The sequence below is a fragment of the Desulfobacterales bacterium genome, from assembly GCA_029211065.1.
Lineage (GTDB): Bacteria > Desulfobacterota > Desulfobacteria > Desulfobacterales > JARGFK01 > JARGFK01.
In genome coordinates, this window is record JARGFK010000012.1 from 1 (window position 1) to 57,671 (window position 57,671).

Genomic DNA, 57,671 nt, shown 5'->3' on the forward strand with positions numbered 1-57,671 from the left:
TGTTGTAAGTTAATAAAATTACAGGCTTTTATTATTTTTGGTTTTCTGAAAATGGTCTCAATATTTATAAACATGTTTAGCACGAAAATCGGTGTTCAAGGATACGACGCCTGAATCTATTGCTGATTTAATCAAAGAGAAATATCATATCATCAAAAACAAACCCTATATTTGGAAAGAGATTTCAAAAAAGAGCCGATGTTTCGTTGCAGAAAATTACTCCTGGGACAAGCATGTTGAAGAATTGGAGAAACATATTTAACCTGAGTATCTCACAAAACATATTTTCCGACTGATTTATTGACAAACCGGCTTTAGATTGGTATGAATTATTTATTCCGAATTACGGAGGCATAAAATATGAAAATATCTGAACGAGGACAAATTACCATACCCAAGCCGCTTCGAAATCGGTTCGGGCTATATAAAAATGTTGAAATTGAAATGATTTCGACAAAAGGGGGCGTTTTAATAAAAAAACGCAGTCATGATAAACATCCTGTTGATTTGACATATGGAATTTTAAATAGGCCATCTGATACCGACACATATATCGAAGAGGTTCGGGGAAGGTGATTACCGCTGTTGATACCAATATTCTTTTAGATGTCTTTCTGCCCGATGAAAGATTCGCTTCCGATTCTTCAAAACTTTTAAAACTGGCATACGATGAAGGCGCTCTGGTTATCTGTGATATCGTATATGCTGAACTTGTGCCTCAGTTTAATGAAAGATCATTACTGGACAGCACCTTGAAAATTATAAATGTATCCTTATCGTCTCTGGATAGCGATGTTGCATTTCTCGCCGGCGAAAAATGGAAAATGTACAGACAGTCGGGTGGACAGAGAAATCGCATCATCACAGATTTTTTGATAGGTGCCCATGCCCAGCTTAAGACAGATCGTTTCCTTTCCCGCGACAGGGGTTTTTACAAATCCTACTTCCCGGATCTTAAACTATTTTCCCTGTAAGTAAATTTCCTTATAGTTGAGTTTTTTTAAGGTATCTCAGATTCTGTTCCGCAAAGTAGATTTTGTATATTCATACAAAAAACACTTGTGTATTTTGCACATTGGTATAAAATACTTTTATGGAACGAGTGCAATCGACATATTTATTTGACCCGGAAATAAACGCCGGGAAAATGATTTTTTTGTCCGGCCCACGCCAAATCGGTAAAACAACCTTTGTTTTAGAAAAGCTTAAGGCAACCGGACAGGGGCACATGTATTTCAATTGGGATGATCCCTACGTGCCCCGGGAATACAAACGCAACCCGCATTTTTTAAAAGCTAAAATTGCTGCTGAGAAAAAAAGACCGCTGATCGCTTTTGATGAAATCCATAAACATAAACAGTGGAAAAATATTTTAAAAGGTCTTTATGATCTGCATAAAGAAGAGGCGCGGTTCATTATAACGGGAAGCGCGAGGCTTGATTACTTCAGACAATCGGGTGATAGCCTCGTCGGGAGGTATTTTTCTTACCGTATGTTTCCTTTGGGTTTGTCTGAAGCAATGGGGAAAATGCAACGAATTTCTAATGATGGCGAATTGTTTTCCGACAAAAAGGCAAAGGAGTTGCTCGCATTATTGCATGATGTTCCGCTAAAGCAGGCGAAAGAAATTATGCAACAGATGATGCTTTTCGGTGGATTCCCCGAGCCGTTTTTAAAGGCAAACAAACGTTTTTCTGTAAAATGGCGGCGGGATTATCAGTCTTTATTGCTTTACGAGGATTTGCGCGACTTATCACGTATTCAGGATATCAAGGGCGTTGAGCAACTCCTCCTGATATTGCCGGACCGTGTGGCATCACCCTTGAGCATCAATGCATTGAGGGAAGACTTGCAGGTGAATCACCGCACGGTCAGCAACTGGATTGAGGCGCTTAAAAAGATATATTTGATATTTTCAATCCTGCCATGGAGTCGACATATTTCCAAAGCCATTAAAAAAGAACCCAAAATCTATTTTTACGATTGGACATTGGTTCCGAATAAGGGCGCATGTTTTGAAAATCTGGTTGCGGTTTCACTTTTACGGTTGGTTTGTCGGTGGAATGAACTGGGTTTGGGAAATTACGAACTTCGGTATGTACGAAACCATCAAGGGATGGAAGTTGATTTTTTAATTATTAAAGACAGACAACCGGTAGCGCTCTTTGAAGCTAAAGAGACGGAATTAGAGCATAGTCGGTCAGGGGCGCTCTTTAGCAGGCAACTACAGATACCGTATTTCCAGATTGTTGAACATTTTGATGGTGTCGAGGCCTGGCCGGATCAAAAATATACTGTGGCTGCATATAGGATGCTAAGTTTGCTGGGATAATGACATATCTAAAATAAACCCGTACCATTTGGAGATACTTAAAAATTTTAACGAGGCGCGGCACTATTAACCAAAAAAAGGAATCGAATTGCTGGCGGCTTTTTCCCCAAAAGAGCATGAAAAATTGGCGAAAATAGTTGGGAAACATATATGAGAGAAATACCTGTTATTCAGTATCAAAATGTCGGGGATTATCCGGAAAATATGATGGAAGACGGCATCTTGCCCAAAACGTTTGAGCGGCAAATGAAGTTCTTTTCGGATAACAACTTTGATATTGTGACGTTAGATAAGGCGCTGGATCATCTCAACAAAAAAATCAAATTAAATTCCAATGCCCTGGCGATTACGATTAACGGCGGATATCAGGACGCCTATGCCAATGCACTGCCTGTTTTAAAAAGGTGTAATCTAAAGGCCACTTTTTTCATCTCGCCCGAATTTATCGGGAATCAAAGGACAATTAACGGCGAACCGATTAAATGCCTTACATGGGAAGAAGTCAGAAAACTTATCGAAAACGGGATGGAAGTCGGTTTGCTGGCTTATCGGGGGACGAGCATCAAACAAAAGTATGATGAAGAGGTCGTAAAAGAAAGCATTATAAAAGAATTGCATATTTTTCATGATAAATTGGGAAATGAAATTAAGTTGCGTTATTGTGCTTTCAAAGAGGGGGTACCCTCCAAATCGTTATGGAAATTTATCCAGGGGCAGGGTTTTGAGGCGGTATTTTCCCAGTGCCCAACCAATCGCAGGGCTTCCAATCGAGCAATCGGCAGAATCCAGATCGACGATGACGATCATAATATTTTTCTGACAAAGATTTCAAAGACCTATCTTTTTTTTAAAGATAAATGGATCTGGAAGTATTTGCGTAAGTATAAAGCCGACCGGGTAGCGCATAGAATCTCTGACACCTGGAATTGGATTAAAGGGGACAAGAATTAGCTGATGAAAAGAACTAAAACAATTTGCTCTCACAGAGCGCTCAGAGGCACAGAGAATTTTTAAAGAATTTCTGAGGGAAAAATTCTTTAATATATCATCCTGTAAATACAATAATAGATATGGACATCGAGTTAAATGATGGAATTTTCAGATCCTTCCATATCAAAGGATCTGAAAAAACTCTGAGCCTCTGCGAACGCTGTGAGAGACCAAAATAATTATGTGCGGAATTTGCGGAAAAATAAGTTACGGTCATGAGCCCATCGACCGCTCTTTGATCGAGAAGATGTGCCGATCATTCGCCTGTCGCGGGCCGGACGATGAAGGCATCTACATCAGCAGTCAAGATAACGGCGGTTCCGGCCGGGTGCAGGTTGCCTTGGGGCACAGGCGGCTATCCATTATTGATTTGTCAGCCGCCGGTCATCAGCCCATGTCAAATGAAACGGATACGCTCTGGGTTACCTATAACGGCGAGATATATAATTTCAGAGAACTGAAAAACCGGCTCAGCAAAAATGGCCACCGATTCAAAAGCGATACCGACACCGAGGTCATCCTGCATCTTTATGAAGAAGCGGGTACCGGGGCCGTTCAGAAATTCAACGGCATGTTTGCCTTTGCACTTTGGGACAGTCAAAAGGAGCAGCTCTGGGTCTGTCGCGACCGTTTGGGAATCAAACCGCTGGTATATTACTGGGACGGAAAGCACTTTGCTTTCGCTTCGGAAATCAAGGCGCTCTTATGTGATCCGCTGATCCCAAGGGAATTGGATTTTAAGGCGCTTGAGCTTTACCTGGCTTTCAGTTATATCCCCGCGCCCTATACGATCTTTAAGGGAATCAAAAAACTGGATCCCGGTCATTTTCTGGTGCTGAAAGATCAAGAACTGACGATTGAAAAATACTGGGATATTCCCCCGGGGAACAGCCTGGCGGAAGCGGGAAAATCTTTTAACGATCAGCGGCGCATCTTTAAGGACCTTCTTTACCGAACGCTGAGCCAGGCAGTTGAAAAACGCCTGATTGCCGATGTGCCCCTGGGCGCATTCTTAAGCGGCGGGATTGACTCCAGTGTCATTGTGGCTTTGATGTCCCAGCATTCCAGCAAACCGGTTCAAACCTTTTCCATCGGCTTTAAGGAAGCCAGCCTTTATGACGAAACCCATTACGCCCGGGAAGTGGCCGAACTTTATAATACCGATCACCACGAATTTAAGTTGACCCATCGGGACATGCTCGATGTTTTTCCGGAAGTTCTTTCCACCTTTGACGAACCGTTTGCAGATTCATCCGCGATTCCCACCTATATTGTTTCCCGGGAGACCCGCCGACATGTTACCGTGGCCCTTTCAGGAGACGGCGGCGACGAGCTTTTTGCCGGGTATCGATCCTATCTGGGGGAGTACTGGCGCCGGCGTTATCGAACGGTTCCCGCCTTTATCCGAACAGGGCTGATTGAAACACTTATACGGATGGTTCCGGATTCCAGGGATGTGCGCGTGCTCGAATATGTCCGGCGGCTTAAAAAATTTATCAAAAGCACCAAAGGTTCTTACCCCGAGCGCATGCTTGCGCTAAAAGAAATATTTTCGCGTGATATGCGGCAAAAAATATTGTCTCGCAGCGATCCCGCTGATGAAGACCTGCCGTTGCAACACTTGCAAGGGCTGCTGGGGCGGTTTGGGTCGGAGGAACTGAACAGCATCCTGTATGCCGATACCAAGGATTCATTGCCGGGGGATATGCTAACAAAAGTGGACTGGATGAGCATGAAAAATTCCCTTGAGGTTCGGGTTCCCTTTTTGGACTATGAGGTGGTGGAACTTGCTTTTCAAATGCCGGGTGCTTTAAAGCTTCATAGAGGTGAAACCAAGTATATTCTCAAGGAAACGTTTAAGGACCTTCTGCCCAAAACCCTGCATCACCGTCCTAAGGCCGGCTTTGAAATACCCATCAGCAGGTGGCTGAAAACGGATTTGAAATTCCTTCTGGATCAGTATCTGGATGCGGGCAGGATAAAAAAACAGGGCATTTTTGATTACGGTGTTATAGAAGGACTGATCCGCAAGCATGAAACCAACCGCACGGATACTTCCTGGATGCTCTGGAATCTGATTGTGTTTCAATACTGGCATGAATCATATTTTAAGTGAAACAGGATATCTGCGAGAAGTTAGAGAACAGGGCCTTCAATTATTTGATGCTCTTGAAAGGATTCAGGGGTTCAAGGGGTCAAGGATTCAAGTGAAATACTGAAAAATGAAAACCAAGCCCAAAGTGGTGCATATTATCACCCGCCTGGATATGGGCGGTTCGGCCCAGAACACCCTGCTGAACTGCAAGGAACTGGCAGAGAAATATCGCATGGTTTTAGTCCATGGGCTTTCGCTTGAATCCGGGATAACTGACCGGGAAAAACAGACCCTATCAGGCCAGAAATCAGAAGCGCTGGCAAAGGGCGTCCGGTTTGTTCCGGTTTCAACATTGGTTCGGCGGATCGATCCTTTTAAGGATTTACACGCCTTGATTTTTTTGATGAAGCTGATCCGCAAGGAAAGGCCTGTGCTTGTGCATACCCATTCCTCCAAGGCCGGCATTTTGGGCCGCTTGGCCGCTTGGCTGGCCGGGGTCCCCAACATTGTGCATACCCCCCACGGTCATGTTTTCTATGGACATTTCGGGCCGGTGGCGTCCAGGTTTTTTCTGTTGATGGAGAGGGTATTTGATTTCATTACGGACCGTGTTATTGCCCTTACAGAAGGAGAGAAGAAAGATTACATTGCTCTTTCGGTTTCTCACCCTCAAAAATTACATACCATTCACAGCGGTGTTGATGTCGATCGATTTAAACCCGGCCGTACGGACGTCACTGCTTTAACAAAACAGCTGGGCTGGAGCGACAAAAGCCTTGTGGTTGGAACCATCGGGTGGCTGCTGCCCATCAAGGGACCAGACGTTCTGTTCGAAGCCATGATGCACATATGGGAGAAAAAAATTAATGCCCTTCTCGTCTATGTGGGTAAGGGTGAATTGGAGCCTAAGTTAAAAGCGGAAGCTTTCAGCCGGGGGGTTGAAGATCGGGTGGTTTTTTTAGGATGGCGCAGCGATGTTGATGATATTGTTCAGCTGTTCGATGTTTTTGTTTTACCCTCCTTAAATGAGGGTATGGGGAGGGTTTTGGTGGAAGCTATGGCTGCCGCTAAACCGGTTGTGGCCAGTGACGTGGGGGGGATCCCCGATCTGGTGCGGCACAAGCAGAACGGTTTTCTGGTAAATCCAGGGGACAGTAAGGGCCTGGCCTATTACATCGAAAAGCTGCTGGCGGACCGGCAACTCAGGATCCAGATGGGAGGGCGGGGCCAGGAACTGTCCCAACATTACAGCGTCCGGAATATGGTCGCAAAAATCGATGCACTATACTTTTCCCTTTTGCAAGACTATCGGACATGATAGCATATAAGGTCGGTAATCATACCAACCATGAAAAGGAGAGCATAAAATGAAAGAAAACGGATTAGGCGTTTTGTTTGTCAGGCATTTGGTGATGGCGATACCTTGGGGCGTCATTTTTCTTGTCGTTATGCTCATCACATCTATCGGTATAAAGCAGCAAATTAAAGAGGGGGTCCAATATGCAATCCGGACCGGCATCCAGGAGTCAGCAAGTTTTGCCTATAATTACCAAATGGTTGTCCCCGTCAAAAAGAATATTAAAGAAGGAATTGAATTTGTTGCAAAAACCGCCGGACACGAAATAAGAGCCTTTTTACAGGATCCCCAAGTCAAACAGGATATAAAAGAAGCGATGGAATACGGCGGTAAAAAAATGCGGTAAACGATGTCCATCGACCTTGAAGTTCGATTATTAACTTAAAAATTCAGGGCTTGGTGCCGCGGGAGCAATCGTAAATGTTTTATTCGTACAAATACGTGATCGTATTTGTGGATCAAGGTGTAAAGGTACAGAAATAAGAATTTTTTGATGAAATTCAAATCCATCGTCACGTCTTTTTTTATTCTGTTGGCCTGTTCAGGCCAACTTGCCGCAGCTGAATATGTCCAACTTCCGGGGGTTGTGCATGTCCATTCGACGGTAAGTTCCGGCCTTTATTCATTAGAAGAACTGGTATTGCTGTCAAAAGAACTGGGTTTGGAAGTTCTGGTCATGACCGACCAGGATCTCGTGAAGTTGGAATATGGGATATTTCCCTTTCGGAACCTGATAAAAAAAAAGGTGGAAAGAAATTCCGTCACCAAACTTGGGCCGGAAAAGTATCTGTCGATGATTTCTCAAGTGAATCAGCGCCAGAAAGATGTTGTCGTGGTTCCGGGTGTGCAGTCTTCTCCTTTTTATTACTGGACCGGCAGCATTTTGGGTGAAAACCTTACGGCCCATAATTACCACAAAGAGCTGCTGCTGATCGGGATGCTGTCCGCCGAGGACTATCGCGATTTGCCGCTGCAAAACCGCGGATTTTCAACCCGGTACATCAAAACGCTCCTTCTCCAAAGCATTTTTTTGCTGTTGTCTTTTTTTCTGGGGATTTATCTTGTTTTTCAACGGGGCTACCTGAAAGTGGCCGGCATTATCATCAGTCTGTTCAGCATGGTTTTGTTGATAAATCATCATCCCTTTCAGAGCTCTCGGTTTGACGCCTACCACGGGGACCAGGGAATCGCCCCTTACCAGGACCTGATTGATTATGTAAACGAGCGCGGCGGCCTCACCTTCTGGGCGCACCCTGAATCCAACTACTCTAAAAGCGGAGCGAAGCTGGGGCCGATAAAACTGATGACAATGCCCTATGTCGACAGCCTGCTTGAGGCAAGGGATTACACCGGATTTTCGGCGATTTATGACGACACCAGCATTGCTGCGGATCCGGGGAAGAAATGGGATCTTCTGTTAAATGAGTATTGTTCCGGCAGGCGATCCCACCCTGTGTGGGGGATTGCTGGAGCCAATTTTCAGGGCGAGGCGGATGGGGTCAAGCTGGATACGTTTCAAACAATTTTTATTACCAAAAGTAAATCCGTCCTTCATATTATTGACGCCCTGGCAAAAGGGCGGGTTTATACCAAGCTGAAAGAAAAGGGCAGGGGCCTGACACTGGGTAAATTTTCGGTTGAAGATGCCGGCACAGGGGCGACGGTGATGATGGGGGCGGAACTCAATATCACGTCCTATCCCGTGATAAGCGCTAAGATAATTTCAGATGATCATGTTCCCCAGGACGTCAAGGTGTTGCTGGTAAAAGGTGGCGCCGTTCTGCATCAGTTTGAGGGTAAGACGCCCCTTGCGTTTGTTTTCGATGACAGGACGCCGTGGGTCAGCAAGAGCTACTACCGGCTGGAAGTACAGGGCGGTTCAGCCGGCAGATTGCTGTCAAATCCGATTTTTGTGGATCGAAAAATTCCATTGAGCGTCATGACGGAACACACGCGAATACTGAAAGAAAGCGAGATGGATAAGGCGGCAGCAATGGAGACAACGGCGGTTGCACCGATGGGTTCCGTTCGGAAACAGGAACGATATCCCATCAACCAAGCTGTTAACATTCAGAAGCCGCCCCCTGTATCGCCTCCGGTTGAGAAAACAATTTCAGGTGAAAAAGCTGAAATTGATTCCGACAAAGGGCATTCGGCGCTGCCATCTGATGCCGAATCTCAAAAACAGGTGACGGCGGCTTTGTCCGAAAAGCAAGGACAGATCTTTAATTTGCCGGACAGTGAGCTGATGATAACAGTCAAACCCGTCCCCTACTCAGTACAGGTTGCCAGCCTGCCGTCTTTTGAGCTTGCCCAAAAGACATTAGAGAGCTTTAAACAAAATAATTTGCCCGTTTATCTCGTTAAGGTCAACCTGGGGGATAAAGGGACCTGGTGGCGTATGTATGTCGGGTATTTCGCGTCCCAGAAGGCGGCGATGGCGGCTCGCGAGATCCATAATCTGCCGGAATCAATCGTTCAAAAAACACCTTATGCCAATCTAATCGGCGTTTATGCGTCCTTGAAAGAAATTTCAGCGATTCGGCAGCGGCTGGAAGCCATGGATTATTCAACCTATGTCATCAAAAAAACAGCCCACAGCTACCATCTCTATGTGGGTGCTTTTATCACCTTAAAAGGCGCAAAAGAGCTGCAGCGTGAACTGGAAATAAGTGGTATTGCCACTGAGGTGGTAAGGCGTTAATATGTTGATATGCTTGAGTGAAAAAAATCCCCCTGTCCCCCTTTAATATAGGGGGAATCCTTCTCCTCCCTTTCTAAAGGGAGGCCGGGAGGGATTTAAAAATCTATCGTATATATGAATTTATATGCTTAGGAAATAAACAGGCATGATCGTCGCGATTCATCAGCCGCAATACCTTCCCTGGCTCGGTTATTTTGACAAGGTGCTCAAAACGGACACCTTCTGTTATCTGGACAATGTTCAGTTTAAAAAAAATGAGTGGCAGAATCGAAACCGGATAAAAACGTCCCAGGGATGGCAATGGCTCACAGTTCCGGTGGAATACCGCTTCCCGCAAAAGATCAATGAAGTCACGGTCAATAATACGGCCGATTGGGGCAAGAAACATCTGCAGGCCATGATATCCAATTACGGCAAGGCCCCTTTTTTTGAAGAAAATATTGATTTTTTCAGGGATGCCTATGGTAAGACATGGACCTCTCTATCGGATCTGAACATTCACATGACTGAATATATCCGCAAAAAACTGGGCATGGGAGATAAACCGACCGTCCTGGCATCCCAACTCAAGCTCAGCGATGATCCCACCGGCCGTTTAATCGATATTTGCGTGACCCTGGGCGCCGACACCTATCTGGCCGGGAGAGATGGCGCCAAGTACATGGATTTGGAACAGTTTAAGGTCAAAGGCCTAAAGGTGATCACCCAGGACTTTCAACACCCGCGTTACCCGCAAAGGTTCGGCGCCTTTGAGTCCAATCTGTCCGTGGTGGATCTGCTGTTCAATTGCGGTCCCCAGAGCAGCGAAAAGATCCTTGGACGCAACATCTTGGAAACCAATCAAACATAGAGGTTTTGACATGCGAAAGATGAACATCCTGGCAATCGGAGCCCATCCGGATGACATTGAATTCGGCTGCGGGGGCGCGTTAACCAAATTTGCGGCAAAGGGCCATGCAGTATTTCTGCTGGTGATGACCCAGGGGGGAATGGGCGCACCGCCGGATGTCAGGGCCAAAGAGCAGTCGGATGCCAAGTCTCTTTTAGGGGCCCAGCAGCTTTTTTGGGGGGGCTACGAGGATACTTACCTGGTCTCGGACAAGGATATGATCTGCAAAATCGAAGCGGTTATCAAGGAAGTCGAACCGGCGTTTATTTTCTGCCATTATCCCGATGACACCCACCAGGACCACCGCCACCTTTCCCAGACAACCGTATCCGCAACCCGTTATGTTAAAAATGTATTGTTCTATGAAGGGCCCACCACCCAAAATTTCTCCCCCCACGTGTTTATCGATATCAGCGATACCCTTGAACAAAAGGTGGCGGCCCTGAAAGCGCACCGCTCCCAGATTAAAAAAACCAATATCGAAGATCTTTCCATTGCCGAGCTGGCATATTCAAGCGCCAATTTTCGCGGTATCCAGGGGCGGGTGAGGTATGCCGAGGCATTTCACTCACTGAGGCTTTTTATCAATATATGACGGCAATCAAGACTGGACAATTACGCCCGAATATCCCCCATTCCCGACCAACCCTCGGGCCTGAGGAGGCCCGCAGGGTTGCGGAAGTGATTCGATCCGGGCACCTGGCCCCGGGGGATCAGTTGCAATCGTTTGAGCAAACATTTGCTGAAAACGTGGGAAAGGGGTCTGCCGCCGGCGTCAGCTCCGGCACGGCAGCCCTGCACCTGGTCCTGATCGCCATGGGGGTTGGTCCGGCGGATGAGGTCATCATTCCCAGCTACGTGTGCACGGCGCTTCTGAATGCCGTTCGGTATGTCGGCGCCAGGCCGGTTCTATCGGACATCGACCCGGAGACCCACAACATGGATCCCGACGATGCTAAAAAACGCATAACTCGGCACACCAGGGCCATGATCGTTCCCCACATGTTCGGGCTTCCGGCTGACATGGAAAGACTGAAAGGATTGAATGTGCCGATCATCGAAGACTGCGCCCAGGCTGTCGGCAGCAGCTACGCCGGGAAATCCGTCGGAACATTCGGCCAGGCGGCAATCTTTTCGTTTTATGCTACCAAGGTGATCACAACCGGCGAGGGCGGCATGGTTGTTTCAGGTTCCAAAAAAATCATCGAGCGAATAAAGGATTTAAGGGACTATGACGAAAAACGTGACTATAAAATCCGCTATAACTACAAGATGACGGATATAGCGGCTGCCTTGGGTTCCGTCCAGCTGAAGAAGCTGGAAACCTTTATTCGAAACAGGCGGCGTATTGCCCGGCATTATGACGATTTTCTTAAGGATCTGAACTTGAAACTGCCCCCGGCCGATCCCGGGCGTATTTATTTTAGATATGTGGTTGGGTTAGACGCTGATTCCACCACGCTTATTCAACAGCTTCAGAAAAAGGGAATCATGTGTGCCAAGCCGGTCAATAAACCGCTGCACCAATATCTGAAGCAAAAAGGGTTTACAAAAACCGATACGGTCTGGCGAAATTCAGTATCCCTCCCCATTTATCCCGGTCTTACCCGCGGTGATGCGGATCGCGTCCTAACTGCTTTTACGAAATGTTTACGAGGAGCCGGCAGGTGAGAAACACTTTCAGAATCAAGATAGCCCCGGCCACATTATATATTCTCATTCTTTTTTTAAATGTCACATTATTGCTGCCTCCGGTCAGAAAAACCTTCCTGAATAGCGGTCCTCGTTGGGTATACGTGCTGCTGTTATCCTTTGGAATCTCTTTTTTTCTGACGCCGGTATGCGGATGGGTCGCGCGACAAAGGGGTATCCTGGACAATCCGAACGCACGCAAGGTTCACCTCGCATCAACACCGCTTTTGGGGGGCGCGGCCGTTTTCTTCGGGTTTTTGGGTGCTATTGTCGCCAACGGGTTGTTTGCACCCAGATTGACGGCAATGCTGGTGGCCGCCGCAGTTTTGTTTGCCGTGGGACTGCTGGATGACATCCGAGAGATTCCCGCCTGGGTTAAGCTCTTTACGCAAATTTTATGCGCCGTTTTGGTGATGAGCTTTGGGATCATTCTTGACGTGATTCCGTTGCGTTTCGGAATCCTGGCGCTCGGCGGCAATATTCTGCTGACGATATTCTGGCTGATCGGCATCACCAACGCCATGAATTTCTTCGACGGCATGGACGGACTGGCCGCCGGCTTAAGCGGCGCCATCGCCTTTTTTCTGGGGGTTGTCGCGTTCCAGACGAACCAGCCGTTTCTGGGCTGGGTAGCCGGCGCCGTCATGGGCGCCTGTATGGGGTTTCTGCCGTATAACTTCAGGTTAAAAACCAACGCTTCGATTTTCCTGGGAGATGCCGGCAGCACGGTTTTGGGTTTTTTGCTGGCATGTGTGGCGGTCTACGGTAAATGGTCCGAAACAGCCCCGATGGTGGCCCTGGCTTCACCCCTGCTGATTTTCTGGGTATTGATCTTCGATATGGTCCACATTACAGTCGACCGGATCATCACCGGCAAAGTGGGTAGCTTTCGCGAATGGATCGATTATGTCGGAAAGGATCATTTGCATCATCGACTGGCGAAAGTGCTCGGCGGCCGGAAAAGAAGCGTGCTTTTTATTTACCTCTTGACGTTCTGTCTCGGAACCAGTGCAGTTGTATTGCGATATGCCAGGCCGACGGATGCCGTTTTGTTGATCGTTCAGGCAACGGTTTTTGTCGGTTTGATAACCATTCTGGAACGGCGCGGAAGCACACTGTCAGATGACCGTAAAGACGATGACCGGTCGCGCAGCTGAGCGATTCGCAAATGAACGCATGCGATTCGTGAAATATCCGGGCTAAAACGCAATATGTTGGGGTTATTTTTTCTTGACATACAACATTTTTTGTTGTTAGCATAAGGCGTTAAGTTATAGAATCCCCTGGAAGATTTTGCTGCTTTTCTAAAATGCCATTAGGAAGTTTACATGGTAAAGTTTAGCGACCTTGAAAAAGGAGATTTAAATCCAAAAAAATCCCAAGAAAAAGACAGCGGGGAATTGAGCCGTCCCTCCGGTCTGAGTTTTCGCGATCTTGAAAAGGAGACCCGCCGGGTTACCTCCCGCGAAGGCGCTTTGCCGAAGGAAGTCAGCGAAGAAGAAAGAAAGGCTATTTACGATACGGCAACGGATTATGTGACAGGGGTTCTGGATGCCGTCCGAAAACGACATCGGTTTACGCTGGAATCCGGAGAGGAAATAGTCCGCCGCATCATCGAGTCCCGGTCAGCGGTTGATCCCCTGTTGATTCGCGCCATCTATCAGGATAACCCCCACGGATATTTAATCAACCACTGTGTCAATGTGGCTGTTTTTGGCATTAAAATAGCGGCGGCGTTAGGTCTCAGCAGGGTCGAACAGGAACAGATCGGGCTGGCCGCCCTGCTCCACGAAGTCGGGATGGGGGTAATACCTGAAAAGCTGATATATAAAGAACAGAAACTTGACGAGCAGGAGTACGCAATATTCAAAAAACGTCCGGAATTTGCATACAAAATTCTGAAAGGATTCGGTGATGATTATGGCTTTCTGGCCGATACCGCCCTTCAGGTGCATGAATGTATGGATGGTTCCGGATACCCAATAGGGTTAAGCGGTGATGAAATCCACTTGTACGCCCGGATTATCGGCCTGGTTGACTTCTATGAGGCCCTGATTCATTCCAGACCCCAAAGGGACAAAATTCCGCATTTTTCAGCCTTGAAACAGATTATTAAAATCGGCAAGCGGCGTTTCTCCAAAAAGCATCTGAAGGCCCTGCTGAATACCTTTTCGCTTTTTCCAATGCACAGTCTTGTGCGGCTTAATTCCAATACGGTCGGCAAAGTCATCCAGACCTATCCGGATCAGCCGATGCGGCCCAAGATAGAGGTTGTATTTGACTCCCAGGGAAGACGGGTGCTGGCCAGGCAAGTTATCAATCTTCCAGAAAACTCAATTTTATATATCGTAGATTCTGTCTCGGAAAAGGACATTGCGGGCCTTGCCGGAGAACCGGCCGAAAAACCATATTCGCAAACCCCAAAACCGGTCCCGTATGGCCTTGAATCCGCAGTTATACAGGATATAGACGATGCAGACGGGGAAGGGCTTTCGGATGCTGATATTCTTGAAATAACAGAAGCCGACTTTGAACCATCACCGCCGGCAACTGGAAAGGATGCGTCGGGGCCGGATCAGAGCGCTTTTACCATAAGCGCCAGGGAATCTGTAGAAAGAACCGGTGAATTAATTGATGATAAGTTCGTTCAGCTTCCTGCAGGAGAAAATGACCGTTGGTTTCGCCGGTACAAATGGGTGCTTTTGGCTGTCGGCAGTGTGATTCTGGCGGGCATTGCTTTCTGGCAACTGGGTTTATCGGATAAAACCACAAATGGACCGGTTTTGACCGTAAATCCTTCTGAAGTCAAAGTTTCAGCAGGCCCGCAACAGAAAGCAAAAAACGAATCTGCAGCTTTGATCGTTTCAAAGGGAGAAATGGAACCGACGCCGGCTGCCCCTGTTCCATCCAAAAAAGAGCAAACGGTCGCTCAAACAGAGGGACAAAAAGTATCGAAAGAACAAATGAAATCGGCACCTGCTCCGGAAAAGGGACCCGCGGCCCCGCCCCCAAAGCAGGCCCCGGCGGAAACCGCACCCACACCGGCAGCAATGTCGCCCGCAGATAATAAAAAAACGTCAACGCCCAAGGAGCAGCCGAAGATCGATAATGTCCGGACAGAAGTCGCTGCCGGTCCTAAATTATCCGGGGATGCAGCAGCTATAAAAGCGCGCAGCGGTTCTTACCCATTTTCCATTAAGCTGGATTCATTTCGCAATTTGAAAGAAGCCCGGTCGGCCTTGCCGATATACACCGCCAAAGGTCTCAACGCGTATTGGGTAAAGGTCGATTTGGGAACCCAGGGCATCTGGTATCGCGTTTTTGCCGGAACCTATCAAACCGAAGAAGAGGCTGCAGCGGTCATCAGCCGGTCAGGACTTAAAAACGCTGCTGCTAAAGAGACAAAATATGCAGCGCTCATCGGGGTGTTTTCATCCCGGACCGCTATCGATCAGAATATTGTGTTATTGTCGGATAAGGGCTATTCTCCCTATGTCATTCAAGCTAAGGATCAGACATTCTTTTTGTTTGTGGGAGCGTTTTACACCCGCAAGGGTGCTGAAGAACAGGTGGCCGATTTACTGACAAGCGGCATTCAGAGCGAAATTATGGAGCGATAGGGTCTTAATTGCAGGGAGCCTATGAATGTATCTTGAATATTGGGGATTGAAAAAAACGCCCTTTGGGAATGTCCCTGACAGCAATATCTTTTATGAATCCCCCCAACATGAAGAGGCGCTTTTTCGGCTGCTTTTTGCAGTCAAACACCGAAAAGGGGTTGCCATGTTGACGGGGGATGTGGGCTGCGGAAAAACAACTGTCAGCCGGGCCTTTATCCATCGTATATCCATAGAGAACTTTGAAGTCCATACCCTTACGAATCCGGCGCTGGACTCCATGGACTTGATCCGGGCAATCTTAATGAATTTCGGGGAGGATGCCGAGGGCGACTCCAAATCCATTTTGCTGACCCGGTTGCGGAACAGGTTGGGACGAAATGCGGAGCAGGGTCTCAGTACGGTTTTAATGATTGATGAGGCCCATGTGATTTCCGACCGGGCCACTTTTGAAGAGCTGCGGATGCTGCTGAACATGCAGCTGGAGAACCGGTTCCTGATTACATTGATTTTAATCGGTCAGCCGCCGCTGCTGGAGAAAATTACGGCGCTGCCGCCATTAAACGAGCGCATCGGCATCAAGTATCATCTGGAACCGCTGGATTTCGTTAATGCGATTCGGTATCTGATGTACCGGTTGCGAAGCGTCGGCGCCGAGCGCGGTATTTTTACAAAAGACTCCGTTAAAGCGCTTTATGATTATTCAAACGGCATACCGCTCAGGATCAACAACATCTGCGACCGCAGTTTGCTGGTCGGCTTTATGAGAAAAGCAAGTGTGGTCAACAAATCGATCGTTGCAGAAGCCATCGAGGATCTGAAATGACAACCCTTCATATTAGAAACTTTCTGAGCCATAGAAGCTTTTATCTCTTTGGGCTTGTTCTGCTGGTATTTGCCTGGTGCGGATGCGCCACATCCTTTGAGACAAACCAGAAGGAAAACGTAATTTCACCGGCGACCGTGACCTCCGGCGGCCTTTTTTCTTCAGGCAAATACCGCGCCATCGCCCTGGCAGATTTAAATAATGACGGGTTCATAGATGTGGTGGGCGGGTCTGCATCGCCCGGCACGGTGGCGGTTTGGTTTGGTGACGGTCGCGGGGGGCTTTCAGAACCGGAATTTCTTCCTTTCAGGGGAGATGTTCGCTCCCTGGCCATCGCGGATATTGATCAGGATGGAATGAAGGATATCATCTGCACGGCCCAGCGCGAGTCTGCCGGGATTTTGATATGGTTGAACCGCGGGAAACAGAAATGGGAAAGAGGCGCTAGCCCCGTCGAGTCAGGTAACTATGAAGGTATTGCAGTGGCCGACGTGAATGCCGACGGGCACCCCGATATTATTGCGGCCAATGCAACCTCGGACGAGCAGGGGGGGATTCAGGTTTGGTTCGGAGACGGAAAGGGAAATTGGATTGCGGAGTCGGGTCCGACGGTCAAGGGGGTATACATGGATGTGGCCGTGGCCGACCTTGATCGTGACGGCGCCCTTGATTTAATCGGCGCCGGCTGGGGCACTTACGGCGCTCTCAGAATCTGGTTCGGCGATGGAACCGGAGGGTGGTCGCCCGCTTCGGAACTGGAGAAAGGGAGTTACTATGGCTTGACGCTGGCCGACCTGAACGCCGACGGCAATTTGGATATATTATCGGCAACCTATCGGGGCGGGATTCGAATTTTTTTAAACCAGGGAAACGGCGGCTTTTACAGGGATAAAGATCCGGTAAATACCGGCAGCTTTTGGAAGGTGATCCCCATTGCGGTGGATGATGGCGGAGCCAGAGGGTTGCTGGCCAGTTCGCTGGATGCCGGGGGGTTAATGGTCTGGCATAGAAAAGACGGAGCGGACTGGTTGCAAGTCTCCGGGCAATTTCCGTCGGCCGGCAGTTATTATGGAATGGTTGCGGGCGATCTGAACGGGGACGGCCGTGATGATCTGTGTGCCGCCAGTTATGGTCAGGGTATTAAAGTCTGGCTGGGCAAGGGCGGGGATGTTGTTCAAACCGGGAGGAAATTAAAGGGGAAGGAAACGTCCTCGCCAGGAACCTCTTCCGGAGAGCTGGAACCCAAAGAAAATGCCGTTTACAAGACCGTATCCGGCATTTCCGAGTATAAAATCGGTCCCGGTGATGTAATTGAAATTACCCTATGGCGGGGTATTGAAAAGACAACCGAAGAGATTCAGGTGCGGCCCAACGGCACGATCTCTTTCGGCTTTGTGGAGGATTTAAATATTAATGGCTTTACGGCCAGCCGGCTGGACGAAATACTCACCAAACGACTGGGTGAGTTTATCCGTCAGCCACGGGTTGATGTCACCGTAAAGAAGTTCGACAGTAAATTTGTGACCATGCTGGGCGCTATTACGGAATCCCCCTATCGTCGCTCCGGCCCTGGCAAATATGAACTTACCGGGAAAACGACCTTGATGGAGATGGTTACAAAGGCGGGTGGGCCGACGCAGGAGGCAAACCTGAATGAGGTGACGGTTCGTCGCAAAACCGGCCGGTCCATCACGGTAGATTTTTACAAAATCTTTACTCAGAAAGATCTGAGCCAGAACATTATCCTGGATGATGGGGATTTGATTTTTATCCCGACCCTGTCCAAAGAAGCAAACCGGATATATGTATTTGGAGAGGTTGAAAAGCCGGGAGTTTATCCATTTTCCGGAACGAATCTGTCTGTGTTCGATGCCATTTCACTGGCCGGCGGTGTAACAATATTTGCCAAGGAAAACAGTACCAAGGTTGTCAGGGGCGACATCACCCGGCCGGAGGTGATTTCGGTGAGTCTTGGCAAGCTGCTTGAAACAGGTGATCAAACCCAGAACGTCGCCCTGGTAAATAAAGACCTGGTATATGTGCCGCGCAGTTTTGTGGGCGACGTCAACCGTTTTGTAAAACAGATAACTCCCCTGATGCGGCTGATTATTTATCCGGCTCAGGTTATCAATGAATTTGGCACCGCGGGAGAGTGGACGAATCTTACCACGGCGCCTTAAAATGATAAGCACGTTAATTCTGAAATTGAAAGTCGCCTGCCATATTAAAGGACCTGATTGATGGCACAATATGATGTCGATTTAAGAGATTACTGGCGAATCCTGAAAAAAAGAAAGGCCATTGTCATCCTCATGGTTTGCCTGGTGGGGATTTCCAGCTATGGATTTGCCAAGCTGAAGGAGCCGCTGCCGCTTTACGAGGCCACCGCTTCAGTTAAAATCGAACGCGTCACCAATATGGCCAGCCTGTTCACGGGGATGTTCTGGAATGAAGGCGATAATATGATTACCCAGGCCTTCATTATTAAAAGCTTTCCGGTTCTGGTGCAAACGGCCAAATCGGTCGGCATGCTTCCCGCAGACGTTTCCGAAGAAGAAATCAGAAATTCCAAAACCTTTCTGGCGTTCATCCAGCGCTTAAAAGCAATGGTTCAGGCTGAACAGGAGCAGGGGACAAATATCGTCAATATCCGGGTCACTTCCGGTGATAACCAGGAAACGGCCTTTATTGCCAATGCGATTGCGGCAGCTTATCAAAATTACAATATCCGCGAACGAAACCGCCAGACTTTTGAAACCCAGGCGTTTATTGAAAATCAACTTGAATTGTCCTCAAAAAGCCTGCGGCAGGCGGAGGAGGCATTACGTGAGTTTAAGGAAAGTTATACGCTGATAGCTCTGGACACCCAGACAACCCACACCTTGAACAAACTCTCCACAGTTGAAGCTTCATACGAGGAGACCAGGAGAGAAAAAGAGTCCCTGCAATCGCGGTTGGACTCGTTGGAAAAAGTATCAGGCTCATTTCAGAATATCGAAGGGGCTGTTTTTTCCGAACCGTCCGACGCCCAACTGCAAGGATACAGTGCCAAACTGAGCGATCTGATCCTGAAGAAAAAAGCGCTCCTGTTTGATTATACCGAAAAACATCCGAAGGTCATAGAAATTAATGATCAGATTCAGAATGTTAACGCTGAGATCAAAAAAGAACTGAACGGTCGGCTGGCGGTTTTAAAAAAGCGCGAAAGCGATCTTTACGAAACCCTGCTGCGGTTGAGAAAGGAAAACCTGAGTATTCCGGAGAAGGCGCTGCAGTTGGAGCGATTTCAAAGAGAGGTCAGGCTGCAGGAGTCTCTGGAGTCCGAGTTAAAGAAAAAATATCAGGAGATTCTGATCCAGGCTTCCGGCAAGGTGCAGGAAGTCGTCATCGTGCGTCCGGCACTGATACCGACGGTTCCGACCAATATTCCCTCAAAAGTCATGATTATCGTGACCGGTATTTTTATGGGACTGGTCATCGGCATCGTGTTTACCTTCGTTGCCGAAACGTTGGATACTTCCATCGGCACCATCGAAGACGTAGAAAATCTGCTGGGTGTGCCGGTTTTGGGATTGATCCCGATAATGGGGGCGGATGAGAGAAATCCGAGGTACGCGGAAAGGGAAGGATTGGAAAAGAGTGTATCCTCTCGGTTTCTGATTACGCAATACGATCCCAAGTCGCTGGTGGCTGAGGCCTTTCGTTCTTTAAGGACAAATTTGCGCTTCCTTGGCAAAGATCGAAAGGAAAAGGCAATTTTAATGACCAGCTCTTTTGTTCAGGAAGGCAAGACCTTTAATGTCGTGAACATCGCCCTGAGCATCGCCCAGGCCGGCGAGAAAGTGCTTCTGGTTGAGGCGGATTTACGCAAACCCGTAATTCATACAACCTTCGGGTTGCCTAAAGAGCCGGGGATGACGGATTATGTTCTGGGAAACTACGACTGGAGAGAGGTGGTCAACACCATTACGGATGTGATGCTGGGCGAGTTCGAGATTGAAGAAATATTGAAAACGCCGGGTTTGGACAACCTCCATGTGATTACCGCGGGAAGCAATCCCCTCAATCCGTCTGAAATCCTGAGATCTTCAAGATTCCGTGAATTTCTCAAGGAGGCCTGTCAGGAGTATAGTTTTATCTTTTTCGATGCGCCGCCGATCATGCCCGTGGCGGACGCCACTGAGATCGCCCCGCTCATGGACGGTGTTATCCTGGTGTACAAGGTCGGAAAAATCGGCCGGGGTGTACTCAAACGCGCCAAAATGTCCCTCGATAATGTCAACGCCAAGGTGCTTGGCGTTGTCTTGAATAACGTCCGACCGGAAGTAGGGCCGGATTATTTTAAATACCAGACCCAGTATTATTATGAACCCGCCAAGTCAGTCGATCGGGATATGGGCGCCTTGATGAAAGGCGCCGTTCGAAAAGTAAAAAGGCGGTTTCCTTTCAGACGGAAATATTTTCGCCTCCTGATATTAATTGTTGCCATTGCCCTGCTGCTGCTGGGTATATTCTGGAAAGACCTTTTGACCGATATTCTGAAAATGACCGGCAGCTAATGTTATAATAAGTTTTTTCTGACATTTTGAAGGTGGATAGACTGAAGGCTGAAGGTAAACAGTTTGCTCAAACACTTCATCCTTCGGTCGGATATTCTATTCTATGAACGAGCGATTTCCTCTCTCCTGATGGTCTTACACATTTAAGCTGATCCATGGGAAAACAACTGACAGCATTTATAATGTTTGTTGCCATATCCCTTTTGCTGGGAATGATGGCAGCCGAATATTCGCCTAAAATGCTGATTCTGGCGACGGTGGGGCTTGCGATTTTCATCGGCGCTTTTGTCAACAGCCAGCTCGGGCTTTATGTTTTAATCCTGTCCATGCTGTTGTCACCTGAATTTATGGCGGCCGCCACGTCCGGCAAGGAACTGGGAAGAGGGGTGACGCTGCGGCTGGACGATTTCCTGCTGACCGTCATCGGGTTGAGCTGGCTGGCCAAAAGCGCGATTCATAAGGAGATGGGACTGTTTTTAAGGACGCCGTTAAACCGGCCGATATTTATCTATCTGGTCATCTGTCTTGTGTCGACCGGAATCGGCGTCATGACAGGGCGGGCCAGTATGAAAACCGGTTTCTTCTTTGTCCTTAAATATTTTGAATACTTTCTGGTTTACTTCATGATGGTGAATCACCTTGTAACCAGAGAGCAGCTGCATCGGTTCCTTTTTTGTATATTCCTGACGTGTTTTATCGTATCCATTTACGGAATATTTGAAATTCCCGGAGGCGGCAGGGTCAGTGCACCGTTTGAGGGTGAAATCGGTGAACCCAACACCTTCGGCGGATATCTGGTTTTTATCGGGGCGGTGGCAGCCGGTCTGCTGGACAAAACCAGAAATGCCAGAGCTAAAAAAGCGCTGCTTGTCTTGCTTGTTGTGATGGTTCCGCCGCTGCTGTTCACCCAGTCACGCACGTCTTATCTGGCCGCCGTACCGGCCATGCTGGTACTGGGGTACCTGAGCGAGAAGCGCATGATCGTATTGATACTGATGCTCACCGGGTTGGCGTTAAGTCCTTTTTTTCTTCCCTCGCAGGTTAAAGATCGTATTATGTATACGTTTGAGCAACCCACTGAGAAGGGACAACTTGAGGTCGGGGACGTAAAACTGGATACGTCGACATCGGCGCGATTAACGAGCTGGGCGGATGCAGTGCGAGACTGGACCAAGCATCCGATGTTAGGCTATGGGGTTACAGGATACAGTTTTATTGACGCTCAATTTCCCCGGGTGCTTGTGGAAACCGGCATTCTGGGGTTGGCGGCCTTCATCTATCTGTTGGTTTCCGTGTTTAAAATTGCGTTGTCGAATTTGAAGCTGCTGAAAACATCTGCTGACAAAGGCCTTGTGATCGGTTTTATAGCCGGTTATATCGGACTGCTGTTTCATGCCATCGGCGCCAATACCTTTATCATTGTTCGCATCATGGAACCCTTCTGGCTGGTTGCCGGGATTATCGTCGTTCTGCCGAAGCTGGAGAGCCCTGAGCCTGCCGCACCTGAAATAAAACCTGTTGTAAAATTACATTTACAGGGCATCCCGGGTCGAGGAAGGTTTTCATGAAAAGTCCATCTACCAATGCGTTTGGGGAAAGGGGGCCTCATAGAATCGCCTGCTCTTTAAGCGGATATCCTCATTTGAAAAGGGAGGTGACGGCCCTGCCGGCAAGCTGAAAAAAACGCCGGGTGTAAAGTTGCGGAACGCTAAGGCCGGGGGTTTCGGCAAACACCTGCCGTAAAATGTCAGACCGTGGAAACAGCGTTTCCAGAATAAACATTATTCCTTTTAAGAGTCCTTTGCCGGAGGTGAACAAAATGAGTGTTGACCACTCCGGCAGGGACTCTTTTTTTTGGCGCAGGCGCAGCAGTTTTTTTTCGATCGGATTCAGCTTCAGGCGATGGATTTCCGGGCAAATGCGTCCGGGTTCAGTGAAGTTCAGCAGCAGTTTGAGAAGATAACAAATATAGGTGACGCATTTTTCTTGACCCAACTCACGGGCGCGGGTGAGCAGTGCCTGCCAATCCGAAAATGTCCAATCTGCAACGAGTTTTTTGATGTCCACCAGCCAGATCAGACGTTCGGCGTTATGTTTCAGCAAGTGAAGTCCCAGATACAGCACCTGATCATATCTGCCCAGAGAGCGGACTTGCTGCCCGTCGACACTAATGAAACGAGTCTTTTGGTAAATAAAATCCTGACTTTTGGTCAGCAGCCATTCGCGGGATCTGATGCGGTCGGCCCACAGGATGTGGGTATGAATATCTAAGACCGTTATGCCCTTTCTAAATGTGTTGGGATAGAGCGGATCGAGGCGATAGCCCTGATTCCTCAAGATGGATACCAGTTTAGTGTAATCTTTTTCCAGTACCCACAGATCAATATCACTCAAAGGCCTCAGACCGAAATCACCATAGATTCCATGCAGGAGTTCCATCCCTTGAAGCAGGACTACTTGAACTCCGCCTTGATTCAGCGTCGACAGAATTTTTTTTAAGGCGTGATTCAGTTTGAGATTGAGATGGAGTGTTCGATAGTACGCGGACTGAAGTATTTCCTGATGTCCTTTGTTAAGGGAGTCGAGACTTCCGGATTTTAACAGGTTTTTATAAAGTATTCCGGCCAGCCCCTCCTTTAGCGCCATATTGATCAAAGGGTCGGCATTCCGTCTTTTTAACAGCAGTTCGACGAAGCGGGACCTTTTATTGGTGATAGCAGGTGTAATCGCTAAAAGCGCCAGCAGAGTTCGTAAAGAAGATTCCATCAAGAATAACAAAAAAACAATACACCGAAAAGTTAGGTCTTTACAGGTGTATTAACTATAAAAAAACAGAAATCCACTTGATTTTATTAACAAATGAAAGGCGGATACCGTGTGTCCGGTTACTAAGAAACAGCCTGCACACTACATGGACCTGGCTTTGGGGGCTTGTTCCGGCATTTGCTAAATTCCGCGCCGACAGATCCGCCGACATCGGCCTTACAAGCGGCCAATACGGATTCTTCCGGTTTCCCCCGGTACAAGACCACCAGTTTTGGTTTTTCCCATATTTTTTTCATTGGGCTCCCCCATTTCCAGTTTTATAAACTGCAGAAACGAACTGTTTTAGACACACATCAAACTGTCAATAAATTATAATTACTTTGATTTATAAACTAAAATCGTGCTTCTGTCAATCCTATTTCAATTTAAGGAATGATTGAAGAACTCTGCAGTCACGCCCCGGCGGTGCGGGGAATGCACTTGCTGTTGCGGTTTGACTTAGGAGCGCTTAGAGAAATCAAGGAGCTAGAAGATTTCAAAGAATTCATTCCAGCACTGCTACGGCTCGGGCGTGCGCCATTTGACAGAAATAGTCGATCGGCTGGTCCATCATTCCGGTTTCCAGGTGGGCATGCGCGGGACACCACTGGCAAAGGTTGATCAATAGACAAGATCGGCACTTGTTTAAAACTTCTTTTGTTTGCCCGCTAAATTGCTGCACCTGGGGAACAAAATTTTGCCAGGCTTCCGTAAGAGTTCCATTTTTGAGGTCGTAAACACAGTCCGGTTTACAAAGGGAGGAGCACATACGCAGCAGACCGTTGTAACCAACCGTTAAACTCCCGTTGCCGATGCCGCAGCGAAAAAGACGATTTCCGGTCAACTCTGAGGGTTTCGACAGTGGCGATTCTTGGCAAGCTTTTTTCAAAGCCTGAAATCGTTTTGGATCCGACTTCTCCAGATTTACAATGTCTAAGGGTGAAAGTCGTTCAGACTTGATTTCCCGGTTGCGTTTCTGGTTTTGATCTATCCGCATGTGTAAAAAAGGGTCAAAGCGATAATAATCCCGTGTATGTTTGCGGCAGAAACGGGCGATATCCGCCATTTCGCGCAGATTCGACCGCAGGGCCATGGCCTTGAGGCGTGTTTTAATCCTGTTTGCAAACAGCAGGTCCAATCCGCGCCGAAAAGCGTCAAAAGAACCCGGCGTCCGGGTGACCCTTTCGTATGTGTTTTGGGTTATCCCGTAGACCGAAACTTCCAGTTCCCGGGGCGAGTACTGTTTGAATAGGTTGATATGCGCCGGAGTTAACAGGGCAGCGTTTGTGAAGACAGAAACCAGCAACCCTCTTTTTTTAAGATATAGATAGATATCGATAAAGTCTTCCCGCAAGAGGGGTTCTCCGCCGGTGATAAGGCACCACAAGGTTCCCAGGGAGACGGCTTCGTCGATGACGTCTTTTAACTGGTCGAATGTCAGCTCTTTGTTTCGGGCCCTCGGATCATTTGCCGGGAGGTTGATGTAGCAGTGGCGGCAGTTGTTATTGCAGCGGGCGGTAATTTCCAGCTCCAATGCCAGCAGGGTTCTTTTCCCTTCAATATTCTTCCAAAGGGGATAGTCAGGCAATGCGATGGCGGTAACGATTGGCGCACTCATTTCAGCGGACTCCGCGAAGGGTTTTAAAAAACAGCCATAACGGGCGCAGTAAATGCGAAAGAAGTCCCGTGACGGAAAGGAATGCAATCAGAATTTTTTCGGGCCCCAACCCGAGTAAAACCCGATGGCCGTTTCGTTCCACTTTGCGGACAATGCCGATAATATTTGCCTGAGAGACCATACCATCGGCGTCATCCGCGCCGTCGCCTTTCAGGCGGTAGCCGGATTTGTTTTGGGCCACTATCCGGTGGACCGCGAGCCTTCCGCCAGCCGGGTGTGAAAATGCCGCCACATCGCCTATGCCGGGCGGGGAATCTATAACGGGGAAGACCGTCAGCACGTCGCCGTCTTTTATAAAGGGTGCCATGCTGAAACCGCTTGCCCGGAACCTGAAGGGGACATGCTTACGGAGCACCGCCTGCATGAGGTCCTTAAGGGCCGGCCCGGAAAGTGACAGCTCGCCTTTTTTCAATAAAAGAGCGGGTTCAGGACGGTGGGGCTTCAACCACCATTCTCCTTTGGTAAAGTTCCGACACCAGCCCCAGAACATCCCTTTCAATTTCATTTTCAGGGGCCTCAAATTCGGCCGACAGCTTCCGGGCCACGTTTTTTAATGTCATTTTGCCGTCCAGCAGGTCCCAGATGGCCTTTCCGGTTTCGTTCAAAGTATAAAGCTCATCTTCCATGTCGCCAATGCCGGCTGTAAGGGGGACGATAATAAGCTCTCCTTCAATGACCCGGGCGACCACATCTTCGGAGGGAATATAGGCGACATCAAGGGAAATATTTGTATTCATAGCCACTACCTGTTCAGTCAGTTTAAACTGCAAAGTAGAATTGAACGGACAACCTTTACCGTGAAATTATTAAGTTTAAAATTATTTTAGCACATAACATGTGAAGATACAATCAGACCGTGTATCCATCTGTGCGGCATCCAACCGGATCGCAGCTCGCTTTGTCCGGAGGCGTTGAGCCGGGGAAGCTTTTGATTCTCTCCCGCCAATTCAGTACCTCCCAGGCCTTTTCACCCGGTCTGAGCAGGCCCAGATATTCGGCTTGTGCGTGGGCAAAGACACAATAATATTCCACGGGTGTATCCAGGGTGCCGTGCTCCATCCAGGATTTGGCCGGGCATTGTTCACAAAGGCCTTTTAAAAAGCAGCGGGCACAGCGCAGCAAATATTCCGGATGGGTCGCTTTCAGCCTTCTGACTTTAGGAAAAAAACCGGTTAGGGCACCTCTAAGCGACCCGTTAGTCAGATTATAGATAGTGTCGGGGTGTCGGAGCAGCATACAGGGTTGTAAAGCCCCATAGGCATCGACACAGCCGCCGCCCACTCCCGCACCGCAGGGGAAAAGCCTGCCACCGGCCGGGGCCATGAAACCGGCACAGAAAGCCTTCATCTCTTTTCGGTAGCCTTCTCCCTGCCGGGTTATGATTTTCATGCTTTCTATAGGCGACATCCTCAGACGTTTGATGGAACGGTTTTTCAATTGCGAGTCCCGTCGGGCGCGCAGGTTTAATACAATGGTATTCCCGGGCGGTTCATCTACTTCCGAAAGAGCTTTGGTCAAAACTTCAAATTCCACCAACTCATGTTGGTTGGGCGGCAGAACGACTGTTTTTAATTCAAAGGGGATGTGGTGGCGCCGGAGCAGGTTGATCCCGTCAAAGGCGGCCTTAAACGAACCCGGTGTCCGGGTAACCGCCTCGCAGGAATTCTTTTTTATCCCGTAAACCGTAATTTCAATTTTTTCCAGCGGCGGGATGCGGCCTAAAATTTCAACCAGATCGGGCGTGATCAGGGTGGCATTGGTGAAAAGCCGTACTTTCAAACCCAGTTTTCTGCTGAAAAGATAGATTTCGCTGAAATCCTCCCTTAACAGCGGTTCACCTCCGGTAAACCGCACGGATAAGCAACCCAGAGAGGCTGCCTCGCTAAGAACTGCTTTGATTGTTTCAGTGGAAAGTTCCTGTTTTTTTATTGAGTCGTTGTCTGCCGGTTGATTGATGTAACAGTGGATGCAATTCAGGTTGCAGCGTTCGGTCAGCTCCATGTCAAGCGTACTTAATAGCGGCGATTTGCCCTTCCATAGGTGGGCCTGATCAATCCGTATTTTAGTCAGATAAGAATCCGGCATGCCTGGTTTTCCCTTGAGATAAGAAACAATCCTTAATGTTTAGGGTTAAATATCCCTGAGCAGCTCAACAACTTGGCCGCTTCTGTCAAATTCAAGTGTATAGCACGGCACCGCAGCGGCAATCTGCGGCACTATGGTCAACATACTGTTCCACCAGTCCGCCGTTGCCAGCGGTTTGATCAGACATGCCAGTAGACGGCGGATGACCTCCTGCTGATTATCAAGGTGAATCACCTGATTGGATCGGGCCTGTTTGAGAAACAGGATTGCTTTGAGCGGAGCTGACGCCGGGGAAATCTGGGGCACATCCCCATGACTCCAGGTGCCGTAAATATGATAGCCGGCGGGTTGATGCCGGAGAATGATCCGGTCGTCACACAGGATTTCAGCCGCCTGCTTTAGCAAAATCACCATCGTCGACTTGCCGGCGTCGGAGTGCCCCACAAACAAGAGCCCGTTATTTTCGAATATTACACCGCCTGAATGCAGAATGCAGCCCTGCCGGTCGGCCAAAACCCGGGCCAGAATGATCTGGTCGGTCGGCAACAGGGAAAGCGAAGCAATTCCGCCTTTTTGAAAAATATTTTTAGTCTCAGGGTGGTGATAGATATCGGCTTCGGTGTGGTCAGGAGTGAAAACCGCTAATCGGTGAAGATTCTTGGTTTGATTGCCATTGTAAACACCTAAATATATCCAGGCATCCTCTTTCCGATAAATGGCCCAGGGAGGTTTTTGATAAACTTTTTTTCCCAGTCGCCAGCCATCAAGATCGGGAATGAAGAAATGGTGTCTTATAAAAACGGTGTCCTCTCCAGGCCCGTTGCATTGAAAGTGTTTGAATTTAGGATGAAAGGTTTTCTCCGTAATAGCGATATCGGATTCAACACAAATGGTCATTCCGCCGATTTGATAATAGCGCTGGTTGTCTGTAGAAGCATGATGTGTCGGCATGGATATTTTCCCATATACTTGTTTAATCGATCTTGATACGATAATATCATATCATCTGTGAAAGGTAACGCGAAAATTGAGCTTAAACACACCAGACCTCCGGTTCGTAATTGAAAAAGCGTATGCATATCTGGCTTAAATATCTGAAAAGCGGATTGTCGCGGCCGATGCCGCGGGACCGGATCTTTGGGCAGAGCGGATATGCCGGAATTAGAACCAGCTTCGGCAAACTGTATCATTTTTTGCAAAGGCACTGGCGTAAAGGGGCGCTGGGTGTTGTCCTGATCATTGTATCCGCCGGGCTCAGTTTTCCCCAGCCCCTCATCACCCGCTACATCATTGACGATGTCATTATCGGGCGGCGGCTGGATCTGCTGCTCTGTGCCGTACTTTTGCTGGCGGGTATCGTGCTGGCCGCCAAGCTGACGAGTTTGCTGGAGCAGTTTTATTTTGTCAGCTTTGAACAGGCTGTGATCCTGGATCTTCAACATAAGCTCTTTGATCATACCCTGCGGTTGCCCCAATCCTTTTTCGACGACCAGCAGACCGGCTATTTGATGGCGCGTCTTTCCGGTGATGTGGATGGGCTGCGCTGGCTTTTTTCCGGAACATTCGCATATGTTGCCGCCAATTTAGTCAAGTTTGTCGGAGGTATCGTTTTTCTTTTTTACCTGGAGTGGCGGCTCGCCCTTATGGTGGTATTCTTTCTTCCGGGCCTGGTGATGTCCATACGCTACTTTGCCGGCCGAATTCATGTATTGAGTCATCAAAACATGGAAAAAAACGCCGATGTTTCCAGCAGATTTCAAGAATCCCTGTCTGCAAGTTCCCTGATAAAGGCATTTACTTCCGAAGGACGGGCGGCCGGTCGTTTGCGGTCAGCGTTAAAATCTTTTCAACAGATTTTATTGGAGCAAACAGTCTTGAATTCGGTCGCCGATCTGGCCGTCAGTTCCATGCCCGGTGTGGCGCGGATCATTGTCCTGGTGGCAGGGGCCTATTGGGTTATTTCGGATCAATGGAGCTTGGGCTCCTTGCTGGCCTTTCAGGCTTATCTGGGATATGTATTCGGGCCGGCGCAGTATCTGGCCACCGCGAATCTGGAGCTGCAAAAAGCACTGGCCGCGTTTCACCGTGTTTTTGCCCTGTTCGACATTGTGCCGGAAGAAAACATGGGTGTCGGCACAAAAGTGAATCAGCTCAATGGTGCGGTTGAGTTAAGGGATGTATCGTTTTCGTACAACAACCATGAAGCGGTACTCAACAACGTGTCTTTCCGCATCGAACCGGGCGAACATGTTGCCATTGTCGGGCCCAGCGGGGTCGGCAAGACGACCCTGATCAGTCTTTTCCTGCGTTTTTACCGCCCCTCAGCCGGTGAAATCTATTTTGACGGCAGGCCCGCGTCCGATTATGAGGTCCGTTCGCTGCGGCAGCGGATCGGTTATGTATCCCAGCGTACCCTGGTTTTGGCTGGAACGGTCAGGGACGCGCTTTGCCATGGAAACCCTGAAGCCGGTCAGGATGCGGTCGTCCGGGCCGCCCGGGCGGCGGGGTGCCATGATTTTATTGAGGAGCTCTCTGCGGGCTACGAGACTGTTATCGGGGAAGGGGGCGTCAACCTGTCGGAAGGGCAGAAACAGCGGCTGGCTGTGGCCAGAGCGTTGATTAAGGATCCTGACATACTCATACTGGATGAACCCACCGCAGCATTGGACAGCCTGGCGGAGAAATCGCTGCTGCAGTCGCTGCCGGACTTTATCCAGAAGAAAACCCTTATTATCGCGGCCCATCGGTTGTCAACCATTCGGAACGCAGACCGAATTCTGCTACTGGATAAAAACCGTCTCGTAGCGGTCGGCACCCATCAGTTCCTGATGGAAACAAACGATTACTACCGGTCTTTGGTTGAATATCAACAGGGGGCGATAATAGAGGGATGAGGACGAAAAGGGGTCAGGGGCCGGGGATCAGGGGTCAGGACTTGACCGAGCTGAGTACTGAGAGCGCCGAAATTAAAGAAGGATAGACGATAACCAATGGATAAAAAAATAGAAAAACCGATGCGGCCGGCCATTCTGGCGCCGGCCGGCAGCAGACCTTCATTTCTGGCGGCCCTGGCTGCCGGGGCCGATGCCATTTACTGCGGCCTGAAACAGTTTTCGGCCCGCATGGAAGCCCACAACTTTACCTTTGAAGAACTGACGGCCCTGACCGAACTGGCCCATGCCCAGGAGGCCCGGGTCTATGTCACCGTCAACACCTTGATAAAGCCGGGCGAGTTGGGTGAGGTGGGGCAAATGGTGGACAGGCTTAACCGCGGGGTCAAACCGGATGCCATTATTTTACAGGATCTGGGTCTGGTATCGCTGGTACGAAAGGCCGGCTATACCGGTCAGTTGAACCTGTCCACCCTGGCAAATGTCAGTTCACCCTCAGCTATCAGATGGGTGGGCGACCATGTGGAAGTGGACCGGGTCGTCATCCCCCGGGAGCTCAACATCGACGAAATAAAAGCCATGGCAGCGGCCTGTCCGCCGCACCTGGACCTGGAGGTTTTTGTGCACGGCGCGCTTTGCTACGGCGTGTCCGGACGGTGCTACTGGAGCAGCTTTCTGGGCGGCAAGAGCGGACTCAGGGGCCGCTGCGTGCAGCCCTGCCGGCGGCAGTATACCCAGAACGACACCTCCCGTCGGTTTTTTTCCTGTCAAGACCTGAGCCTGGATGTGCTGGTCAAGGTCCTGATGACCATTCCAAAAGTGAAGAGCTGGAAGATCGAAGGCCGCAAGAAAGGTCCCCACTATGTGTTTTACACGGTTCAGGCCTATCAGATGCTGCGGGATCACGGCACCGACCCACAGGCCAAACGGGCGGCCCTGGAACTGCTGGAAATGGCGCTGGGAAGAAGAGGGACGCATTATCATTTTTTGCCCCAGCGGCCCCAGAGCCCCCTCAGCACCGACGGCAACACAGCCTCCGGTCTGTATATAGGATCCGTCCAGGGCGGGAGAGAACCGTATCTGTCACCGCGGCTGGAACTGCTGGGCGGCGATGTCTTGCGGATCGGGTATGAAGATGAGCCCTGGCACGCCGTCCAAAAGATCGGCCGGGCGGTGCCCAAGAAAGGCCGCCTGCACCTGAAGTTGCCACCGAAAAAAATACCCCGCAAGGGAACGCCGGTTTTTCTCATCGATCGGCGTGAAGAAACGTTAAATTCCCTGCTGGACAAATTAGAGGCCCGATTCAAGGAGCGGTTACCCGATGTGACGGTTTTGCCGTCGCACTTCCATCTTCATCTTCCCGAAGGCGCCCGTAAAGCCGAAGGTGAAAGCATCCTCCATATTTGCCGTTATCCCTCCCGGAAAGCCACAGAAGGCCTGTCGGCGCTGTGGCTGTCCACAGAAACAACCCGGGCGCTGTCTCCCGAAGATGCAGCCGGTTACTGGTGGGCTCTTCCCCCGGTGATCTGGCCGGCGGAAGAAAACGACATGGCGGAACAGGTTGCAGCGGTGATCCAAAACGGCGGCCGTAATTTTATTCTGAACGCTCCCTGGCAAAAAGCCTTTTTTGAGGACCGCAAGGACTTTAACCTGTGGGCCGGACCCTTTTGCAATCTTTCAAATCCCATGGCGATTTCCGCCCTGGCCGCCTTCGGCTTTAAAGGCGCCATTGTCAGCCCCGAGCTCGGCCGGGAGGATTATCTTGCGCTTCCCCAAAACAGTCCACTACCCCTGGGGATCATCCTTTCCGGAAGCTGGCCGCTATGTGTTTCCCGGATCATCTCAGAGGATATGAATACGGGAGCGTCTTTCAGCAGCCCCAAAGGTGAAGAGGCCTGGGCCCGGAAATACGGTGGCAGCTACTGGATTTTTCCCAACTGGAAACTGGATATCCGTTCCCAGAAAAAGGAACTGCAAAAAGCGGGATACCGGTTGTTTGTGGATATAGCGGAACCGATACCGGAAGGGATAATGTTAAAAAAACGACCGGGTTTGTGGAACTGGGATCTGGCGCTGTATTGAGATGGTGAGATTATATTCTAACTTTGAAAATCTGGTCCTTTGGACCAGGTCAGAGTTTAATGGCTCTGCCGTATGAAGTACAAAGACTCTAAAACCGAAGCACGAAATCCGAAATCCGAAACAATACCGAATGACCAAAATTTAAATAATCCAAATTCGGATTTCGAATTTTGCCAATGACTTTTGCATAGACCATGCCCCCTGGGCTTAGACCGTATCCTCAACAATCAAATTTCATGTTATTTTAGACGGTAATGTAGTATACCATTTAATAAAACATACAGACACAAATAGGCAGGAAGTGGAAAAGAATAATACATCCCGGCAAATCATCATCAAAGATAATTCCATCGTGATCTGTCTGGTTATGACCGCGGTGTTGATTGCGGCCGGTCTGATACTGGCCAAAACTGCGGTCATGGGGGATGCCGGCAGCCTTTATGCCGATTCGATTCAGCCCCAGATGTTTCGCTTTAAGGTTGAAACGCAGTCGGCGCATAAGGTTGAAAGCGTGACAGCTGCGGCCGATATAAAACCGCCGGCTCAAGCGCCTGAGAAGCTTTCACCTCAGGTATCTACGAAACCGGAGCCGGTTAAGGCCGCCCCGGCGGCTCCGATGACCCCCAAAGAAGAAACCGCTGTCGTGGTTTTGCCGAAAGCGAACGACCCCTCCAAAACTGAATCTCAGCCGCCGCCTCAAATCTCTGAGCCATCAACCGCCGCAACAAAACCCTTTTTAAGGACCATGCGGGGCGGGCGCCATCCCCAGTATGCCTCCATCGTGTTTGAGTATTCCGGACCCATCGATTATAGCAGCCCTCGGATAGCGGGAGAGGAGATACGCTTCAACATAATGAATATAACGACCCGCCTGCGTCCCTATCGCAAATACCGGACATTCGATTCCTGGGTTAAACTGGATAAGACAGACAGTGGTCTGGATGTGTCCATCGGGGTGCTTCCGGGTCAATATAAAATTTCCGACTTTTTAATGGAAGACCCCCCCCGACTGGTTATTAATCTTTATGATAAGGATAACTGACTCGAATCGGTCGAACCGCAACAGCAGGGTTCTTCAATAAAAACAGACTTACAACCTAAATTTCCAGTCCTTTGCGGTTGTTTCCAAAATGCGTTTTCTGTGATGAATGCAGGCCATGCAGTTACAGCCTTGCGTTAATGGATGCCGACCGAGTTTCTCGGACAGGCGAAAGCCGGCTTCGATCATTTCAATGATTATCCGGCGCCGTCCGGCACCTGAATTGTTTTTTTTCGCCGGGGTTTTCATAGTTCAAACAGCCCATTGCCGGCCTTGTCAGGCTCAGGCAGACCCATATATTTCTCAATTAAATTTTTCTGCCCAAACCGGTCGGCAAACAAACGAATCCTCTCCATATCGAGCGGTTCAAAGACATTTGGCACTTGACCTTTTTGCAGGAGATTTATAAAGGACGCAATATCAGCCTTATCCTTTACACTGCGCTCAGGATTATTTGCGATAGCCATCATTTTTAATATCAGATAGTCCGTAGGCTGAACGACCGGATATTTCCCAAGCAATTCATCTTCGATCTCTACCCTGCGCTCTAAAATGGCAATTCCAGCGGAGGTATTGACAAACATGAAATCAATATATCCCAATGCGCCCAGTTCCGATTCGAATTGCACAAACGTGTCGGTCTTCTGATAACAGGTATATCCCAGGCGTTTCATGAGAGGCTCCAATGTGTCCATAAACGCCCTTCGGTGATAAGGTCAATATCGGCAGTGAACCGTGGGAGGCCATAAATACTTAAGGCCAGTGCCCCTATGACCGCAAAGGGGATACGGTTCAGTTTTAAATTGCGAGTGATAATGGTAAGAACCGTATTCAATTTTTCAGGTGTGGTTGGCTGGTCCATAGCCCCTGGTCGTATCTCGGGTTTATTTTTTTTCCAGGCCTTTTTTTAGTTTCTGTTCCAGTTCGGCAAACAGGTCCTGCTTCTTTTTGGCCTGTTCGGACTTGATGGATTCGATTTTTTGTGAAATCTGTTTCTTTGCGGTCTGAAACTTCTGCAGTTCTTTTTCTATTTTGCTCTCAACCTGGCCTTTAGGGATTTCTTCGATTTTTAAATGATCCTTGATATACAATTTGATTCCGTAGGCACCTTCCACCATGCCGATGATTTCCATTTCCGCAAGCTTCCGGCAGATATGATGCCCCTGCTCAAGGGAGAATGACAACATCGTGCAAAGCGCTTCGATGGAAGCGGGAGAAGCGTTCTGGTGTTCAATAACACGCACGGCTGCGACAACCAGGTGCGCGTTGGCGTATAAGTCGATCTCTTGTCTGTCCATATGTGACGGCTCCGATCTCCGCACGAAAGGCTTCGTAAAATAAATTCAGACAGTTACACCCTCACCCCGACCTTCTCACAAGAAGGGAGAGGGAGGTATCGAAGAGGTGCCGAGGGGGGATCTCAAACGGCTTCGGCCCCAAAGATACGCTTCAGCAGCGCTACTTTCTTTGGCCATCAACCATAAGAAGTCGGATGCATTCACAGTAACACAAAAAGGTGCGAAAACCCCGCGGCAGCATCTTGACATAAATACTTAAGAGGAGTAACTAACATGTATTCGAATTTTGTCAAGATTCTTGATGGAACCACCCGTTCAGGGGAATTTTCAATAATTATTTCCAATGTTTCACTCACAGGAGGGGACCATGACTGAAATTATCGATGTAAAGGCTAGGGAGATCTTTGACTCCAGGGGGAATCCGACAGTTGAAGCCGATGTTATTGTTCTCTGCGGCGCCTCCGGACGAGCGGCAGTCCCTTCCGGTGCATCTACCGGAACGCGAGAAGCACTGGAATTGCGCGATAAACGGTCAAAACGGCTGGGCGGCAAGGGGGTCCGGACGGCCGTTAAAAACATTCTTGAAAAGATTGCCCCGGAAATTCTGGGAATGGATGCAGCCGATCAGATCGGGCTGGATAATTTCCTGATCGAACTGGACGGCACCCCCAACAAGGCAAAACTGGGCGCGAATGCGATTCTGGCAGTGTCCATGGCGGCGGCCAGAGCGGCAGCATCCGCTTACGGTTTGCCCCTGTACCGGTACTTGGGGGGCATCAACGCAAGGTATCTGCCGCTGCCGATGATGAATATCATCAATGGCGGCGCGCATGCCGCCAACAATCTGGATATCCAGGAATTTATGATCATTCCGGTGGGAGCCCAAACCATGATCCAGGCCGTTGAAATGGGGGCCGAGACATTTCATGCGCTTAAAAAGATTTTAAAGGATAAGGGCTTGAGCACGGGCGTGGGAGATGAAGGCGGTTTTGCACCGAACTTAAAATCGAATGAAGAAGCCATAAAACTAATCATCAGCGCCATCAAGTCCGCCGGATTCAAACCCGGTAAAGATATCGGGATCGCTCTGGATGCGGCTGCCAGCGAGTTTTACGCCAAGGGCAAATATAGCCTGAAATCCGAAAAAAAGATCCTTTCACCGGAGGATATGATCCATTACTATGAGAATCTGGTGGACAAGTACCCGATCATATCCATCGAGGACGGCCTGGCCGAGCAGGATTGGAGCAGCTGGGAATTGCTGACCGATCGTTTGGGTGGAACGGTTCAGATTGTCGGTGACGATATTTTTGTGACCAATCCGAAGATTTTCAGCAAGGGAATCGAAGAGGGGATCGGCAATTCCATATTAATCAAGCTTAACCAGGTCGGAACGGTGACCGAGACCCTTGATGCCATTGAGATGGCAAAGCGGGTAGGCTATACCACCGTCATTTCCCATCGCTCCGGCGAAACGGAAGACACCTTTATATCCGACCTGGTGGTGGGCGTTAATGGCGGACAAATCAAAACCGGATCCATGTCGCGCTCCGATCGTATCGCCAAGTACAACCAGCTGATCCGGATCGAGGCCGAACTGGGTCAAAGCGCCCGCTTCTCCAACGATATATTCGTACCCGCATAAGATGCCGCCGGCTGAAGGAAGCGCATGTTTTCAACCTTGAAAATAATTAGATTCCTTGTCTTATGGATCATGGGCTGGGCTGTTTTATTTTCCGGTCCGGCCCACGCATACATATTGGGCGGACCGCATATTCTTGAACTGATGATCTCTAAATACGGCAAAGCCAAGCGGCTGCTGGTTTCGCAAAAGCAGACGGTGTTTCCATCCGACGCCCCGGCAGCCGGCATTGAATTAAGAGAAACCGTCCGATATGTCTTTCCGGAGAATTTCCGGTCGGATTTACAGTCCCAAACCGGCCAGCGTGTCCATGTCTTAACGAAACACGATGCACTCACCGCCATCGACGGAAGTATCGTCAATGAACCTGAAAACGAATTTGACCGATACAAAGATATCCTATTGTATCATTCCCGTGAAGTCATGCATCAAAAACTGAACTGGATGGGTGTCAATGTAACCCGGACCAGTCTGGGACGTTTTAAGGATAAGATCGCATTTGTCATGGGGGCCCAATACCCGGACGAATCCCTATCTCAGCTATGGATCGAAAAGGAAACCTTTCGGCCCATGCGCTGGCTGATGGTCAAAAAAACCCCCACCGGCCAGCCCACTGTATTGGAAATTCAGTACCAAAACTGGCAACTGTTTGCCGATAACTGGTACCCGGTGCAGATCACTTTCATCGAAAACGGCCGCCTGGTGAGAGAAATCAAGGTGGACAGCGTTCAGGTAAATACGAATTTTTCCAATGATTTATTTAATATCCAGCAGTTGAAAAAACGATTTCAACCGGCTGCGGCGGTTGCCGTGGAACCGTCGGATCCGGAAGGAATGGGTGAGATCAAGAAAACCATTGAGGAATTCAAAAAAATGTATGAATAAGAGGAAAAAAATGGCCTTTAATACAAAATTCATATTCGTGACCGGTGGCGTTCTTTCTTCTTTAGGCAAGGGACTGGCTTCAGCAGCGATCGGCGCTTTGCTTGAAAGCCGCGGGCTTTCGGTCACGTTGCAAAAACTGGATCCCTATATCAATGTCGACCCGGGGACCATGAATCCTTTCCAGCACGGCGAAGTTTTTGTCACCGATGACGGCTCCGAAACAGATCTGGACCTGGGACACTATGAACGCTTTACCAGCGCCCGGCTGGGCAAAGACAATAATTTTACCACCGGGAAAATATATGACGCCGTTATTTCAAAAGAGCGGCGCGGGGATTACCTTGGCGGAACCGTTCAGGTGATCCCGCACATCACGGATGAAATCAAAAACAGCATCAAGCTGCTGGCCAATGGCGTGGATATTGTGATTGTGGAAATCGGGGGTACCATCGGCGATATTGAAAGCCTCCCCTTTCTGGAAGCCATTCGGCAGTTTAAGGCCGAAGTCGGCAAAGACAATGTGTTATACATTCACCTGACCCTGGTGCCCTATATCAGCACCGCCGGCGAAGTCAAAACGAAGCCGACGCAGCACAGTGTCAAAGAACTTCGCAGCATCGGCATCCAGCCGGACATCCTGCTGTGCCGGGCGGATCGAAACCTGTCCAAGGAGATCAAGTCCAAAATAGCGCTTTTTTGTAATGTCGGCGTGGATGAGGTCATTACGGCCAAGGATGTGGACTGCATTTACGAGGTCCCTTTGAATTTTCACAAAGAAGGACTGGATGATAAAATTGTTGAGCTGCTCCATATCTGGACCCGGGCCCCGCGCCTGGACGCCTGGGAGGAGTTAATCAAAAGGTTCAAGGAGCCAAAATACAATGTCACCATCGCGATTGTCGGCAAATATACGGACCTGACCGAATCTTACAAAAGCCTGAACGAGGCCCTCTACCATGGCGGCGTTGCCAATGACTGCCGGGTGAATCTCAAGTACATCGATTCTGAAAAATTAGACCCGAAAAGTTGTCCGGGCACGCTGACTGGCGCCGACGGTATCTTGGTCCCGGGGGGATTTGGAACCCGGGGAATCGAGGGCAAAATCTGTGCAGCCAAATATGCCAGGGAAAACAAGATCCCCTATTTCGGCATCTGTCTGGGAATGCAGATTGCCGTGATTGAGTTTGCCCGCCATGTCGCCGGGATGAAAGATGCGCACAGCGCCGAGTTCGACGCGAATACGCCTTATCCGGTGATATACCTGATGATGGAATGGTATGACGATAAAACCGGCACGGTCCAGCAGCGGGACGTTAATTCCGCCAAGGGCGGCACCATGCGCCTGGGCGCCTACCCCTGTCAGATCAAAGCGGAAACGTTGGCCCATCAGGCCTACGGCATCCCGGCAATTTCCGAACGGCACCGACACCGCTATGAATTTAACAACCAGTTTAAAGAGGCCCTCCAAAAAGAAGGACTCGTATTCAGCGGCATATCCCCCAACGGCGAGCTGGTTGAAATTGTGGAACTCCACGACCACCCCTGGTTTCTGGGCTGCCAGTTTCACCCGGAATTCAAATCACGCCCCATGAACGCCCACCCGTTGTTTCGGGAATTCATCCGGGCTTCTTTAAAAAAATCAACAAAATAAAAAGCATTGTTGGGAAATAGAAATGGAGCGAAAAGGGCCGCCGCAATCACCATTTATATCTGCTCCGACCAGTTGCTGACCGTCAAAGGAACAGGCTCAGGTGAGCCTTCCCCGTCTGGCTCAGCCGTTTGTGGTCGGGTCGATGGATACAGCCGCGGGCAAAATTCCAAAGGTATCATCCCGGCTGCTGCCGCGGGATTTCTGGGGGACCTTTAAGGCGCGCTGGGGGGTCGGCCGCATGAATTACTGCGTTGATCCGGGAGTGTATGCACTGGGGCGGCCGTCGAAGGAATCCCCGGTTTTTGTTACCGCAAATTATAAAATGAGTTTTGACTCCCTGCGAGCAGGCCTGGGGGATCGTTCCGCCTGGATACTGGTGCTGGATACTAAAGGCATCAATGTCTGGTGCGCTGCCGGCAAGGGAACCTTCGGCACAACGGAACTGGTGTCAAGAATTCAATCAGGCGGGTTGGATCGGCTTGTCTCCCATCGTGACATCATCCTGCCGCAGTTGGCAGGGCCCGGTATTGCAGCGCATCAGGTCAAAAAACTTTCCGGATACAAAGTCATATACGGTCCCATTCGGGCAGAGGACCTGCCGGCTTTTCTCGAAAACGGATTTAAAGCCGGGCCTGAGATGCGCCAAAAAACTTTCTCAACATGGGAACGCCTGGTCTTGATCCCAATTGAACTGGTGGCGGCCCTTAAGGCTGCCGCGTTCATAGTCCCGGTTTTGTTTTTTGCAGGCGGGTTTGGCGACGGCCGCTGGCTTTGGGCCAACAGCATGAATGACGGGATTTTTGCCGGCTTGGCAATTCTCGCCGGGATTGCCGCAGGCGCAATTGCGACCCCGATAGGCCTGCCGTGGCTGCCGGGAAGGGCGTTTTCGCTTAAAGGCCTTTGGCCGGGTCTGGCAGCGGCATTGGCGCTGGTGCTGTTTCGTCGATACCATCCGGTAGCCGGCAACGGCCCGCTTGAAACATTCAGTTGGTTTTTTCTAATTCCGGCCTTATCTTCTTATTTAGCCATGAATTTTACCGGGGCCTCCACCTATACATCCCTTTCAGGAGTCAAGAAAGAGATGCGATGGGCGGTCCCTTTTCAGATCGGCGCCGGGGTGCTGGGCTTGGGGTTGTGGATAGGCGCCCGTTTTGTAAATTAGATCTTGTTTAGGGAGTGTGTCATGGGTCAATATCATTATTTAAAGGACGTGGTGACGCTGGCGCTTTCAGAGGATAAATGCGTGGGCTGCGGGATCTGTATCGAGGTCTGCCCCCAGGGGGTGATTGCCATGAACAATGGAACGGCTCATCTGCTGAATCGGGACGACTGTATGGAGTGCGGCGCGTGTGCCGGCAATTGTCCCACCGAAGCCATCACGGTGGAGGCAGGGGTGGGGTGCGCCGCCGCCGTCATCAATTCGGCCCTGGGAAGAACAAACGATGCCTGCTGCTGTATCATTGAAAAAAAAGGCGCCTCCTGTTGTTGATATTGCACAGGCTGAAGACCGAAGGCTTTTAAACTGAAGGAAACATCGTAAACCCCGCCAAGGGGCAATCCGCCTGCCCGATATGTCATCTCCTCTGATTTTACATGGACCGGAGTCCAGGGTTCAATGTGGAAAGGGCAGGGCGAGAGGCTGTGATTCGTTAGAACTATTCCGAGACGATTAATAAAAGGGGCCGCATATTCAACGGATGCGGCCCCTTTTTTGTTTAGTCCTGCGTAATTTTTACCGTTTACAGCCGAAAGGGATCGGCCGGTTTTTATGTCAGTGAATGCTCACCTGAACCGCATTGTCCATGGGATCTTTAAATGGCACAACAATTTTCAAAATGCCGTTTTCGTAGGTTGCATCGGTATTTTCCGGCTTTACCGGGCAGCAAAAAGCAGCCGTTGTGACATAGTCAAAATCCTCTCTTGGCGCTGTGAGGTTAAAGCTGTCTTCCAGCATTTTAAGCTGGATATTTTCTTTTTTAACGCCTGGGATTGATATCTCAAGTTTTAAGTTGCCTTTTTCTTCATCAACATAAGAACATACATCCGCAGGGATTTTATATCTTTCAGTTGCCATAATGATCACCTCCTTTAGGGCAATCGCTGTGAAGCAGTTGAAAGGAAAATATCAGGGATACGGTTTGCCCCTTATTTCCACTTTTACTGCCTAAACGCTTATGTTAGATAATAATACCGCTGGACAACAATACAAGTCCCTTCGGGTTCGTCTTCGATGTGACGGCACGAATTTTCGACTATGAAAATTATTTTTAGCATACGCAAAGCGAAGTTTGCCGGTAGTTGCATCATCAGGGTTTATTGAATGCTATGGACGGGATTCAGAAATGGATTTTCATCTTTGCTGCAGTTTCAGCAGATTTATTAAAAATGAATAGGTAATTTTTCCGGGACCGTTTGCATCCCTTTTTCGGCGCAAACAGTTTTGATGGTATAGAACCAGATCCTGAAACGTATCCAGGTCTCTCCAAGGGGGCAGCAATTCTGTTTTCAGACCCAACGCGGCAGCTTTTTTCAGTGTTGCGGCAAGAACCTTATCCGTGCTCCAGGGGATACCTGAAAAGAGTTCCGGATAAAGTTTTGTCGCTGCGATGAGATAGTAGCCGCCGTCAGGGCATGGTCCCAGAACAAGATCAGCCCCTTGTACCAGCAGGCGGTCGAAGGACGTCCGGATCAGTCGATTGGGCAAATCAGGGGAATCACTACCCGTGACCGATACGGCATCATACCCTTCCGACAGCTTTTCCTGGAAGATGTGACACAGTTTTTCGCCGAGGGTCCGACCGTGCTGGGCAAAAAGGCCGAAATTTTCCGGGCAGAAATCAATAAAGGGCTTTAGTGCGCGGGAAGGGGTATATGCCAGGGCGATGTCCACTTCAGACAATGCACCCATAGCCAGCAGGCGGTCCTGAAGAAAACAGCGGTAGACATCGGCGGCTTCCCGGGGGGTCAGGGGCGGCGTCAGTCGCGTCTTGACTTTTCCGGGAACCGGTTCCTTGGCCATGACAACGGCCAGTTTCTTAAAAGGATTTTCAGACATAAAATAAACGTTCCGTTTATTTTATGTCAGCATATTCCGGGACGATATCATCGGTAAAGTTTTTCATCCCTTCAAATGTTTTGTGATGTTTTAGCATGTCCTGAATGACACCAAACGGCAGGGTGGCGATATGGGCGCCCACCAGGGCCGCCTCTCGAACCTGCCTGGGGTTTCTTAACGAAGCTGCCAGCACCTCTGTTTTGAAGTTATAGTGCCCGATAATCTGAACACACTGCTCTATGAGATCAATCCCGGATATAACACCGTTGTCTTCGAGATATTTGCCGTCGGTCTGGATGCCTTCCGCCGGATAATAAGCGGTTTTGTCGACGGTTAATCCGGCCTTTTTTCGGATGTCATCATCGATGCGGCCGGCAAAAGGACTGACGAAAGCGGCCCCGGCTTTAGCTGCCAGAAGTGCCTGTTCAGGTGTGAAAATCAGGGTTGCATTTACCGGTATTCCCATACCGGTCAGTTTTTTAATGGCGATAATGCCGTCGAAATGGGTCGAATCCTCTGCCTTGAAAGCCGGATTGACCGGAATTTTGATGTACACATTTCCCGCTGTCGGATTAAACAGGTCATACAGGCGCCGGCCCTGCGCAAACATTTTATCAGTGGTAACCTCCGTCACTTCAAGACTGACAGGTGTTTCCCGGGCAACTTCCAGAATATGGTTGATATACGCTTTCAGATCGAGCTTTTCCCCGGACTTAACGCGTTTTTCTACTGCTTGTTTCAAGAGGCTCGGGTTGGTTGTGACGCCGTCGGCAACTCCCCAAAGATACCCCTGCTTTATTTCGTCTAAATCGGCGCTATCAATAAAAATCTTCATTATGAATTCCTTTTTAAAATTGTGGCGTTGATATTTGATTTCGAATCACAGTCGACCGGTTTTAACCATTGGCCATAAAGACCCTTCACCTTCCTTTTGTTCCATATGTTTCAATATAAGGTCGTGAAGCGCGCGGTGTCAAGAAAATCGGACATTTACATGTGCCGGCGTATGCGAAGCGCCGGTTGATTGATTTGGCAAAAGACATATTTGAGTGAACAGGGCAATATACCAATATATGGTATTTTATATTGACGAGGGTATCTATATATTGTATAGACTCCAAAAAGCATCACACCTTTAAAAAATTGTCTGGCCCTCTAAATAAATACGCAAATTATCATAGGCGTATCCATGACTTTGCAAGGAAAATAACATGGATCGACGGAACTTTTTAATCAAAAGCGCCTCTTTGCTGGCCGGAAATTTATTGGGACTGGATTATTTTCCTAAAGTGTTCGCCCAGGAAATTCCCCCTAATAATTTGAAAAACAACCCCCGCATTGCAGTGATCATTGACGATATCGGATACAGCAACACGGTGGCCAGACTGTTTTTAAAGCCGGGGATTCCCATTACCTTTGCGGTGCTGCCGCGGCTTCGGAATTCCTATAATTTGGCTGTTGAACTGCGCTATCGCGGACATGAGATCATGCTGCATCAACCGATGGAGCCGTACAATTCCGAATTTGATCCGGGTCCGGGAGCCCTTTATGTGGGCTATGACGAAAGCCAGATTATTGAAATTATGAATGAAAATATTGCCGGGGTGCCTTATGCCATCGGCGTCAACAACCACATGGGTTCGCGTTTTACCTCCTGCCGCAAGGAGATCCTTGAAACCCTCAGCGTTGTCAAAGAGAGAAATCTTTTCTTTGTGGACAGTCTCACCTCAAGCCGCTCCAAAGCCTATCGAACGGCCTTGGAGCTTCATCTTTCGGCAGCCTGCCGCAACATCTTTTTGGATAATATCGTGGATGAATCCGCCATCATTTGTCAGCTGTTCAAGCTTCGGCAACACGCCCAGGTTTATGGCCGGGCGGTGGGCATCGGTCACCCCTATCCTGAAACCGCCCAGGCAATTGAAAAATTCGTAAACAAATTAGATGATCGCGATATCTCATTTGTCTACGCGTCGGAGATCCTCTAGTGTCGTGTCCCAGAAATTTGTTATAAAATATTTCCGACGATTCTCTGAGAATGCCATTCCGTCATTCCCGCTTAGGCGGGCAATTTGTCAAAATTATTCCGAGACGATTCATAACGTCATTCAGGGTGCAGACGTGGCGCAGGATTAGGAATGGGTGCCGTTTAAGCGGGAAACAATGAACTCGCTGATCTTTTCGGCGGAAATACCAAAAAGGTTTTGAATCTCAACCAGTTCAAGGTGCTGATCCGACCAGGGGATGCTGTTTTCCTGAACAATATTTTTGATGTGTTCGTATTTGCCGCCCAGGGCTTTGATTTTAACCGGGAGGGGAATATTTTCCCTGAAAGAGATCGTTAACAGCAGCAGGTGTTCAATCAACCCGCCTGTTGCGGAAGCGGTGGAAATGATCGGGATAATGATAATACTGCGATCGTCTTTACGCCCTTTGCCGATATAGACGTTTCCCTGGCGCACAATGATCTGCTTGGTCCCCTTCAGCGTCCGGTCGGCTTCGACCCGGGAGGGCAGTTGCGCCAGCACGCCTTCCTTTTTTAAGACCTCGATGGTTGTTTGCGGGGTAATTTCTCCCAAAAGATTCAACCCGGCGATCCGGTAAAGAATGGCTCCGTTGATTTTTGCCGTTATGCCCTGGAGGTTCCTCAATACGATTATGTTGCTGTTTGTCAGATGGGAGGCTTTGAAATCGTATGCCGCCAGAGCGTCAAATAGGATGCCTTCCACTTTTTCGCCGATGCGGCTGGTTCCCACTGTTACGGTTTTGGCCTGGTGCTTGATGGCATCTACCGGACGGGCCATGGCGTTGATCGCGGTTCCGACACACTTGAAAAGGGATTGGATCATGTTAAAGGCCGTGCCTTTGATGTTAAAATCGCTCTCGAAATCAGATGCCGGAAGTCTTCCGGAGAGATATTTCAACAAAAGCGTCAGGTTCGAAGCATCCTCAACACCCATGGCCGTGTGAAAACGGTTTTGATCTTTTAACTTTTTAAACTCAACGTAAAATTGTGCGATCCGTTCTCTGAACGTATTTTCCAGAACCACTTCATAAACATCGAGTCCCTTCTTGGCGTAATCGTCAATGGATTGTTGAATGCTTTCACGGAAATGATATAAAAATACGGATCCTTCATTGATCGCCAGGGCGGCGTAATAACCCCAGAGGTGCCCCACCAGTGTGTTCAGAATCGGCGCCAGGTGCGGGCTTGCGCTCGGAACGTGAAACACATCGGCGGCATAGGGATTGAATCTGTTTTCGGATTCGTCGGCTATGACGACCGGGGTTGCCTTATGGGCCTGGAAGATGGCCGTGTCCTTGATGATATCGCCAATGACCGTCCCCCTTGAACCGGCGGCGCAGACGATAATGAGGGGTTCCGAGGAAAGATCGATGTGCTTCTTGTCTTCAATGTAGTCGGATGAAATGGTCTTGTAGCAAAGTTCGCTCAGTTTGATTCGAATTTCATCTGCGGCAGCCTTGTTGGGGCCGCTTCCCACGGCCGCCCAGTAGGTTTTGGTTACCGCAAGGCGCCGGGCGGATTTTTCAATGGCGGCACCTTTCATTAAAACCGTTTTCATGTGGCCGGGCAGCGCGATCAGGTGTTTGAGTTCGGTGGATACGAATTGGTCGTCGCGGCAGCCTTTCAGGCGGCTGATGGTGAGGCCCAACAGGGCGCCGGCCACAATCTGAGAATAGAAAGCCTTGGTGGATGCTACCGACATTTCAATGTCGCGCCCGCTGCTGGTATACATGACACCATCAACCTTGAATGTGATATCCGAATCCCTCCGGTTGACGATGGCGATGGTGTGGGCGCCTCTTTCTCTGACCATATCGATTGTGCGGTTGGTATCTGTGGTCGTACCGGACTGGCTGATGGCAATCACAAGGGTATCCGCCAGACAGTCGGGTTCATCATCCTCATGCAGCTGAAAACCGCTGAGTTCGGAAGATTTCAATGCGCTGATCTGGAATAAGGGGTCGCCCAGGTAATATTTAAAAATATTGGAGCAGGCCAGCGCGGCAACACCGGCGGTTCCCTGGCCGACGAAAAAAACACGCCTTATTTTGTTTACAAGCAGCGACGATTTCAGAGAATCCGGAAACGTTTTCGCATCCAGAACAAGATCATATTGCAAGGGATCACTCGCCTTGATTTTCCATCTGTTTTCGAGCGTCTTTTCAACTGATTTCGGCGATTCTGAAATTTCCTTTAAAAAATAATGAGAATAGTCCTGGCGGTCGATATCCCGGGTGGTAATATTCGTTTTTTTGACATCTTTTTCGGTTAACGCAATGGGGGTGCCGTCATAAAACATGGCCTGAATACCATCCAGGGAACCGCTGGATTCCTGGCTCAGGATAAATATCTGGCCATGGGTGCTGCCGTTTGCTCCCTCAATGACCTTTTCCCCATCCATCTTGATATACGCCGGGGTCTCTTCAATGAAGCCGTATACTTCGGAAGCGGGCATGTAGTGATCCGGCGCCAGACCGACAAATATGGCCTGGCCGCTGCCTTTATGGGCCAGAAAAATTTTTCCCGGCGAAAGGTCGCAATGCATCGCAATGGCATGGGATCCTTCAAAATCATTGACGGCGCGGCGAAATGCGTCCGTGAGGGTACAGCCGGCATTTAGGTATTTTTCGATCTGCAGGGGAATGATTTTGGTATCGGTGGTGATTTCGTCATGGATCCGACCGCCGTTGCTTTCAAAGGTGGATTTTAACGCCAGATAGTTATCAATGTCCCCGTTTAAACAGATATAAATGTTTCCATTTTTGCCGGAGCGGTTTAGCAGGGTGGCATTGTCCACCGGATGGCAGTTGGCTTCGGTGATAGCCCCGACAGAGGCCCAGCGGGTGTGCGACAATACGGTGTGCCCGGTATTCGGAAATAGGACCAATTCATGAAGGATCAAATCCCCTTTGATCTGCCGGCGCAGAAACCGGATATTGTCTCCCAATCGCCCAATTTCAGCGGCGACTTTGTAAGTAAGGGTGATGGATACGGGAGCGCCGGCAGGCGTACCATTCCCCTTCCGGATGCAGATGCCCCTGTTGACCAGGACATCCTGCCGGCAGCGCTGCTGAAATCCATCCAGCAGGTTGCGTTTTTCAATTTGTTCTCTGAAAGCTTTAAATTCTTTTTGGCCAAGGGTGAGCATGAGGGATACACCGGCTGAATCCCGCCCCCTGACCTCCAGGCGATCGATGCTGTTCAGAACCGAATTGATTTCCTTAAAAATAGTCAAGGCGGAAGGGGACGGCGGCAGATTGTCCGGATGGAGCAGTTCCTTTATTTGGGTTAAATTTTCCAAAATTTCGTTTTTCAAAGCCCATCTGATGTCCAGTAAATTCTCAATCCGGCTTGAGACGGTCATGGCCTGATGGGGTTCCATGGCCCCCATTTGTCGATCGGACTGGTCTTGTTCAACTGCGATGACGGCGTCTAATTGATCGGAAACGGCGGCGAGTGTCTTTTGAATTTTAAAATCTGAGAAAACGCTAAAAAAACAGGCCTCGGTTTTTAAGCTTCTTACTTTTTGCCATAATGCATCGATCAGGGTGCTGCCGCCCAGATATTGTTCAGGGATGGACAGATTGTGCTGTTTGCAGGCGCTAAACCCATTTTTCTGTATCCGGTCGACGATCTCAGCCAATGCGGCTGTTTCAAACCTATCGTCCGGGCGCTTTTTGTTTTTAAAAGCGACAATGCCCGCAAAGCCGCAGCAAATGAGATTCGCCCGGCAGGGGAAAAATATGATGGCCTGGTCGGGGACCAGTGCCGGGTGGCGGCCCCAAAAAATCCGGACGGAAAAACAGGAGCGAATTTTTGTAAGTAAGCTTGGGATCAAAAATTTAAATTTGGTTGCCGATTCCATGTTTACCTTGTATTTGTAATTTTATTAAGTGAATGCAATCCAAACAAGGCAAATCCCCTTTGGGGATAACCAAAGCCTGGCCCTCTGATCAGGACTCTGTATTTACATCTGCAGATAAAGCGATCTGATCTTGTCGCGTGTCATTATATTTTTCCAGTCGGGTCCCAGTGCGTTTTCCCACAGGGGCGCCAGCGTCAGGGCGATATCGACCATTTTCTCCAGGCCTGCGCCATCAACGCCGGCGACCAGCCCGCGGGGCAGCTCGATGCTGTTTTTATCCATCATTTCGCGAAATTCCCGGACACCCTGGGGGTAATATTCCCCAAGACGGTCGAACACGATGCAGTTGCCGATGCCGTGGTGTACACCGAGCACGTATGAAAGTCCGTAGCAAAGGGCATGACAGATACCGACCTGTGAATAGGCGATGCTCATGCCGCCGAAATAGGAAGCCATCATGAGCTTGTCATCGCTGTCCGGCCCCGGGGTCAGAAAAACTTCCCGGCAAAGATCCATCGCTTTTTCGCCGTACGCCTGGCTAAAGGCGTTAAGGTAAGTTCCGGTCAAAGATTCGACGCAATGAACATAGCAGTCCATGCCGGTATAGAACCGCTGCTGAATCGGCACACCGGCGACGAGTTCGGGATCGAGAACGATCTGATCGAAGACGGTATAATCCGAGTTGATCCCTAGTTTTTTTATGGGTCCGGTCAATACGGTGGTCCGGGAAACCTCGGCGCCGGTTCCTGACAGCGTCGGCACGGCAACATGATAGACGGCCGGGTTTTTAATAAGGTCCCAGCCCTGATAATCAGCGGAAGAACCGGGGTTGGTCAGCATCAAAGAGACCGCTTTGGCAAGATCCATTGTGCTGCCGCCGCCGATTCCGATGACACTTGCCGGCAGGCCGCCGGGCGCTTTTTTCAACCGATCCTTGACCTGCTCTGTTAAACTGTCCACATAAACGGTTTTGGGTTCATCCGCCACATCCACCCACAGGAGCAGGTCTTTATTTTTTGCCGGAATGCGCCGACTGAAGTCACTGTTTTGAAACACACCATCCACCATATAGACATGAACGCTTGGGGTGTTCTTATGTTTATTGAGGAGTATGTCTTCAAGTTGGGTAAAAGATCCCCTGCCAAAAACGACATTTTGTACCAGTTTAAAATTTCGAAACATATTTTTTCCTTCTGTTCGATGTTAATCAGGTTGATGCGACCGGGCGGAAAGTTCCCGGACGTGAAGCCGGCGGAAAAGAATTAGCAGGCTAAACCCCTATTCAGGCCGACAGCATTGAATCCTTGAAAACCTTTTGCAGTTTTTCGATGCGTCCGTTCAGATCCGCTTCAGACCAGGACAGTTTGATTTGCATGGATATGGCCCTGCTCATAATCCCATCCGATGCGGCGATATCGATGGCGTTATAATCCGGATAATTTTTCAGAAGCGTAAGAGGGAGCGGCGCCGGGGCGCTCAAATTTTTAAAATGGGACCAATTCCGAATGTAATGCCAGTTGTTGTCGTACCAGTAGAAGCAGGAATCAATCCCGGCGGCCGAGAACGCCCGTATCAGGGAGCGCGCCTTGTTTTTATCCGGCATAAAAAAAGAAAGGAATGTGGCTGAATCACCGCTTTTGTCCGGAAGTTTTCGAAAACTGACCCCCGGCAGGCCGTCCATGGCGTCTTTCAGAACTTTTTTGTTGCTGCGTTGTTTTTCCAGAATGCGGTCCAGTTTCCTCAGCTGGGCCACGCCAACGGCGGCGTTCAGTTCACTGATGCGAAAATTGGTTCCCAGGATCGGATGCCCTTCGATCCCCCGGTCATTGCCGACATGGTCGTGGCCATGGTCGGCGTATGCCGAAGCAATGGAATAAAGATCGGGGCTGTCGGTTACAATGGCGCCGCCTTCGCCGCAGGTAATGGTTTTGACGGGATCAAAGGAGAAGCAGCCCATCTGGCCGAAAGTCCCCACCGCTTTTCCATTGAATAGAGCGCCCAGGGACTGACAGGCATCTTCAATGAGGATCAACCCTTTGCGATCACAAAAAGATTTGAGTTCGTCGATGCGGGCCATGGCCCCGCACATATGAACCGGCATGACCGCCTTGGTGCGGGGGGTCAACGCCGCCTCCAGGGCATCCGGATCCAAACAAAGGGTTTCATCGATATCTGAAAAAACAGGGACCGCGCCGGCGGTTAAGACGGCCTCTACGGATGCAATAAATGTAAAGGGCGGGATGATAACTTCATCGCCGGCCCCGACACCGCAGGAAGCCAAAGCGGTGTTGACGGCGGCGGTTCCGCTGGCGCACAGGTGGCAGTGGGCGGACCCGATCCGTTTAGACAGGTCGGATTCAAACGTTTTTGCTTTCCAGTGTCCTTTACGGGCCTGATCAAACCCATACCGGAAAAGCACGCCGGTATCCAGTACATCTTGAACTTCTTTGCGTTCTTCGCTGCCGAACCATTCAAAACCGGGCATAGCCTCTCTCCTCAGTCAATGCGTTAAGGATGGGAAATCACCTTGTTACGAGCGATGTTCACGATCCGTTTTAGTTTTGTCTTTAGTGAAATAGTCCTTGAAATAATGTTTTATCGCCATACGGGCATATTCGGCGGAGCGGATGCCGATATATTTTTCATGGGCGACCACCGCCGATATGACAATTTTCTGATCCCCCGCTATCTCTTCCGCATATCCGACGAACCAGTCAAACCGGGCATCACCGATTTTGTTGTCGATGGAGCCGGTTTTGCCGCCCATATGAAGCCGTGACAGGACGCGGTCCCGGCGGTGCCCTTTGAAAATCTTTTGGGCGGTTCCCGATGTTATGGTCGCCTCCATCAGACTGTTCATCATTTCGGAAGCTTGGGGCGTGATGGCCTGGTTGACGGCCTGGGGGTGGCTGCGATAAATTATCGTGCCGGTCTCATCCGTTATCTGATTAACGATGGAGGGCTCCATCAATATGCCCCCATTGATAATCGCTGCCGTGAGAATGGCGCCGTGGAGCGGCGACATGGTTGTCTTGCGATTGAAACCGCTGGCAATTTCGGCCCAGTGGTAGGGTTCATCTGAAAAATGGGCCGTACTGGCAACAACGGGTATTTCGAATTCAATGGGATGGTTGAACCCGAAGGCCTCGGCGTATTCCTCTAAAACCGTTCCGCCCAGGGAGTTTGCTCCCAATTTGCCGAAGACCGGATTGACCGATTGTGCGAATGAGTCCATCAGTGTTATCCGGTTGGTGTACTTGTTCGTTTTTTCGCGCAGCTGCGATTTATACAACGTATGCTTTCTGCCATTGTAGGTGAATTCTGAAGCCGGATCGACATTCAGCTTTTCGATGGCCGCGGCCGCGGTGATAATCTTGAATATGCTGGCTGCCGGGAATATGCTGTCGATACAGGGGTTGCTGTCCGGCGCATCCTTGTCATAACCCGCCATGGATAATATTTTTCCGGTTGCGGGATCCATGACGACAATTCCGATATAACGGGACGTGGCGGGATTCAATCGTTCCTGAAGGAACAGTTGCAGCGACATGTCGAGGCTCGTTTCAACCTGTAATTTTTTCCCGTCGAGAACGAAATCAAAACTTTTTTCCGTCAAATTGGTAAAGCGGGTTGCATCCAATAACGCGCGCAGCTCATTTTTACTCGGCTGCTGGGGTTCATTATCGTTTGACGCACCCGGATCCCTGGTTCCAAAGGAAATATTTTTCAAGTCCGAAAAACTGGTGGCGTCGCCCAGCCTGCGGTCAATTCCATAGACAAAAAAAATAAATAAAAAAAACAGCAAAAAGTATTTGGCAGCGGTCTTCCAAAGGGATTTTCGGGCGCTTGTTCTTTGCAGGCGCAGCTGATATTTTCGCCAATGAGTATTTTCCGGATTGATGGGTTCCATATTAGATCCGATAGCAGTTTCCGTTCATATTGCTTGCAAGCCGGCAAAGAAATTCAACGGTTCGGGTTAATTCAAGGCTGTTCCCGGTGTTATTTTCTTGTCCAGCGTTGCGACCACTGTTTTGCCTTTTTCAGATGCGGCAATCAACATTCCATTGGATAGTATCCCCATGATTTTTGCGGGTTTCAAGTTGGCAACGACAATGATCTGTTTGCCTATCAAATCTTCGGGCTCATAGCTTTCAGCGATTCCGGCAATGATGGTTCTTTTTTCGCCGAGGTCAATTTCAATCCGCAACAATTTTTTGGCCCGGGGAATCCGTTCGGCCTGTAAAACGGTCGCTACCCGCAGGTCGACTTTGCGAAACTCTTCTATGCTGATTTCGGGTTTGATGGCAACAGATAATTGGGCGGACCCGTCATCGGTTTGAGCACCGGTTTGATGTTTTTCCGGATCGATGCGGGGAAAAAGGGTGACTGATTTCGGGAGTTTCAACCCGGGTTGAATCGACTTCCAGCTTTTTAGATAATCCAGTTTGAAAGCGGCAGGATCCGGTTCCAACCCCAAATGCTTTTGCATGGTTTCGGCGGTGCCGGGCATGATGGGGTAAATCAGTCCGGAAATTATCCGCAGCCCTTCCAGGAGATTATAGATGGCCGCCTCAAGCTGTTTCAGACTTGATTTCTTCTTTGCCAGCTCCCAGGGGGCGGTGACATCAATGTACTTGTTCATCTGATTAATGAATTCCCAAACGGTTGCCAGGGCCTTATGGAAAGCAAAAGATTCCATATCCCTTTCGTATGCCGCGATGGCCTTCATGGCGTCCTGTTCCAGCTCGAGGGTGAACTCCTTTTCGACCTCGGGATCCACCGCCGGGATCACCCCGTTGAAATACTTATGTGCCATTGCCAGGACACGGCTGAAAAGATTTCCCAAATCATTGGCCAAATCTGAATTGATGCGGTTGATCAGTGACACTTCATTGAAACTGGAATCGAGCCCGAAAGCCATTTCACGCATCAGGAAAAATCGAAATGCATCCAGCCCGTATACGTTTTTAAGCTCGAGGGGCTCCACCACATTGCCGATGGATTTAGACATCTTGCTCTGGTCCACATTCCAGTACCCATGCACATTGAGATGTTTGTATAAAGGGATGCCGGCGGCCTTGAGCATGATGGGCCAGTAAATGCCGTGGGGTTTTAAAATATCCTTGGCAACAATGTGCTGGGCGTTCGGCCAGAATTTTTGGTAGCGGTCGCCGTCGGGATATCCCAGCGCAGAAATGTAATTGAGGAGGGCATCGAACCAGACATAGGTAACATAGTTATTGTCAAATGGGAGCGTAATTCCCCATTCGAGACGGGTTTTGGGGCGCGAAATACAGAGGTCTTCAAGGGGTTCCTTAAGAAAAGAAAGAACCTCATTGCGGTATCGTTCCGGGCGGATAAAGTCCGAATTTCGGGTAATGTGCTCGATGAGCCAGTCCTGGTAGCGGCTCATTTTAAAGAAATAATTGGATTCCTTGATAACTTCCGGTTCGGTTTCGTGATCGGGGCACTTGCCGCCCACCAGTTCCCGCTCGGTATAAAACCGTTCGCAGCCAAAGCAATAGAGCCCCTCATATTCACTGAAATAAATATCACCGGCATCATAAATCTTTTGGAGGACCCTCTCCACTACGCCGATATGGGCGGGATCCGTTGTCCGAATGAACGCACTATTGCTGATATTGAGTTCCGGCCACAACGCTTTGAACAGCGTGCTTATCTTATCGACATAGACCCTGGGGCTTAAGTTTTCAGCCTTGGCGGCCCGGACAACCTTGTCGCCATGTTCATCCGTACCGGTGAGAAAAAAAGTTTCTTTACGGGTCATGGAATGAAACCGGGCGGCAACGTCCGCCACAATGGTCGTGTAGGCATGCCCCAGATGGGGTCTTGCATTAACGTAATAAATGGGGGTTGTTATGTAAAATGTCTCTGACATGATAGCTCCTAATCTTCAACCGTGATGATATCTTCCAGTCCGATTTCTACCTCATGGCCTTCATCATCACGAATCGTCAGCCGGTTACAGATAACGTTGTGACGGAGCACTTTGCCTTTCGTGCTTTTGGTGATTACAGATTTGTTTGGTTTCGGAAACTTTTCTTTTAGGGCCATATACGTGTCGTATTCAAATGTCAGGCAGCACATCAGGCGACCGCACTGACCGGAGATCTTGGTGGGGTTCAGAGAAAGACTCTGCTCTTTTGCCATTCGGATGGAAACCGGGTCAAACTTTTCGATAAAGGTCGAGCAGCAAATTTTACGGCCGCATCTCCCGATCCCGCCGCACATTTTGGCCTGATTGCGAATACCCACCTGACGCATTTCCACGCGGACATCAAACTCTTTGACAAGCCTTTTGACAAGCTGTCGAAAATCGATCCGGCCTTCGGACGTAAAAAAGAAAGTTAATTTACTGCCGTCGAAAGTGATTTCGACGGAAAAGAGGTTCATGTGGAGTTTGAGTTCCTTGATGGACCGTGCACAGAATTCATGGGCACGCTTTTCCGTCCCCAGATTTTTTTGAATTTGTCTGAAATCATTTTCATTGGCCAGGCGAAATACTTTTTTCAGCGGCCGACCGGACGCGCTCTCCTCACGGGAAACCGGTGAGACTATAACCGTGCCAAACCCAATCCCCTGCTCGGTTTCTACGATGACATGATCGCCACGCTTTAGGACAAATGCGCCGCAATCAAAGTCGTATACTTTGCCTGCGGGCTTAAATCGGATACCAACAACTTTTTTCATAATAGTTTCATTCGGTTATATAAAATATGGTGCAGCCAACGGATCCGACGCGCCATAATTTACAAGTATAAGTTAATATATGATTTTTTTCAACATGCCATTTTCAGCATCATGGCTTCCAGCGTCAGGCGGGCATTGCTGTTGCCCCGAATCGATTTCTGTGCCGTTTGGATGGTTTCAATTTTTAGAATTAAGGTTGATACCGATTCCGTTTGTGAAGCATTCCGGATTGTGTCCACAAGATCCGTGTTGATGACTTTATCCGGACAAAATTTATAAATTACCAGATCCCGCAGCCAAGCTTTTAAGACTTCCAGGGCGTCCAATAGAATTTCTTTGTTGGATGCCAGCTGTTCGGCAAACATCAGCTGAAGCCCGATCGGTCTTTTCGATAGTTCGGCCGGTCTTTTCAGGCCACTGGCATCCAGGAGCCAGTGGCGCCAATGGTGCCAGTCGGTTCCTTTAAAAGGCCTGCTTAAAGCAAGGGCTTTGGCATAATCCCCGTTGGCCAGGACAGCGATGACCGCCGCCTCATTCGGCGGCAGGTTTTCTTTTTCCATCAGCAGCTTTTGCAGCTCTTTTCCGGGAACCGGATAAAAATGGACATGCTGGCAGCGCGATGCAATTGTCGGGAGCAGGTCGGATGTCTGGGGGGCCAGTAAGATAAAAATGGTCCGGTCGGGGGGTTCTTCCAACAGTTTGAGGAGGGCATTGCCCGCTTCAGGGTTCATGGCCTGGGCATCCGAAATAATCACGAAACGCCGTCTGGCCTCATACGGTTTCATGGACAGCGATTCACAAAGTGTCCGCACCTGAGCGATGCGAATGATCGGTCCTGACGGTGAAATGCTGAGAATATCGGGATGATTGTCAGATAGTATTTTCCGGCAGCTAATGCAGTCTCCGCAGGGATTGACGTCATCGAAAGACACATCATCGGAAACGGAAAGGGGGGGGTCGGACTGGGATGCTTGCACGGGCCGGTTGAGACAGTTGCAGGACATGGCAACCGTCACGGCAGCCGACCTTTTGCCGGCGGCGTCAATTCCGCAAAAAAGCAAGGCATGCGGTATCATGCCCCTGCGCAACAGTGTCGCTAAAATTCGGATGGGCTGTTTCTGGCCGGTTATTGACTCGAATCCAGGCACTAATTTAATAATCAACCCGTTCTTTCAGTTCTTTACCGGATTTGAAAAACGGAAGTTTTTTGGGTTTGATAATGACTTTTTCGCCAGTTTTTGGATTCCGGCCGGTATAACTTTTGTATTCTTTTACAAAAAAACTGCACAGTCCACGTATCTCCACACGTTCTCCTTGGGCCAGGGCATCCGCCATGTTATCGAAAAATATTTGAACGACCCTTGCCGCTTCTGATTTGGAAATATTCGCTTCATTTTTCAATGCGGAAATAAGTTCCAATTTGTTCATACATCCTCCTTATAAGCAATAACGGCCCAAAACCATTTCACAATCTTCTTATAAAACAAAACCTTACCGGAAGTCAACAGCTAAATGATATCTAACTGATTGTTATTACAATGTCATTAGAATCCGTTTTAAAACCCCCTCTGCGACCGGATAGCTGCGTTGTCCCGCTTTTAAGCGAGATCAAGCCTGATTTGAGGTTTTGATACGGATTATAGGGTTTTCAATCTTCCGCTATGGGAACACATAATACCGGACGGCTCATAAATCTTAAAACCCGTTCAGTCGTACTTCCGAAGAAAATCGTTTGCATGTCGCCGGAATTGCCCCGATTTCCCATGATGACCATGTCGGCGCCTATTTCAACAGCCTTTTTATTGATTTCAAGAAAAGGGATTCCCTCACATATTATTTCTTCGACAGGTTCGGCAATCATTCCTTCTTCGCGCAGAAAATCTTTAAGCTGTTTTTTGGCCTGGAGAAACAATGTTTTTTTTATATGGCTTTCCGTTCCGATCTGATTGCTGATGCACCGTTCAATAAAGTTATGATCAATGACATGGATTACCACAATCCGGTCCGGCTTCTGCCCCATAATGGATTTTGCCATCCTTAACGCGCGTGCAGAGGATGGGGAAAAATCCACAGCCACCAGAACTTTATATTTTTTGGCGCTGCTTTTGTTTTCGTCAACGGCGGTCATTTCTGCCTTGATAGTATTTTTGGAATAATTTCAATATCTTCAGCGTTAACATCAACCTGGGCATACTGGCCGAGGGCTTCGATGTACACCACCACACGCTCTTTTCCCCGGTAGCGGACGAAAATGCCGTTTACCCCGGCAAAGGGTCCGGCAACAACCATAACCCTGTCTCCCTTTTGGAAGCGGCTGCCGGTTGCAACGGGTTGACCGCTGGACACCATAATTTTTAATGATTCGATGGTATCCATTGCGACCGGGACCGGTCCGTCCTTGCTGCCCACCAGGCGAACGGCCCCTGCTGTTTTGACGATTTCAAGGTGGGCCTGGGGATGCAGGATTGATTTCACAAACAAGTATCCCGGGAAAAGCGGCACAAGGATCATCAATTTTCGGTCACGCCTTTTGCTGGGGACTTTTATTTTGGGGAGAAAAACCTCGAGCGATTTTTTCTGAAGCGCTTCATTTACCACATTTTCAAATCTGCTTTTGGTGTGGAGCACATACCAGTTGGGGACTAATTTACTTATGTTCATCTGCTTATTCCAATTCGCGTTAAAACCGATTGAACCGCAACAGCGGGCGTATACCCCGTCCCGCCAAGGCGGGACTGCAGGGTTCTTCAAACGGCCGGTTCTGCTCTAACGGAATCCACTTTTGGGACCGTATTCGCCGACCGAAAAGAAGGGGCTTTCGGAAACGGAACTCCATCAGCTATCGGTCGTGTAATGCTTTGTGAACGGCCTGCATGATCATATGGACCACGATCACATGA

Annotated in this window: 49 protein-coding genes (1 of these 49 running past the window's edge); 26 read left to right on the top strand and 23 right to left on the bottom strand. The window is 49.2% G+C overall.

What is annotated here, in order from left to right; genetic code table 11:
• Positions 1-360: 360 nt before the first annotated feature.
• The 17 genes from P1P89_04285 (at position 361) to P1P89_04365 (ending at position 22,629) form a co-directional block, all read left to right on the top strand.
• A complete protein-coding gene (locus P1P89_04285; protein ID MDF1590713.1) occupies positions 361-576 on the top strand; it encodes an AbrB/MazE/SpoVT family DNA-binding domain-containing protein in 216 nt (71 codons plus the stop codon).
• The gene (locus P1P89_04290) at positions 573-974 is read left to right on the top strand and encodes a type II toxin-antitoxin system VapC family toxin (protein MDF1590714.1); all 402 of its coding nucleotides are present in this window, start codon (positions 573-575) and stop codon (positions 972-974) included. The genes P1P89_04285 and P1P89_04290 overlap by 4 nt, the downstream gene beginning before the upstream one ends.
• A gap of 119 nt (positions 975-1,093) precedes the next feature.
• Positions 1,094-2,332: an ATP-binding protein gene (locus P1P89_04295; protein MDF1590715.1), complete on the top strand. Its 1,239-nt coding sequence runs from the start codon at positions 1,094-1,096 to the stop codon at positions 2,330-2,332.
• Positions 2,333-2,482: 150 nt separating this feature from the next.
• The gene (locus tag P1P89_04300) at positions 2,483-3,283 is read left to right on the top strand and encodes a polysaccharide deacetylase family protein (protein ID MDF1590716.1); all 801 of its coding nucleotides are present in this window, start codon (positions 2,483-2,485) and stop codon (positions 3,281-3,283) included.
• Between the two features lie 220 nt (positions 3,284-3,503).
• Complete coding sequence (asnB, locus tag P1P89_04305) at positions 3,504-5,438, top strand: asparagine synthase (glutamine-hydrolyzing) (protein MDF1590717.1); 1,935 nt, start codon at positions 3,504-3,506, stop codon at positions 5,436-5,438.
• 106 nt (positions 5,439-5,544) lie between these two features.
• Positions 5,545-6,735: a glycosyltransferase family 4 protein gene (locus tag P1P89_04310; protein MDF1590718.1), complete on the top strand. Its 1,191-nt coding sequence runs from the start codon at positions 5,545-5,547 to the stop codon at positions 6,733-6,735.
• 49 nt (positions 6,736-6,784) lie between these two features.
• Positions 6,785-7,120: a hypothetical protein gene (locus tag P1P89_04315; protein ID MDF1590719.1), complete on the top strand. Its 336-nt coding sequence runs from the start codon at positions 6,785-6,787 to the stop codon at positions 7,118-7,120.
• A gap of 147 nt (positions 7,121-7,267) precedes the next feature.
• The gene (locus P1P89_04320; protein MDF1590720.1) at positions 7,268-9,478 is read left to right on the top strand and encodes an SPOR domain-containing protein; all 2,211 of its coding nucleotides are present in this window, start codon (positions 7,268-7,270) and stop codon (positions 9,476-9,478) included.
• A gap of 145 nt (positions 9,479-9,623) precedes the next feature.
• Positions 9,624-10,328, top strand: coding sequence for a WbqC family protein (locus tag P1P89_04325; GenBank protein ID MDF1590721.1), 705 nt, complete (start codon positions 9,624-9,626; stop codon positions 10,326-10,328).
• 10 nt (positions 10,329-10,338) lie between these two features.
• The gene (locus P1P89_04330; protein ID MDF1590722.1) at positions 10,339-10,962 is read left to right on the top strand and encodes a PIG-L family deacetylase; all 624 of its coding nucleotides are present in this window, start codon (positions 10,339-10,341) and stop codon (positions 10,960-10,962) included.
• The gene (locus P1P89_04335) at positions 10,959-12,038 is read left to right on the top strand and encodes a DegT/DnrJ/EryC1/StrS family aminotransferase (protein MDF1590723.1); all 1,080 of its coding nucleotides are present in this window, start codon (positions 10,959-10,961) and stop codon (positions 12,036-12,038) included. Before P1P89_04330 ends, P1P89_04335 begins: the two co-directional genes overlap by 4 nt.
• Positions 12,035-13,216 (top strand): MraY family glycosyltransferase, encoded by a 1,182-nt coding sequence (locus P1P89_04340; GenBank protein ID MDF1590724.1) that lies wholly within the window; start codon positions 12,035-12,037, stop codon positions 13,214-13,216. The genes P1P89_04335 and P1P89_04340 overlap by 4 nt, the downstream gene beginning before the upstream one ends.
• Positions 13,217-13,387: 171 nt before the next feature.
• A complete protein-coding gene (locus tag P1P89_04345) occupies positions 13,388-15,679 on the top strand; it encodes an SPOR domain-containing protein (protein ID MDF1590725.1) in 2,292 nt (763 codons plus the stop codon).
• A 25-nt stretch (positions 15,680-15,704) separates the two neighbouring features.
• Entirely contained in the window at positions 15,705-16,502 is a 798-nt protein-coding gene (locus tag P1P89_04350; GenBank protein MDF1590726.1) for an AAA family ATPase, read from the top strand.
• Entirely contained in the window at positions 16,499-18,682 is a 2,184-nt protein-coding gene (locus tag P1P89_04355) for an FG-GAP-like repeat-containing protein (GenBank protein MDF1590727.1), read from the top strand. Before P1P89_04350 ends, P1P89_04355 begins: the two co-directional genes overlap by 4 nt.
• Positions 18,683-18,742: 60 nt before the next feature.
• Positions 18,743-21,061 (top strand): polysaccharide biosynthesis tyrosine autokinase, encoded by a 2,319-nt coding sequence (locus P1P89_04360; protein MDF1590728.1) that lies wholly within the window; start codon positions 18,743-18,745, stop codon positions 21,059-21,061.
• Positions 21,062-21,216: 155 nt separating this feature from the next.
• Positions 21,217-22,629 (top strand): O-antigen ligase family protein, encoded by a 1,413-nt coding sequence (locus P1P89_04365; GenBank protein MDF1590729.1) that lies wholly within the window; start codon positions 21,217-21,219, stop codon positions 22,627-22,629.
• A 70-nt stretch (positions 22,630-22,699) separates the two neighbouring features.
• Here the strand turns inward: P1P89_04365 and P1P89_04370 are convergent, their stop codons facing one another.
• The 7 genes from P1P89_04370 to P1P89_04400 form a co-directional block, all read right to left on the bottom strand.
• On the bottom strand, positions 22,700-23,827 hold the full coding sequence (locus tag P1P89_04370; GenBank protein MDF1590730.1) for a nucleotidyltransferase family protein: 1,128 nt from the start codon (positions 23,825-23,827) through the stop codon (positions 22,700-22,702).
• Positions 23,828-23,949: 122 nt separating this feature from the next.
• Positions 23,950-24,123, bottom strand: coding sequence for a hypothetical protein (locus P1P89_04375; protein ID MDF1590731.1), 174 nt, complete (start codon positions 24,121-24,123; stop codon positions 23,950-23,952).
• Positions 24,124-24,371: 248 nt separating this feature from the next.
• Positions 24,372-25,484: a radical SAM protein gene (locus P1P89_04380; GenBank protein ID MDF1590732.1), complete on the bottom strand. Its 1,113-nt coding sequence runs from the start codon at positions 25,482-25,484 to the stop codon at positions 24,372-24,374.
• 1 nt (position 25,485) lies between these two features.
• Positions 25,486-25,989, bottom strand: coding sequence for a S24/S26 family peptidase (locus tag P1P89_04385; protein ID MDF1590733.1), 504 nt, complete (start codon positions 25,987-25,989; stop codon positions 25,486-25,488).
• Positions 25,970-26,281 carry a PqqD family protein gene (locus tag P1P89_04390; protein ID MDF1590734.1) on the bottom strand — a complete coding sequence of 104 codons (312 nt, stop codon included), beginning with the start codon at positions 26,279-26,281 and terminating at the stop codon, positions 25,970-25,972. Before P1P89_04390 ends, P1P89_04385 begins: the two co-directional genes overlap by 20 nt.
• A 112-nt stretch (positions 26,282-26,393) precedes the next feature.
• The gene (locus tag P1P89_04395; GenBank protein ID MDF1590735.1) at positions 26,394-27,629 is read right to left on the bottom strand and encodes a radical SAM protein; all 1,236 of its coding nucleotides are present in this window, start codon (positions 27,627-27,629) and stop codon (positions 26,394-26,396) included.
• Positions 27,630-27,674: 45 nt separating this feature from the next.
• Complete coding sequence (locus tag P1P89_04400) at positions 27,675-28,580, bottom strand: hypothetical protein (protein MDF1590736.1); 906 nt, start codon at positions 28,578-28,580, stop codon at positions 27,675-27,677.
• 122 nt (positions 28,581-28,702) lie between these two features.
• On the opposite strand from P1P89_04400, the gene P1P89_04405 reads away from it, so the two are divergent.
• The 3 genes from P1P89_04405 to P1P89_04415 all read left to right on the top strand — a co-directional run bounded on the left by P1P89_04405 (position 28,703) and on the right by P1P89_04415 (position 33,644).
• Positions 28,703-30,523 (top strand): ABC transporter ATP-binding protein, encoded by a 1,821-nt coding sequence (locus P1P89_04405; protein MDF1590737.1) that lies wholly within the window; start codon positions 28,703-28,705, stop codon positions 30,521-30,523.
• Between the two features lie 96 nt (positions 30,524-30,619).
• Positions 30,620-32,602, top strand: a complete 1,983-nt coding sequence (locus tag P1P89_04410) for a U32 family peptidase (GenBank protein ID MDF1590738.1) — start codon at positions 30,620-30,622, stop codon at positions 32,600-32,602.
• Positions 32,603-32,903: 301 nt separating this feature from the next.
• Positions 32,904-33,644 carry a hypothetical protein gene (locus tag P1P89_04415; GenBank protein ID MDF1590739.1) on the top strand — a complete coding sequence of 247 codons (741 nt, stop codon included), beginning with the start codon at positions 32,904-32,906 and terminating at the stop codon, positions 33,642-33,644.
• A gap of 242 nt (positions 33,645-33,886) precedes the next feature.
• On the opposite strand, the gene P1P89_04420 is transcribed toward P1P89_04415, so the two are convergent.
• Both P1P89_04420 and P1P89_04425 read right to left on the bottom strand, forming a co-directional pair.
• Positions 33,887-34,315, bottom strand: coding sequence for a hypothetical protein (locus tag P1P89_04420; GenBank protein MDF1590740.1), 429 nt, complete (start codon positions 34,313-34,315; stop codon positions 33,887-33,889).
• A gap of 210 nt (positions 34,316-34,525) precedes the next feature.
• Positions 34,526-34,939, bottom strand: coding sequence for a hypothetical protein (locus P1P89_04425; protein ID MDF1590741.1), 414 nt, complete (start codon positions 34,937-34,939; stop codon positions 34,526-34,528).
• A 367-nt stretch (positions 34,940-35,306) separates the two neighbouring features.
• Between P1P89_04425 and eno the strand changes: the two genes are divergently transcribed.
• The 5 genes from eno (at position 35,307) to hgcB (ending at position 40,606) form a co-directional block, all read left to right on the top strand.
• Positions 35,307-36,584 (top strand): phosphopyruvate hydratase, encoded by a 1,278-nt coding sequence (gene eno, locus P1P89_04430; GenBank protein MDF1590742.1) that lies wholly within the window; start codon positions 35,307-35,309, stop codon positions 36,582-36,584.
• Between the two features lie 24 nt (positions 36,585-36,608).
• A complete protein-coding gene (locus P1P89_04435) occupies positions 36,609-37,466 on the top strand; it encodes a hypothetical protein (protein ID MDF1590743.1) in 858 nt (285 codons plus the stop codon).
• A 10-nt stretch (positions 37,467-37,476) separates the two neighbouring features.
• Positions 37,477-39,117: a CTP synthase gene (locus tag P1P89_04440; GenBank protein ID MDF1590744.1), complete on the top strand. Its 1,641-nt coding sequence runs from the start codon at positions 37,477-37,479 to the stop codon at positions 39,115-39,117.
• Positions 39,118-39,217: 100 nt separating this feature from the next.
• The gene (gene hgcA, locus P1P89_04445) at positions 39,218-40,279 is read left to right on the top strand and encodes a mercury methylation corrinoid protein HgcA (protein ID MDF1590745.1); all 1,062 of its coding nucleotides are present in this window, start codon (positions 39,218-39,220) and stop codon (positions 40,277-40,279) included.
• Between the two features lie 21 nt (positions 40,280-40,300).
• The gene (gene hgcB / locus P1P89_04450) at positions 40,301-40,606 is read left to right on the top strand and encodes a mercury methylation ferredoxin HgcB (GenBank protein ID MDF1590746.1); all 306 of its coding nucleotides are present in this window, start codon (positions 40,301-40,303) and stop codon (positions 40,604-40,606) included.
• 282 nt (positions 40,607-40,888) lie between these two features.
• Here the strand turns inward: hgcB and P1P89_04455 are convergent, their stop codons facing one another.
• From P1P89_04455 to P1P89_04465, 3 genes are all read right to left on the bottom strand, one after another.
• The gene (locus P1P89_04455) at positions 40,889-41,191 is read right to left on the bottom strand and encodes a hypothetical protein (protein ID MDF1590747.1); all 303 of its coding nucleotides are present in this window, start codon (positions 41,189-41,191) and stop codon (positions 40,889-40,891) included.
• Positions 41,192-41,467: 276 nt separating this feature from the next.
• Complete coding sequence (locus tag P1P89_04460) at positions 41,468-42,172, bottom strand: TIGR04282 family arsenosugar biosynthesis glycosyltransferase (protein MDF1590748.1); 705 nt, start codon at positions 42,170-42,172, stop codon at positions 41,468-41,470.
• A gap of 16 nt (positions 42,173-42,188) precedes the next feature.
• A complete protein-coding gene (locus P1P89_04465; GenBank protein MDF1590749.1) occupies positions 42,189-43,007 on the bottom strand; it encodes a transaldolase family protein in 819 nt (272 codons plus the stop codon).
• Positions 43,008-43,383: 376 nt separating this feature from the next.
• On the opposite strand from P1P89_04465, the gene P1P89_04470 reads away from it, so the two are divergent.
• Positions 43,384-44,157 carry a divergent polysaccharide deacetylase family protein gene (locus tag P1P89_04470; protein MDF1590750.1) on the top strand — a complete coding sequence of 258 codons (774 nt, stop codon included), beginning with the start codon at positions 43,384-43,386 and terminating at the stop codon, positions 44,155-44,157.
• 144 nt (positions 44,158-44,301) lie between these two features.
• Here the strand turns inward: P1P89_04470 and P1P89_04475 are convergent, their stop codons facing one another.
• From P1P89_04475 to P1P89_04525, 11 genes are all read right to left on the bottom strand, one after another.
• Positions 44,302-48,060 (bottom strand): SIS domain-containing protein, encoded by a 3,759-nt coding sequence (locus P1P89_04475; protein ID MDF1590751.1) that lies wholly within the window; start codon positions 48,058-48,060, stop codon positions 44,302-44,304.
• Between the two features lie 102 nt (positions 48,061-48,162).
• Complete coding sequence (locus P1P89_04480) at positions 48,163-49,242, bottom strand: iron-containing alcohol dehydrogenase family protein (protein ID MDF1590752.1); 1,080 nt, start codon at positions 49,240-49,242, stop codon at positions 48,163-48,165.
• Between the two features lie 100 nt (positions 49,243-49,342).
• Entirely contained in the window at positions 49,343-50,545 is a 1,203-nt protein-coding gene (locus P1P89_04485; protein MDF1590753.1) for a DegT/DnrJ/EryC1/StrS family aminotransferase, read from the bottom strand.
• Between the two features lie 45 nt (positions 50,546-50,590).
• Positions 50,591-51,970 carry a penicillin-binding transpeptidase domain-containing protein gene (locus P1P89_04490; GenBank protein ID MDF1590754.1) on the bottom strand — a complete coding sequence of 460 codons (1,380 nt, stop codon included), beginning with the start codon at positions 51,968-51,970 and terminating at the stop codon, positions 50,591-50,593.
• A gap of 66 nt (positions 51,971-52,036) precedes the next feature.
• Entirely contained in the window at positions 52,037-53,959 is a 1,923-nt protein-coding gene (gene metG / locus P1P89_04495; GenBank protein MDF1590755.1) for a methionine--tRNA ligase, read from the bottom strand.
• An 8-nt stretch (positions 53,960-53,967) separates the two neighbouring features.
• On the bottom strand, positions 53,968-54,771 hold the full coding sequence (locus tag P1P89_04500; protein MDF1590756.1) for a stage 0 sporulation family protein: 804 nt from the start codon (positions 54,769-54,771) through the stop codon (positions 53,968-53,970).
• Between the two features lie 89 nt (positions 54,772-54,860).
• Complete coding sequence (locus tag P1P89_04505; GenBank protein MDF1590757.1) at positions 54,861-55,919, bottom strand: DNA polymerase III subunit delta'; 1,059 nt, start codon at positions 55,917-55,919, stop codon at positions 54,861-54,863.
• A 4-nt stretch (positions 55,920-55,923) separates the two neighbouring features.
• The gene (locus P1P89_04510) at positions 55,924-56,199 is read right to left on the bottom strand and encodes an integration host factor subunit beta (GenBank protein MDF1590758.1); all 276 of its coding nucleotides are present in this window, start codon (positions 56,197-56,199) and stop codon (positions 55,924-55,926) included.
• A 220-nt stretch (positions 56,200-56,419) separates the two neighbouring features.
• A complete protein-coding gene (locus tag P1P89_04515) occupies positions 56,420-56,899 on the bottom strand; it encodes a universal stress protein (GenBank protein MDF1590759.1) in 480 nt (159 codons plus the stop codon).
• Positions 56,896-57,432, bottom strand: coding sequence for a UpxY family transcription antiterminator (locus tag P1P89_04520; protein ID MDF1590760.1), 537 nt, complete (start codon positions 57,430-57,432; stop codon positions 56,896-56,898). The genes P1P89_04515 and P1P89_04520 overlap by 4 nt, the downstream gene beginning before the upstream one ends.
• Positions 57,433-57,610: 178 nt before the next feature.
• Positions 57,611-57,671, bottom strand: the 3' end of a protein-coding gene (locus P1P89_04525; GenBank protein ID MDF1590761.1) for an SIS domain-containing protein. It continues 512 nt past the right edge of the window; the window shows 61 of its 573 coding nt (coding positions 513-573); its start codon lies off the right edge, out of view; the stop codon is at positions 57,611-57,613.

Coding starts and splice junctions, on each gene's coding strand:
- P1P89_04285 (MDF1590713.1), top strand. CDS start 361: ATGAAAATATCTGAACGAGGACAAATTACCATACCCAAGCCGCTTCGA.
- P1P89_04295 (MDF1590715.1), top strand. CDS start 1,094: ATGGAACGAGTGCAATCGACATATTTATTTGACCCGGAAATAAACGCC.
- P1P89_04300 (MDF1590716.1), top strand. CDS start 2,483: ATGAGAGAAATACCTGTTATTCAGTATCAAAATGTCGGGGATTATCCG.
- asnB (MDF1590717.1), top strand. CDS start 3,504: ATGTGCGGAATTTGCGGAAAAATAAGTTACGGTCATGAGCCCATCGAC.
- P1P89_04310 (MDF1590718.1), top strand. CDS start 5,545: ATGAAAACCAAGCCCAAAGTGGTGCATATTATCACCCGCCTGGATATG.
- P1P89_04315 (MDF1590719.1), top strand. CDS start 6,785: ATGAAAGAAAACGGATTAGGCGTTTTGTTTGTCAGGCATTTGGTGATG.
- P1P89_04320 (MDF1590720.1), top strand. CDS start 7,268: ATGAAATTCAAATCCATCGTCACGTCTTTTTTTATTCTGTTGGCCTGT.
- P1P89_04325 (MDF1590721.1), top strand. CDS start 9,624: ATGATCGTCGCGATTCATCAGCCGCAATACCTTCCCTGGCTCGGTTAT.
- P1P89_04330 (MDF1590722.1), top strand. CDS start 10,339: ATGCGAAAGATGAACATCCTGGCAATCGGAGCCCATCCGGATGACATT.
- P1P89_04335 (MDF1590723.1), top strand. CDS start 10,959: ATGACGGCAATCAAGACTGGACAATTACGCCCGAATATCCCCCATTCC.
- P1P89_04345 (MDF1590725.1), top strand. CDS start 13,388: ATGGTAAAGTTTAGCGACCTTGAAAAAGGAGATTTAAATCCAAAAAAA.
- P1P89_04350 (MDF1590726.1), top strand. CDS start 15,705: ATGTATCTTGAATATTGGGGATTGAAAAAAACGCCCTTTGGGAATGTC.
- P1P89_04355 (MDF1590727.1), top strand. CDS start 16,499: ATGACAACCCTTCATATTAGAAACTTTCTGAGCCATAGAAGCTTTTAT.
- P1P89_04360 (MDF1590728.1), top strand. CDS start 18,743: ATGGCACAATATGATGTCGATTTAAGAGATTACTGGCGAATCCTGAAA.
- P1P89_04365 (MDF1590729.1), top strand. CDS start 21,217: ATGGGAAAACAACTGACAGCATTTATAATGTTTGTTGCCATATCCCTT.
- P1P89_04370 (MDF1590730.1), bottom strand. CDS start 23,827: ATGGAATCTTCTTTACGAACTCTGCTGGCGCTTTTAGCGATTACACCT.
- P1P89_04375 (MDF1590731.1), bottom strand. CDS start 24,123: ATGAAAAAAATATGGGAAAAACCAAAACTGGTGGTCTTGTACCGGGGG.
- P1P89_04380 (MDF1590732.1), bottom strand. CDS start 25,484: ATGAGTGCGCCAATCGTTACCGCCATCGCATTGCCTGACTATCCCCTT.
- P1P89_04390 (MDF1590734.1), bottom strand. CDS start 26,281: ATGAATACAAATATTTCCCTTGATGTCGCCTATATTCCCTCCGAAGAT.
- P1P89_04395 (MDF1590735.1), bottom strand. CDS start 27,629: ATGCCGGATTCTTATCTGACTAAAATACGGATTGATCAGGCCCACCTA.
- P1P89_04400 (MDF1590736.1), bottom strand. CDS start 28,580: ATGCCGACACATCATGCTTCTACAGACAACCAGCGCTATTATCAAATC.
- P1P89_04405 (MDF1590737.1), top strand. CDS start 28,703: ATGCATATCTGGCTTAAATATCTGAAAAGCGGATTGTCGCGGCCGATG.
- P1P89_04410 (MDF1590738.1), top strand. CDS start 30,620: ATGGATAAAAAAATAGAAAAACCGATGCGGCCGGCCATTCTGGCGCCG.
- P1P89_04420 (MDF1590740.1), bottom strand. CDS start 34,315: ATGAAACGCCTGGGATATACCTGTTATCAGAAGACCGACACGTTTGTG.
- P1P89_04425 (MDF1590741.1), bottom strand. CDS start 34,939: ATGGACAGACAAGAGATCGACTTATACGCCAACGCGCACCTGGTTGTC.
- eno (MDF1590742.1), top strand. CDS start 35,307: ATGACTGAAATTATCGATGTAAAGGCTAGGGAGATCTTTGACTCCAGG.
- P1P89_04435 (MDF1590743.1), top strand. CDS start 36,609: ATGTTTTCAACCTTGAAAATAATTAGATTCCTTGTCTTATGGATCATG.
- P1P89_04440 (MDF1590744.1), top strand. CDS start 37,477: ATGGCCTTTAATACAAAATTCATATTCGTGACCGGTGGCGTTCTTTCT.
- hgcB (MDF1590746.1), top strand. CDS start 40,301: ATGGGTCAATATCATTATTTAAAGGACGTGGTGACGCTGGCGCTTTCA.
- P1P89_04455 (MDF1590747.1), bottom strand. CDS start 41,191: ATGGCAACTGAAAGATATAAAATCCCTGCGGATGTATGTTCTTATGTT.
- P1P89_04460 (MDF1590748.1), bottom strand. CDS start 42,172: ATGTCTGAAAATCCTTTTAAGAAACTGGCCGTTGTCATGGCCAAGGAA.
- P1P89_04465 (MDF1590749.1), bottom strand. CDS start 43,007: ATGAAGATTTTTATTGATAGCGCCGATTTAGACGAAATAAAGCAGGGG.
- P1P89_04470 (MDF1590750.1), top strand. CDS start 43,384: ATGGATCGACGGAACTTTTTAATCAAAAGCGCCTCTTTGCTGGCCGGA.
- P1P89_04475 (MDF1590751.1), bottom strand. CDS start 48,060: ATGGAATCGGCAACCAAATTTAAATTTTTGATCCCAAGCTTACTTACA.
- P1P89_04480 (MDF1590752.1), bottom strand. CDS start 49,242: ATGTTTCGAAATTTTAAACTGGTACAAAATGTCGTTTTTGGCAGGGGA.
- P1P89_04485 (MDF1590753.1), bottom strand. CDS start 50,545: ATGCCCGGTTTTGAATGGTTCGGCAGCGAAGAACGCAAAGAAGTTCAA.
- P1P89_04490 (MDF1590754.1), bottom strand. CDS start 51,970: ATGGAACCCATCAATCCGGAAAATACTCATTGGCGAAAATATCAGCTG.
- metG (MDF1590755.1), bottom strand. CDS start 53,959: ATGTCAGAGACATTTTACATAACAACCCCCATTTATTACGTTAATGCA.
- P1P89_04500 (MDF1590756.1), bottom strand. CDS start 54,771: ATGAAAAAAGTTGTTGGTATCCGATTTAAGCCCGCAGGCAAAGTATAC.
- P1P89_04510 (MDF1590758.1), bottom strand. CDS start 56,199: ATGAACAAATTGGAACTTATTTCCGCATTGAAAAATGAAGCGAATATT.
- P1P89_04515 (MDF1590759.1), bottom strand. CDS start 56,899: ATGACCGCCGTTGACGAAAACAAAAGCAGCGCCAAAAAATATAAAGTT.
- P1P89_04520 (MDF1590760.1), bottom strand. CDS start 57,432: ATGAACATAAGTAAATTAGTCCCCAACTGGTATGTGCTCCACACCAAA.